We start from the raw sequence: 52,184 nt of genomic DNA on the forward strand, positions 1-52,184 counted from the left end.
GTGCCGCTCGCCGCAGCATTCCCGCCGTTGAGCGACCACCCGGGGGCAGGCACTGGATTGTGGGCGGCGCCGCGCCGCAGAGTGATTGCAGTCACATCTGCGCAGGCCTGTACCCCGGCCCGCCGCCGCGTGTGAACCGCACGTCTCAATGAGGAGGAACGATGGGTAACGACGCCCACACTCCGGACGCCACCGCGTCCGTGGACTTTGAACAGGTCCAGAAGACAGAACAGTTCCAGGAGCTCCGCAAACGCCACCGCAGCTTTGTGTTTCCCATGGCCGTGGCCTTCCTGCTCTGGTACTTCGCCTACGTATTGCTGGCGGATTACGCCGTGGACTTTATGTCCACCAAGGTGTGGGGCAACATCAACGTGGGCCTGATCCTGGGCCTGCTCCAGTTTGTGTCCACGTTCGCCATCACCGGCTGGTACGTCAGCTACTCCAACCGCCGGCTCGATCCCATCGCAGCGGACATCAGGAACGAAATCGAAGGCCACGAGTTCGATAAAGACGGCAACCGAGTGAGCGGAGCGAACAAATGATCACCGTCCCCCTCGCTGTCGATGTTGCAGCCCTCAAGGACACCACCCTGCTGAATATGGGAATCTTTGGCCTCTTTGTGGCAGTGACCATGGTCATCGTGTTCCGGGCCAGCAAAAACAACAAAACAGCCGCCGACTACTACGCGGCCGGCCGGTCCTTCACGGGATCCCAGAACGGAACCGCGATCGCCGGCGACTACCTGTCGGCAGCGTCCTTCCTCGGCATCACCGGTGCGATCGCCATCAACGGCTACGACGGGTTTATGTACTCCATCGGCTTCCTGGTGGCCTGGCTGGTGGCGCTGCTCCTCGTGGCGGAACTGCTGCGCAATACCGGCAAGTTCACCATGGCCGATGTGCTGTCCTTCCGCCTGAAGCAGCGCCCGGTACGCATCGCGGCGGCCATCTCCACGCTGGCCGTGTGTTTCTTCTACCTGCTGGCGCAGATGGCCGGCGCCGGAAGCCTGATCTCCCTGCTGCTGGGCATCAGCGACTGGGGCGGCCAGGCACTGGTGATCATCGTCGTCGGCGCCCTGATGATCATGTACGTCCTGATCGGCGGCATGAAGGGCACCACCTGGGTGCAGATCATCAAGGCCATCCTGCTGATTGCCGGGGCCGCTGTGATGACCCTGTGGGTCCTCGCCATTTACGGCTTCAACCTCTCCACCCTGCTGGGAGCGGCCGTGGAGACCGCCAACAACCCCGCGGTCCTCAACCCGGGCCTGCAGTACGGCAAAACGAACACCTCCAAGCTGGACTTTATGTCGCTTGGCCTGGCGCTGGTCCTGGGCACGGCGGCGCTGCCCCACGTGCTGATGCGGTTCTACACCGTCCCCACCGCCAAGGAAGCCCGCAAGTCCGTGGTCTGGTCCATCTGGCTGATCGGCCTGTTCTACCTCTTCACCCTGGTCCTGGGCTACGGCGCAGCGGCACTGGTCGGGGCGGAAACCATCAAGTCGGCCCCCGGCGGCGTGAACTCCGCAGCACCGCTGCTCGCGTTCCACCTGGGCGGGCCGCTCCTGCTGGGCTTCATCTCGGCCGTCGCGTTCGCCACCATCCTGGCCGTGGTGGCCGGCCTGACCATCACCGCCGCGGCGTCCTTCGCCCATGACATCTATGCCAGCGTCATCGCCAAGGGGAAGGCCGACGCCGCCACGGAAGTTAAGGTGGCCCGCCGCACGGTGGTGGTCATCGGCGTCCTGGCCATCCTGGGCGGCATCTTCGCCAACGGCCAGAACGTGGCGTTCCTGGTGGCGCTTGCGTTCGCCGTGGCCGCCTCCGCCAACCTGCCCACCATCATCTACTCGCTGTTCTGGCGCCGCTTCACCACGCAGGGCGCCGTCTGGAGCATGTACGGCGGCCTCGGGTCGGCGATCATCCTGATCATCTTCTCCCCGGTGGTGTCCGGTGCGGCCACGTCCATGGTCAAGGACGCCAACTTCGCGATCTTCCCGCTCAGCAACCCGGGCATAGTGTCCATCCCGCTGGCGTTCATCCTGGGCTGGTTGGGCACCATCCTGGACCGGAACAAGGAAGACAGCGCCAAGCAGGCCGAAATGGAGGTCCGTTCCCTGACCGGCGTCGGGGCGGAAAAGGCCACCAACCACTAACCCCGCCCGGACACAAAGCCTCCGTGCACTGGACAGTGCACGGAGGCTTTGTGGTGTGGCGGGTTGGTGGTGTGCAGGGTTCCGCTACCCGGCGGGCCGCAGCTTGATGTTGGTCATCTTCAGCTGGTCAGTGCCTTCAAAGTGGTAGGCCAGGTCAACGTTCCCGCCGTCGCAGGCGATGACACCGGCGATGTCCGCCGACTTGCTGCCATTCTCCGTGGCCACGTTGACGCTGTTGTAGTCCGGCTTGCAGCTGGCGTCCATATCGAGGCTTTCGATGCCGGCAATGAACGATTCCTTGGAGATCTGCTTCTGCAGGGCAGGGTCCAGGTAATCGTCGTAGGCCGACGAGGTGTCGCCGGCGATGACCAGGTCCGTGAACCCATCCGCGAGTCCCTTTGCCTGGTTGGTGGCCCCGCCCACAACATTGATCAGGACAATCACACCGATGGCAACAAGCACCAGGAAACCGCCCACGGCTGCAAGGATGATCCACAGCGTCCTGCGCCGCTTCGGCCGGGGTGCCTCCCCGGGGAGGCCAAACGGGGTGGGACCCGCCTGGGCGTAGGGGTTCTGCGCGTACTGGTTCTGGGCATGCTGGCCGGGTTGTTGCTGGCCGGGGACCCCGGTGCCGAAGGGTTGTTCCTGGCCTGGCTGTGCCGGATATGGTCCGGGCCCGAACGCCGGTGGTGGTGGCGGAACGGGGGGCTGCCCGGGAACGTCCGGCTGCCGGGGTTCGGAGCCTGACGGGCCGGACTGGTTCGGTTCCTGGGGACTGCTCAAGGTAGAGCCTTTCCGGACGTGGTGCGCTGCACCGTCTGAGGGGCCCGCTGCCGGGCCGCCAATATCTGCCACCAAGCCTATAACCCCCCGCTGTCCCGGGCGTGGCCGGCGGGCGTGCGGCACAGAACGCGTGCCGGGGCTAGCCGGCCGCGGACCCACGGTCCAGCAGTGGCTGGACCCGGAACGGAATCAGTTCCCCCATGGCGAGGGCAGTGTCGGTCCGGTCCACGCCGTCACAGCCCAGGATCTTCCCGTTGATCCGGAACAGGTCCTCGGCGTCGAGCGCCACCACGCGCAACAGGAGGTCGGCGGAGCCGGTGAGCCCGTACCCTTCCAGGATTTCCGGGATGCCCGCAAGTTCGCCGGCCAGGCCGGCGAGTTTCTGCTGCTGCACATGCACCGAAATGAAGGCCATCAACGGATAGCCCAGCGCGGCAGGATTGATCCGCCGCTCAAACGACAGGAAGGCGTGCTTCTTCTCAAGCTGGGCCATCCGGGCCTGCACGGTGTTCCGGGACAGGCCAAGCTTCTGGGCCAGGGCCACCACGGTCCGGCGGGGATCCTGCGCCAGGGCGGATAAGAGGCGGGTGTCAGTGCCATCCAGAGCTTGCATAATGCGCAACGCTAGCACGGTGCAGATGCTCCGGACAGGGCACTTTGCTCAATGATCCGTGCAGTGGTTGTACCTTGTGGTGGTTGTGAGTAGGGTCACAATATCCGGGGCAACGGCGCCCGGGCGGCCCGCGGTGGGCAGGGCCAAAAGCCCCGCAACCGCAGGTCAAACGACGTAAGAAGGTGCGGGCTATCGTGTCTACAGACGGAACGGGCCAGGGCGCGGCAGCAGCCCCGGAAATGGCGGAAACCAGCCCTGCGGTGGCACACCGCCTGATCCAGCTGATCACTCCCGCGGGGGAGCGGGTCAGCCATCCGGAATTCGACTTCTGGGTCAAGGATGTCAGCGACGAACAGCTCTGCTCCCTGTTCGAGGACATGACGGTCATCCGGCGCATCGACGTGGAGGCCACCGCCCTGCAGCGCCAGGGCGAACTCGCCCTTTGGCCGCCACTGCTGGGCCAGGAAGCGGCACAGATCGGTTCCGGCCGTTCGCTCCGCCAGGACGATTTTGTGTTTTCCAGCTACCGGGAAAACGGCGTGGCGTACTGCCGGGGCGTGGACCTCACGGACCTGGTCCGGGTGTGGCGGGGCAACGCTTCATCTGGCTGGAATCCCTACGCCATCAACATGGCCACCCCGCAGATCATCATCGGCGCCCAGACCCTCCACGCCACGGGGTATGCCATGGGCATCCAGTACGACGGCGCGGACGCCGTTTCCGTGGCGTACTTCGGTGACGGCGCCACCAGTGAGGGCGACGTTAATGAGGCAATGGTCTTCGCGGCGAGCTTCCAGGTGCCGGTTGTTTTCTTCTGCACCAACAACCACTGGGCAATTTCCGAACCGGTGCGGCTGCAGTCCCATATCCAGCTTGCCGACCGTGCTGCCGGCTTCGGCATCCCCAGCCTGCGGGTGGACGGGAACGACGTCCTGGCCGTTATGGCCGTCACCCGGCTCGCACTGGACCGGGCGCGGCGTGGCGGCGGCCCCACGTTCATCGAAGCCGTCAGCTACCGGATGGGTCCGCACACCACAGCCGATGACCCCACCCGGTACCGGGACGCCAACGAACTTGAAGACTGGGCGGCGAAGGATCCCATCAGCCGGGTGGCGGCGCTCCTGGAACGGAAGGGCCTGCTGACGGCGGACTTCCAGCAGCACGTCAGGGACCAGGCCGACGCCGTTGCCCACCGGATGCGTAAGGGCTGCACCACCATGCCGGACCCTGAGCCCATGGACGTTTTCCGGCATGTCTACAGCACTCCCAACTCGTGGCTGGACCGGCAGCAGGAGCATTACGCCCGATATCTGGCCTCCTTCGGGGAACCCGCCGGAGCCGCAACCCAGGAAGGTGCACGCTGATGACCCGCATGACCTTCGCCCGCGCCATCAACGCGGGCCTGCGCAAATCGCTGGAAATCGATCCCAAGGTGATCCTGATGGGGGAGGACATCGGCGCCCTCGGCGGCGTCTTCCGGATCACGGACGGCCTGCAGAAGGACTTCGGCACACACCGCGTGGTGGACACGCCGCTGGCGGAGTCAGCCATCCTCGGAACCGCGGTTGGCCTGGCCTACCGCGGCTACCGCCCCGTGGTGGAGATCCAGTTCGACGGCTTCATCTACCCCGCCTTCGACCAGATCGTCAGCCAGGTGGCCAAGCTCCACTACCGCACCCAGGGCGCCGTCAGGATGCCCATCACCATCAGGGTCCCGTTCGGCGGCGGCATCGGCTCCCCGGAACACCACTCCGAATCCCCGGAGGCGTACTTCACGCACACCTCCGGCCTGCGCGTGGTCAGCGTCTCCAACCCGCAGGACGCCTACACAGTGATCCAGCAGGCCATCTCCTGTGATGATCCCGTCCTCTACTTCGAACCGAAGCGCAGGTACCACGACAAGGGCGAGGTGGATGAAGGGGTTGACCCTGCCGCAGCGCTGCCCATGGGACAGGCCAGGGTCCTGACGCAAGGCACCGACGTGACCCTGGTGGCGTACGGGCCGCTGGTCAAAACCGCCCTGGACGCCGCCGCGGCGGCCGCGGACGAAGGGATCTCCCTGGAGGTCATTGACCTGCGCTCGCTGGCCCCCGTGGACTACGACACCGTGGTGGCCTCGGTCCGCAGGACCGGCCGCCTGGTGGTCACACACGAAGCAGGGCAATCCGGTGGCCTCGGCGCCGAAGTCGCAGCCAGCATCACCGAACGGTGCTTCAACCATCTGGAGGCGGCACCCGTCCGGATCACCGGCTTTGACATCCCCTACCCCTATTCCAAGCTGGAGATGCACCACCTGCCCGGCCTGGACCGCATCCTGGACGGCGTTGACCGTGCCCTGGGCCGGCCCAACTCCCTGAGCGGGCTGGAAGGATGAGCGCCACCATGATCAAGGAATTCCGGCTCCCGGACCTGGGCGAGGGCCTTACCGAATCAGAAATCCTCAGCTGGAAGGTGGCGGTGGGGGACACTGTCACCCTCAACCAGGTGATCGCCGAAGTCGAGACGGCAAAGGCCGTGGTGGAACTGCCGTCGCCGTTTGCGGGTGTCATCAGGGAACTGCATGAGCAGCCAGGCTCCGTGGTGGCGGTAGGGAACCCCATCGTTTCCTTTGAGGTGCCGGACGACGCCGCCCTCCCGCCGGCCGCTGCAGCCAAAGGTCCGGCCAACGGTGCAGCCGCAACCGAAGGCGCCGCTGGGACCGACGCCGCTGGGACCGTCACCGCGGTGCCAGAAGAGGGCGCGACGGAAGATGCCGTGGCAGCAAGTGCCGCGCGCGGGCAGTCGGCAGTGGACGCTGTGCCGGCCCCGCCCAAGCGGGAGCCCAACCTCGTCGGGTACGGGGCCGTCGTCGAAAGCTCCGGCAGGCCGGCCCGGCGGCCCAGGATTTTCGCGCCCGCTGGTTCGAGCGCCGCCGATCCATCCCCGGTTACGCCGGGCCAAGCAGGTCCCGCCGCAGCCAAACCGGTGGAAAGCACCGTGGAGCGGCCGCGGTCCACCCCACCGGTCCGCAAGCTGGCCCGCGACCTCCAGGTGGACCTCGCGCAGGTTGCTGGCACCGGACCGCAGGGCCTGATCACCAGGGAAGACGTCCAGGCTTTTGTCCACGGTGCGCCCGGGGAGACGGGAACCCCCGCGGAGCATCGGGCGGCGGAGCAGCAGTCAGGTGAGCAGTCCGGGACGCAGCCTGTGGTGCAGGGGGCCGGTGAACGTGAATTCCGCACGCCCATCAAGGGAGTGCGGAAATACACTGCAGCGGCCATGGTGGAAAGTGCCTTCACGGCCCCGCACGTCACGGAGTTCCTCACGGTCGATGTCACTCCCACCATGGAGCTGCTGGGCCGGCTGAAGGCAAGCAGGGAGTACGGTGCACTCCGGCTGACGCCGCTCACACTCGCGGCGAAAGCGGTGCTCATCGCCCTGCGGCGCAACCCATCGCTGAATTCGCGCTGGGACGGTGCCGCCCAGGAGATCGTCACCTATAACTACGTGAACCTGGGGATAGCCGCCGCTACTCCAAGGGGCCTTACCGTTCCGAATATCAAGGACGCGGACCGGTTGTCCCTGGCTGGGCTCGCCGAAGCGCTGGCAGCACTGACCGACACGGCGAGGGCCGGCCGGACCGCGCCCGCCGAGCTGTCCGGTGGGACGCTCTCCATCACCAACATCGGTGTGTTCGGCATTGATGCCGGCACGCCCATCCTGAATCCCGGTGAGGCGGCGATCCTGGCGCTGGGGGCTGTCCGGACTGCGCCGTGGGAGTACCGCGGGGAAGTGGCCCTCCGGCAAGTCATCACGCTCAGCCTGTCCTTCGACCACCGTCTGGTGGACGGTGAGCAGGGCTCCCGTTTCCTTGCCGATGTCGGCGCCATCCTGGCCGAACCCGGCATGGCCCTCACCATGGTCTGAGGGCTTTGTCGGGCCGGGCCTGGTCGGGACCCCGGCCAGGCCTCGGCCGGGCTGATCATCAACCCTGACCAGCTAGCCTGATCAGCAAGCCTGACCGGGAACCCTGACCAGCTAGCCTGATCAGGAACCCTGATCAGCAAGCCTGATCAGCAACCCTGACCAGGAACCCTGATCAGTGGGCCTGACCAGCAAGCCGTGGTCAGCAAGCCGTGGTCAGGAAACCGGTTCCGGCGTCCCAACCGTGAGGGCCGCCACGGCCATGGCCTCAAGCAGCGGGCGGGCGGTCTTCGAGGCAACCCGCCGGCCGTGCCCGGATACGGAATGCGGCGTGGAGTTGATCAGGCCGAAGGTGGCCTGGGCACGCATGCGGAGCTCTGCAGGGTCAGTGCCCGGATGGAGCTGCACCAGGACATCCACCCAGACCTGCACGTAGCTGCGCTGGAGCAGGCGCACCGCCGCCTGGTCGGGCCCGGCCAGGGCGCTGAAGTCACGGTCCTGCACCCGGATCACGTCCGGTTTGCCCAGGGCGAACTCCACCTGGAATGCCACCAGCCGGCGCACGGCGGTGAGGGGATCGGGGTGCCGGTCCACTACCTGCCGGCCGCCGGCCAGCAGGTCCTCGCTCACAGTCACCAGCAGCGCTGCCAGCACCGCCTGCTTGCCCGGAAAATGCCGGTACACAGCGGGTCCGCTGATGCCTGCCGCGGCGCCGAGGTCCTCCAGCGATACCCGGGTGAACCCGTCGCGGGCAAACAGGGAAGCGGCAGCGGCCAGCAGCGCCTGCCGGCGGTTCTCCTTGGCCTGGCTCCGCTGGGTGGTTCCCGCGGTGGTTCCCGCCGTGAGTCCTGCCGTGGTGGCGGCACCACCGGGCAGTGGACCGCTGTTCCCGCCCATGTGCGTGGTGTCATTGCTTGGCACTTTTCCTCCTTGGACCCGCAGATTCTAGCAAGGCAGCACCTGTGTTGGACATCACAGTTAATAGAGACTAACCTGAATTTCAGTTATTAGTCACTAACCGAGTTGGCTTTTGCCGGTCGGAAAACATGGGAATGGACGCGTCGATGGAGACCCTTGCCAGCCGCCTGCAACCAGGCAGCGAAGCGTTCACCGCCAACCGGGAGGCGCAGCTCCAACTGGTGGCTGAGCTGAAGGAACGGCTGCAGACCGCCGCCCTGGGTGGCCCGGAAAAGTCCCGCCAGCGCCATGTGGCCCGCGGCAAGCTGCTGCCCCGGGAACGCATCGACGGCCTCCTGGATGACGGCAGTCCCTTCCTGGAGATCGCCCCGCTGGCAGCGGACGGCATGTATGGTGGCGACGCGCCCGGCGCCGGGGTCATCGCGGGCATCGGAACGGTCCACGGCCGCCAGGTGCTGGTCATCTCCAACGACGCCACCGTCAAGGGCGGAACGTATTACCCGCTGACGGTCAAAAAACACCTCCGGGCCCAGGAAATCGCCTTCGAAAACAGGCTGCCCTGCATCTACCTCGTTGATTCGGGCGGGGCGTTCCTGCCCATGCAGGACGAGGTCTTCCCGGACCGGGACCACTTCGGCCGGATCTTCTACAACCAGGCCCGGCTGTCCGCAGCCAAAATCCCGCAGCTCGCTGCGGTGCTGGGCTCCTGCACCGCGGGCGGAGCCTACGTCCCGGCCATGAGCGATGAAACGGTCATCGTCCGCAACCAGGGCACTATTTTCCTGGGCGGTCCGCCGCTGGTGAAGGCCGCCATCGGCGAGGTGGTAACGGCAGAGGAACTGGGCGGCGGCGACGTGCACTCACGGATTTCCGGCGTCACCGACCACCTGGCGGACAACGACCGGCACGCCCTGCAGATCCTTCGGGACATCGTCGCCACCCTCCCGCAGCCGGCCGCACCGGCTTGGCAGGTGGAACCGCCCGTGCCGCCCGTGGTGGACGAGGACGAACTCTATGGAGCGGTCCCCACGGACGTGAACGCCGCCTACGACGTCCACGAAGTCATCGCCCGGCTGGTGGACGGCAGCACGTTCCACGAGTTCAAGCGGGAATATGGCACCACCCTGGTGACGGGCTTCGCCAGGCTGCATGGCCACCCGGTAGGCATCGTGGCCAACAATGGTGTCCTGTTCAGCGAGTCCTCGCTCAAGGGCGCCCATTTTATTGAACTCTGCGACCAACGCGGGATCCCGCTGGTCTTCCTGCAGAACATCTCCGGTTTTATGGTGGGCAAGGACGCCGAGCACGGCGGCATCGCCAGGAACGGCGCCAAGATGGTCACCGCGGTAGCCACGGCACGGGTGCCCAAGCTGACGGTGGTGATCGGCGGTTCTTTCGGAGCCGGAAACTACTCCATGTGCGGCCGGGCCTACTCGCCCCGGTTCCTCTGGATGTGGCCCGCGGCCCGGATTTCCGTGATGGGCGGCAACCAGGCGGCCAGCGTGCTGGCCACCGTCAAACGGGACCAGTATGAGGCCGCAGGGGAAGACTGGCCGGCGGCCGATGAGGAAGCCTTCAAAGCCCCCATCAAGGAGCAGTACGAGGATCAGGGCAGCCCGTATTACTCCACTGCCCGGCTGTGGGACGACGGCGTGATCGACCCTGCAGATACCCGCACCGTGCTGGGCCTCGCCCTCGACGTTGTCTCCCGAACCCCGTTGCCGGATACCTCTTTCGGCCTCTTCCGGATGTGAGCCCTATGACCACGCCAGCAACCACCCGCCCCGCCAAGGAAACGGGTGCCCTTTTCGGCACCGTCCTGGTGGCGAACCGCGGCGAAATCGCCTGCCGCGTCATCCGGACGCTCAAAACGCTGGGCATCCGCTCCGTCGCCGTCTACAGCGATGCCGACGCCGGCGCCCGGCACGTGCGCGAAGCCGACACCGCCGTCCGGATCGGCCCCGCCGCAGCGGCGGAGAGCTACCTGAACATTGACGCCGTTGTGGACGCCTGCCGCCGCACCGGCGCGGACGCCGTCCACCCGGGCTACGGCTTCCTGAGCGAAAACGCCGATTTCGCCCGCGCGCTGGCCAAGTCCGGCGTCGCCTTCATCGGGCCGGGGGTGGAAGCACTGAACATCATGGGGGACAAGATCCGGTCCAAGAACCACGTGGCCGGGTACGGCGTCCCCGTGGTCCCCGGTGTTGCCAGGCCGGGCATGACCGATCAGGACCTCCTTGACGCTGCGGCCGCCGTCGGCTTCCCCCTGCTTATCAAGCCGTCGGCCGGCGGGGGTGGTAAAGGAATGCATGCCGTGGAGTCCCCGGCAGAGCTGCCGGGGGTGCTGGCCACCGCCCGGCGCGTTGCAGCCAGCGCCTTCGGCGACGACACCCTCTTCCTGGAACGCCTGGTCGGTACGCCCCGCCACATCGAGGTCCAGGTCCTGGCGGACAACCACGGCAACGTGATCCACCTGGGCGAACGCGAATGCTCCCTCCAGCGCCGGCACCAGAAAGTCATCGAGGAAGCACCCTCACCCCTGCTCGAGGGACTCCCGGACGGGGCCGCCATCCGCGCCAGGCTCGGGGAGGCCGCCTGCAACGCCGCCCGCAGCGTGGCGTACAGCGGCGCCGGAACGGTGGAGTTCCTGGTCTCGGACGACGCCCCGGACCAGTTTTACTTCATGGAAATGAACACCCGCCTGCAGGTGGAGCACCCGGTCACCGAGATGGTCACCGGCATCGACCTGGTGGAGTGGCAGGTGCGGATCGCTGCCGGCGCACCGCTCACTGTCCGGCAGGCCGACGTCGTGCTGTCCGGCCACGCCGTGGAAGCGCGGGTCTACGCCGAAGTGCCGGCGAAGAACTTCCTGCCCGCCACCGGGACCGTCCATGTGCTGGCCGAGCACGCCCCGGGCCAGGGCGGCAACGTCCGCGTGGATTCCGCGCTGGTGCCGGGGCTGGAGCTCTCCGCCGACTACGATCCGATGCTGGCCAAGGTCATCGCCTGGGGCGACGACCGCCCGGCTGCCCTGGCAGCCCTGGAAGCGGCGCTCGCCGGTTACGTCGCGCTGGGCGTGGACACCAACGTGGAGTACCTGCGCCTGCTGCTCAACGACCCGGATGTCCAGGCCGGCCGCCTGGACACCGGGCTGATCGAGCGGAAGCTGCCGGAGCTCGCTTTCCGGGGGGTCACTGACAGCGAACTGGCGGCTGCGGCCCTCTATGCGCTGGGGACGGAGGAACAAGGCCCCGCCGGTCCTTGGCAACGCCGGGACAGCTGGCGGCTGGGCGGCAGGCCGCCACGCCACATCACGTTTGCGCTGCCGGACGGCGGTGCGGCCACCGTCACGGTGGCCGGGAACCCGCAGGCGGGTCCGGTGACAGTGACCGTCGACGGCGGCGCACCGCATCGTGCCGCGCTCCGTCCCGCCGGGCCGCACCAGGCAGAGGTGACGCTCGACGGCGTACCCACCCGATACAACGTTGCCCCCGTTTTCCCCGGAAACGGAATGCCCCAACCCGGCCAGCCGGCGTCGGACGTTCCCCTGCAGGTTTTCCTGGGTAACGGCGGCTGGTCCTGCCGGCTGGAGGTCCTCACCCGGGAAGCCCGGCTGGAACGCCTCCGCGCAGCCATCCAGCGCGAGGAAGGCGCCACGGATCCGGAAGTGCGCTCGCCGATGCCCGGCACCGTGGTGTCCGTCCCTGTAGAAAACGGCGACACCGTGGACGCGGGGCAGGTGCTGCTGTCCGTGGAGGCCATGAAGATGGAGCACCAACTGGTGGCGCCCCTGGCGGGGATCGTGAAGCTGGCCGCACAACCCGGCGACCTGGTCAAAGCGGACCAGGTCCTGGCCACCATCCACCCGCACCCAGGCAGCGCATCCGCTCCTGACACCCCCGAAACACCATCCACCCCACATCCCACAGCAGAAGGAGCCCGGCCATGACCGGTTTTGAACTCACCGAGGAGTACCGGGACCTGAGCGACACGGTCCGGGACTTCGCCGACAACGTGGTGGCACCAGTGTCCGCCAAGCACGACGAAGAGCACAGCTTCCCGTACGGCGTGGTCAAGCAGATGGCGGAGATGGGCCTGTTCGGCCTGCCGTTCCCGGAGGAATTTGGCGGCATGGGCGGGGACTACTTTGCCCTGGCCCTCGCGCTGGAGCAGCTGGGCCGGGTGGACCAGTCAGTGGCCATCACCCTCGAAGCCGGCGTCTCCCTCGGCGCCATGCCCGTGTACCGGTTCGGAACGGACGCACAGAAGCAGGAATGGCTGCCCATGCTGGCGTCCGGGGAGGCCCTGGCGGGCTTCGGGCTCACCGAACCCGAAGCCGGATCGGACGCGGGCGGCACCAAAACCCACGCCCACCGTGACGGCGGAAACTGGGTGATCAACGGCAACAAGGAGTTCATCACCAACTCTGGGACCGACATCACCAAACTGGTCACCGTCACGGCCGTGACCGGCGAAAGCGAGCGCGCTGACGGCAGCGTCCGGAAGGACATCTCCACCCTCCTGGTGCCCACCTCAACGCCGGGCTTCCGGGCAGAGAAGGCCTACAACAAGGTGGGTTGGAATGCCTCGGACACCCACCCCCTGACGCTGAAGGACGTCCGCGTCCCGGAGGCCAACCTGCTGGGGGAGGAGGGCCGCGGCTACGCCAACTTCCTCTCCATCCTGGACGAGGGCCGGATCGCCATTGCAGCCCTGGCCACCGGCGCCGCCCAGGGGTGCGTTGACCTGTCCGTGAAATACGCCCGGGAGCGCAGCGCGTTCGGGCACACGATCGGTAAATACCAGGCCATCTCCTTCAAGATCGCCCGCATGGAAGCCCGGGCCCACACCGCCCGGCTGGCCTACTACGACGCCGCAGCCAGGATGCTCGCGGGCAAGCCGTTCAAGACGCAGGCGGCCATCGCTAAGATGGTCGCAGGCGAGGCGGCCATGGACAACGCGCGGGATGCCACCCAGGTATTCGGCGGCTATGGCTTCATCAACGAGTTCACCGTGGCACGCCATTACCGCGACTCCAAGATCCTGGAAGTGGGGGAGGGCACCACCGAAGTCCAGCTGATGCTCATCGCCCGCGAACTGGGACTGTAGTCCCCCTCGCAGGCGCCGGTCTGAAAGGATCCCCCGATGATTGACAAAGTAGTCGCCAGCGCCGATGAGGCAGTCGCGGACATCCCCCACGGCGCCTCCCTGGCAGTGGGCGGGTTTGGGCTCTGCGGCATCCCGGTCGCGTTGATCGACGCCCTGCACCGGGCCGGAACCTCAGACCTGGAAACGGTCAGCAACAACTGCGGTGTGGACAGCTGGGGCCTGGGGCTGCTGCTCCGTGACGGCCGGATCCGGCGCACCATCAGCTCCTACGTTGGTGAAAACAAGGAATTTGCCCGCCAGTACCTCGCCGGCGAACTCGAAGTGGTCCTCACGCCGCAGGGAACACTCGCGGAGAAGCTGCGGGCCGGCGGCGCCGGGATCCCTGCGTTCTACACCAAGGCGGGGGTGGGCACCCAGGTGTCCGACGGCGGCCTGCCGCAGAAATACGACTCCGCCGGCGGGATCGCGGTGGCCTCCGCAGCCAAGGAAGTCCGCTCCTTCGGCGGCGTCGACTACGTCCTGGAGGAATCGCTGACGCCGGACTTTGGCCTGGTCCACGCCTGGAAGGGAGACCGGCACGGCAACCTGGTGTTCCACGCAGCCGCGATGAACTTCAACCCGCTGTGCGCCATGGCCGGCCGCATCACCATCGCCGAGGTCGAAGAGCTGGTTGAACCGGGTGACCTGGACCCCGAACACGTCCATGTACCCGGGATCTTCGTCCAGCGTGTGGTCCTGGCGCCGGACGGCGAGAAACGGATCGAGAAGCGGACAGTGGCCCTGGCTGCCACCCCGGCACCCGGCAGCAGCGCGCAGGCAGGAGCATAACCATGGCGGACCCCAACAGCATTGACGCGCCCCGGCCCGAGGCCATCCGGCCCGGTTACCGGCGGGCAACCCACCAGGGCGGCCCGGGTTCAGGGGCAGCCGGCGGCCAAGGGGCGGCCGCCGGGGAACCAGGGCAACAGGGCGCCGCCAAGGGCTGGAGCCGGAACGAGCTCGCTGCCCGGGTGGCCCGGGAGCTGCGCAACGGGCAGTACGTGAACCTGGGGATCGGCATGCCCACCCTGATTCCCAACTACATTCCGGTTGGCGTCGAAGTGGTCCTCCACTCCGAAAACGGCATCCTGGGGGTGGGCCCGTACCCGGCCGAGGACGCGGTGGACCCGGACCTGATCAACGCCGGCAAGGAGACCGTCACCGTCAACAGGGGAGCGGCGTTCTTCGACTCCGCAGCCTCCTTCGGCATGATCCGGGGTGGCCATGTGGACGTCGCCGTCCTCGGCGCCATGGAAGTCGCCGCCAACGGCGACCTGGCCAACTGGATGATCCCCGGCCGGATGGTCAAAGGCATGGGCGGCGCCATGGACCTGGTGTTTGGCGCCAAAAAAGTGATTGTGATGATGGAGCACGTGGACCGCAGCGGTAACCCCAAAATCGTCCAGGAGTGCTCGCTGCCGCTCACCGGCAAGGGCTGCGTGGACCGGATCATCACCGACCTCGCCGTGATTGACGTGGTCCGTGATCCTTCCGGGTCCCGGCTGGTACTCCGCGAACTGGCACCGGACGTCTCGCTGGCCGACGTGGCAGCGGCCACCGGCGCCGAACTTTTCGAGGAAGACCAGGAACTGACGGTATGAGCACCGGAACCAGCGGCACGCACCGGCCCCCGGAAGGCCAGCAGGAGCGGCGCGTCATTGAACAGCGGGGCCTCTACTTCGACGAACTCGAAGAAGGCGTGCTGTACGCCCACCGGCCGGGCCGCACCGTCACCGAGGCGGACAACGTCCTGTTCACCACCCTCACCATGAACACCCAGGCCCTGCACCTCGATGCCGCCTGGAGCGCCGGCCAGCCCTTCGGCCAGCGGCTGGTCAACTCCATGTTCACGTTGGCCACGGTGGTGGGCCAATCCGTCACGCAGCTGACCCAGGGCACCATCGTGGCCCAGCTGGGCCTCACGGACGTCTCCTTCCCGCACCCGCTGTACCACGGCGACACGCTCTACACGGAGACGGTCATCACGGGGAAGCGCCTGTCCGGTTCGCGGCCGGGGCAGGGCATCGCCACCATGGCGCACACCGGCCGCAACCAGGACGGTACCGTGGTGGCCCTGGCCACCCGCAGTTGCCTGATGTGGACCCGGGAGGCGCACGCCGGCCAGCAGGGCAACGCCCGGGAAGCCACCACAGCGGCTGGCGGACAAGGCACAATACCGGTATGACTTTTTTGATGGGACCTGCCCTGCTCTTCTGCCCTGCGGACCGGCCGGAGCGGTACCAGAAGGCTGCTGACCGCGCGGACGCCGTCATCCTGGACCTCGAGGATGCCGTGGCCCCGGCGGAGAAACAGCGTGCCCGCGGCGCCATCCTGGCCCAGCTCGGAGCCGGGGAGGGCCCGGAGCTGGACCCGAGCAGGACCATCGTCCGCATCAACCCCGCCGGCACGGAAGAGTTCGCCAAGGACCTGCACTGCCTGGCCCACACGCCGTACCGGACAGTCATGCTGGCCAAGGCGGAAAGCGCCGCGCAGCTCGAGGCCCTTGAGGGCTACCAGGTCATCGCCCTGTGTGAAACGGCACGGGGGATCCTTAATGCACCGGCCATCGCGGCGGCCCCCAACGTTGTGGCACTGATGTGGGGTGCCGAGGATCTGCTGGCGACCCTGGGCGGCACCTCCAGCAGGATGGCCGACGGCGGCTACCGTGCTGTGGCACTGCACGCGCGTTCAGCCGTGCTGCTGGCCGCCCGGGCCTTCGGCAAGGAGGCAGTGGATTCCGTCTACGTGGACATTCCGGACGTGGCTGGGCTGGCAGTGGAATCAGCGGACGCCGTGGCATCCGGGTTCGGGTCCAAAGCCTGTATCCATCCGGCACAGGTGGCTGCCGTCCGGGCAGCCTACGCCCCATCGGCGGCGGATATCGAAGCGGCGCAGGCCCTGCTGTCGGCTGCGGCGGCGGCCAACTCCGGCGTCTTCGCGTTTGAAGGAAAAATGATCGACGGGCCCATCCTCAAACATGCCGAGGCCACCCTGCGCCGCGCCGCCCAAAACGGCTGATGCAGTAACGCCGACCTGCCTGCCTTCGCCGGCCTGGCCTGCTTTCGCGGAGTTGACCCGGCCTGCCTTCACCGGCTGACCCGGCCTGCCTTCACCGGCCGGCCCGCCGCAGGGACGTGGGCGGCACCGATTCATGCAGGAACGTGCGGACCCACCGCGCGCCGGTGGCCCGGTACTCCTCCCGGCTGGCGAAACGGTAGTGGTAGCTGTGCACCCGCACCCATTGTGGCGGGACGCCGTCGAACGGGTCGTGGCGGAGGAGCCGCAGGGTGGCCCGGTCCGCCTCCAGCAGCCGGGTAAGGAACGCGTAAAACCAGTCCTCGTGCACCGTCCGCAACGGCAGGAACCACATCAGCCAGTCCAGCCGCAGGTGGTACGGCGCCCACTGCCGGGGAATCCGGTTGACGTCCCCGGGCTTTCCCTTAAAGGCATACTCGAGCCACTGCGAGCCGGCACCGGGGCTGCTGTCCAGGGTTCCTTCCACAACAATTTCCACGCGCCGGCGGGTAACGGTGCCGAACGCCCCGTAGGCGTTGACCAGCTGCCAGCGGTTGAAGCTGGCGTTCATCAGCTGCCGCCGGGAGAGCAGGTTGCGCAGCGGCCGGTAGCTGAGGACCAGCAGCAGCACCGTGGCGGCCAGGGTGATGGCCAGCCACCACAGCGGAGTCGCCGGCGCGGGGCCCACCGGGCCCAGGCCAGGACCCTGCCCGCCCACGGGGATGGCCGGTATCAGGGCGTGCACCACAGGGTCGCTGACCGCCGCGAACGCGAGCACCATGGCCATCCAGTTCAGCCACGCGAAGTTCCCGGTGGCCACCAGCCACAGCTGGGTCAGGACCACAACGGCGGCGGCCGCCGAGGCCAGGGGCTGGGGCGCAAAAAGGAAAAACGGAACCACCAGTTGCGCGAAATGGTTGCCCAGCACCTCGATCCTGTGCAGCTGCTTGGGCAGCAGGTGCGCCTGGCGGCTCAGCGGCCCGGGCATCGGCTGGGTCTCATGGTGGTAGTACAGGGCTGTTAAATCGTGCCATTCGCGCCCGCCCCGGATCTTGATCATGCCGGCCCCGAACTCCAGCCGGAACACCAGCCACGCGAGGAGGAGCAGGATGGTCCGCGGCGGGTCGGTCTGGTCCGAACCGAGGAACGCCACCGTAAAGCCTGCCTCCAGCAGCAGCATCTCCCAGCCAAAGCCGTAAAACGTACGGCCAACATTGACGATCGACATGTAGAGCGCCCACAAGGCAAGGAACGCCAGCAGTGGAACCCAGGGCGGGCCCCACTGGGGGACGCCGGCCACCAGCAGCGCCGAAATCCCCAGGCCCGCGGCGCACACACCCCGCAGCAACCCGTCCGAGTAATGCAGGCTGAACAGTGTTGGCCGCCGCAGCCTGCCGCGGGCCAGGTAGTCGGGGACGGGTAAGAGTCCATGCGTCCCAACCAACGCGGGGAACTGGTTCAGGGAGGACAGGAACGCCACAAAGTACAGGCCCGCCACACCCCGTTGCAGCACCTGCCGGGCGAACCCGTATTCCGGCGCATCAAACCAGCCCAGCCAGTCCACACGGTCCACGCTACGCCGCCCCGTCCGGAGGTCAAGGTTGGTGCGGGATACTTAACCCATGCAGCCACGCAGAATCGTCATCCTCGGATCCACCGGTTCCATCGGCACCCAGGCGATTGACGTCGTCGACGGCGCCCCGCACCTTTTCGAGGTTGTGGCCCTCAGTGCCGGCGGGGCCAACCTGGACCTCCTGGCCAGGCAGGCCGTCCACACGGGCGCCGCCACCATAGGCATCGCTGCCGGGGATCCCGGCGTCCTGGCCCGGCTGATCGCGGAAGCAGCCGCCGCCGCGGGCCGCCCCGGCTACCGGCCCCGGATCCTCTCCGGCCCGGACGCCGCCGCGGACATCGCAGGCCTGGACGCGGACGTGGTCCTGAACGGCATCACCGGATCAATCGGACTGGCGCCCACGCTGGCAGCGCTGAAGTCCGGCGCAACCCTGGCCCTGGCGAACAAGGAGTCACTGATCGTAGGCGGCGCCCTGGTGAAGGCCGCCGCCCGGCCGGGCCAGATCGTGCCGGTCGACTCCGAACACTCGGCTATCGCGCAGTGCCTGCGCGCGGGGTCCGCCGGGGAAGTGGAAAAACTCATCCTTACGGCCTCGGGCGGGCCGTTCCGGGGCCGCACCCGGGACAGCCTGCACGGTGTCACGCCCAGTGAGGCCCTGGCGCACCCCACCTGGGACATGGGCGTAATGGTCACTACCAACTCGGCCACCCTGGTGAACAAGGGGCTGGAAGTCATCGAGGCGCACCTCCTCTTCGACGTTCCGTTGGACCGGATCGACGTTGTGGTCCATCCGCAGTCGGTGGTGCACTCCATGGTCCAGTTCGTTGACGGCTCGGTGATCGCCCAGGCCTCTCCGCCGGACATGCGCCTGCCCATCGCCCTGGGCCTTGGCTGGCCGGACCGGGTACCCCAGGCCGCGTCGGCCTGCGACTGGACCAAGGCCGCCAGTTGGACTTTCGAACCGCTGGACGTGGCGGCCTTCCCCGCCGTTGACCTCGCCAAGGACGCCGCCAAACAGGGCAGCACGTTCCCTGCGGTCTTCAACGCCGCCAACGAGGAAGCCGTCACGGCTTTCCACGCCGGCCGGATCCGGTTCACTGACATTGTGGACACCGTTGAGGCCGTCCTCAGCGAACATTCAGGTTCCTCCGGGCTGACGGTGGAATCCGTGTTGGATGCTGAAGGCTGGGCACGCGCCCGCGCCCAGGATCGTTTAGCACTTCGCAGTCTCTAAGGAAGCAGCAGCACCGCCATGACCACCGTTCTCCTTTTTATCCTCGGCGTCCTCGTCGTGGCACTCGGCATCGCCGCCTCCATCGCGCTGCACGAGGTGGGCCACCTCCTGCCTGCCAAGCTCTTTAAGGTCCGCGTGACCAAGTACATGATCGGCTTCGGGCCCACCCTGTGGTCCCGGCGGAAGGGCGAGACCGAGTACGGCGTCAAAGCCATCCCGCTGGGCGGCTACGTGTCCATGATCGGGATGTATCCGCCAAACAAGGACGACGGAACGGTCCGGCCCTCCAGCACCGGCATGTTCCAGACCCTGGCCACCGAAGCCCGGTCAATGGCCCATGAGGAAGTTGGTCCGGAGGACGGCAACAGGGTGTTTTACCGGTTGCCGGTCTGGAAAAAAATCACCATCATGCTGGGCGGGCCCGCCATGAACTTCGTGCTGGGCATCCTGTTGACGGCCGTCCTTTTGATGGGATTCGGTTCGCCCACAGCAACCACCACCATCTCCGATGTCTCCAAATGCCAGGTCGCTGCCGGCGAAACCGTGGATCCGGATTCGGCAGACTGCCAGCTGACGCCCGCTGCGGCGGCCGGCCTCCAGCCCAATGACACGGTGACCTCGTTCGACGGCTGGACCGTCACCGGCTGGGACCAGCTCACCGAAAGGATCCGCGCTTCGGCGGGCCGGGAAGTTCCCATCACCGTTGAGCGGAACGGCGCCGAAGTGGCCACCACCGTGACGCCGGTCCTGTCCGCGCGTCCCATCGTGGGCGCTGACGGCCGCCAGGCAACCGACGACGCCGGCACCCTCCGCTACCAGGACGTCGGCTTCCTTGGCATCGGTGCGCAGACCGCGCTGGTGCCCCAGCCGGCGTCGTCCGTCCTGCCCATGGCCGGGGAAAACATCCGGCAGGTGGCAGGGGTCATCCTGAACCTCCCCGCCCGCGTGGTGGGGGTGGCGAAAGCCGCCTTCAGCGAGGAACCACGCGATCCCAACGGGCCCATCTCCGTGGTGGGCGTGGGACGCGTCGCCGGCGAGGTGGCGGCCATGGAGGAGGTTCCGGCGGATGCGAGGATTGCCACCCTGATCGGGCTCCTGGCCGGCCTGAACTTTGCCTTGGGCGTTTTCAACCTGGTGCCGCTGCTGCCGCTCGACGGCGGGCACGTGGCCGGTGCGCTGTACGAAGGTGCGAGGCGCCGGCTGGCCAAGCTGTTCGGCCGGCCGGACCCGGGAGCCTTCGACATCGCCAAGCTGTTGCCCGTGACCTATGTGGTGGCCGTCCTGTTGATGGGGATGAGCGCGCTGTTGATTTACGCGGACATTGTCAAACCCGTCAACCTGTTCGGCTGACAAAGCACCATACAGCTGATTTCAGGTAATCAGTCATAAATGATTGATTCCCAATAGTAAGACGCATATGGTTGTGGCATGTTCGTGATGACCATCGACCAGCGCGGCAGTACCGGTGACCGGGACCGTGTCCCGGACTTCATTGCGGCGTTGGCGCGCCTTGGCCCCACCGGCTTTGAACGGTCCGTGGGCGACGAGGTCCAGGGGGTGGTGCCGGACGCCGCGCACGTGGTGGACATCGCCCTGTTCGCCCTCCGCACCGGGCACTGGTACGTGGGCATCGGCGTGGGAACGGTGGAGCTCGACGCCGGCGCGAGCCCCCGGGAGGGGGCCGGAACAGGATTCGTGGCGGCCCGGAAAGCCGTGGAACAGGCCAAGGCCGCCGGCTCGCAGGTGCCATTGTCAGTGGTCCCCGGGACCATGGGCAGGGAAGCAAGGAACCGGGCGGACAAGGACGGAGGTGCCGGCATGGGAACACGTGAATGCGCCAATGCTGAAGCCGTGCTGCGGCTCCTGGGCAGGATCGTCCAGGAGCGGACCGAGGCCCAGTGGCGGGTGGTGGACGCCCTGCACCGCCACGGAGCCGGCCGGCATGGCACCCAGAAGCAGGTTGCGGCGGAACTGGGAATCACCGAGCAATCCGTGAGCCGGACCGTGCTGAGGTCCGGCTGGCAGGAGGAATGGGCGGCCAGGCCGGCCGCGGAAATGCTGTTGGACTTCGCCCGCCTGCGGGTTGGCGGGAATCCTGCCGGAACCGGCGCGTCAGGGGAGGGGATCTGATGGATGCCTTCTGGGTTGTCAGCGCGCTGGCCGTTGCCGGTTTCGCCGGCTGGCCGGTCACGGCGCTGGTCTTCAGGGTGGCCAGGACCATCGACGAAAGGGCGGATGCGGCCAAGGCTGCGGAGGATTCCCGGCGGAAAGCCGAGGACCCTGCCGCTGACGTCACCGTGGACCCGGTGCGGCCGGCGCGCCCTGCCCCGGACCGGGGTTCCCAGAACGTGGACGGTGAACTGACCGCCCCGCGGGACCAGCCGGCATCGTCCGCTCCCGGTCCGCAGGGGAGCGGCCAGCGCATCCTGCGCGGCGGGGCGATCATTGGTGTGCTGGAGCGGCTCGGTGTGTGCCTGGCGATCCTCACCGGCCAGCCGGTGGCCATCGCCTACATCGTGGCCATCAAGGGCCTGGGCCGGTTCGCCGAGCTGAAGGAAACTCCTGTCGCGGCGGAGCGGTTCATCATCGGAACCCTGACCTCGATGCTCTGGGCCGCCGGAACCGGCGCCGTGGTCAAGGTCCTCTTCCTCTCCTGAACGGCCCACAAGCCTGGCGGGCGGATGTGCGGGCCGGAGTGGAGATAGGGTATCGGTATGACAGTTTTTGCCGTTGAGTACGTGTACACCGCCAACTCCACCGAAGACCGGAACCAGGCCCGGCCGGCCCACCGGGAATGGACCGCAGGCCTCGCGGACGACGGCGCCATCCTGGCCAGTGGCCCCTACGGTGACGGCGCAGGCGCGCTGCTCATTTTCAAGGCAGCCGATGAGGCAGCGCTGAATTCGATCCTCAAGCAGGATCCTTTCGCCGCCGCCGGCGTGATTGCCGGCACCCGGATCACCGAATGGTCACCCGTGACCGGCCAGCTGGCCGGACACAGCGCGTAGCCCCTCTCCACCCCTCAAACTCAAGGAGCCTCTCGTGACCTCGGTCAGCCTGGGAATGCCGTCAGCACCGCCGCCCGTCCTTGCCCCCCGCCGCAAGACGCGCCAGATCAAGGTCGGCTCTGTCGGGGTGGGCTCGGACTCGCCCATCAGCGTGCAGTCGATGACCACCACCCCCACCACCGACATCAACGCCACGCTGCAGCAGATTGCTGAACTGACGGCGTCCGGCTGCGACATTGTGCGCGTGGCCTGCCCGTCCGCGGACGATGCCGAGGCGCTGCCCATCATCGCGCGGAAGTCGCAGATCCCGGTCATCGCGGACATCCACTTCCAGCCCAAGTACGTGTTCGCCGCCATCGAGGCCGGTTGCGCGGCAGTCCGCGTGAACCCGGGCAACATCCGCAAGTTCGATGACCAGGTCAAGGAAATCGCCCGCGCCGCGAAGGACCACGGCACCTCCATCCGCATCGGCGTCAACGCCGGATCGCTGGAACCGGGAATCCTGAAGAAGTACGGCAAAGCCACCCCCGAAGCCCTGGTGGAATCCGCCGTCTGGGAAGCCTCGCTGTTCGAGGAACACGGCTTCCACGACTTCAAGATTTCCGTGAAGCACAATGATCCCGTGATCATGGTGGCCGCCTACGAGATGCTGGCCGAGCAGGGTGACTGGCCGCTGCACCTCGGCGTCACCGAGGCGGGCCCCGCCTTCCAGGGCACCATCAAGTCAGCCACCGCGTTCGGCGCCCTGCTCTCGCGCGGCATCGGCGACACCATCCGGGTTTCCCTCTCCGCCCCGCCGGTGGAGGAAATCAAGGTGGGAAACCAGATCCTGCAATCGCTGAACCTGCGCCCCCGCAAGCTCGAGATTGTTTCCTGCCCCTCCTGCGGGCGCGCGCAGGTGGATGTCTACACGCTCGCTGAGCAGGTCACCGCCGGCCTGGAGGGCATGGAGATCCCGCTGCGGGTGGCCGTCATGGGCTGCGTTGTCAACGGTCCCGGCGAGGCCCGCGAGGCGGATCTTGGTGTGGCCTCAGGCAACGGCAAGGGCCAGATCTTTGTGAAGGGCGAAGTCATCAAGACTGTGCCCGAGAGCGAAATTGTTGAGACACTGATCGAAGAGGCCATGCGTATCGCGGAAGAGATGGGGGAGGCCGATGGCGAAGATGCTGTCAAGGGTAGCCCCGTGGTTAGCGTCTCGTAAGGACGCCCCGGACCCGCCGGGTATTTCGGTCCGGACGCTGGACAGCCAGGACACGGCTGCCCTTCGCCGCCTCGCGGAGCAGGACCCCGTCACCAACGTGTTTATCCTGGCGCACCTGAAAACGACGGGGACGGCCGCGCCCACCACCGGCGGCGCCGGGATCATTGGAGTCCTCGACGACGGCATCTTGGTGGGTGCCTGCTGGGCCGGGGCCAACCTGGTCCCGGTCCAGCTGGATCCTGCCCTGGCCGGCCCCGTGGCTGAGGTGGCCAGCACCTCAGGGCGCCGCTACGCCTCGGCCTTCGGTCCGGCGCCGGCCGTGCTGGCCCTCCACGCCGAACTGGTCCAGCGCGGCCACCGCGCCCACGAGGTCCGGGACGAGCAACCGCTGATGACCATTGCCGGTCCGCCGCAGGTGGAACCCAATCCGGGCCTGCAGCGGGGCAACCTGGCCGACTTTGACCGGATCCTGCCCGCATGCGCCGCCATGTTTGAAGAGGAAGTAGGCTACTCGCCGTTCCTTGGCGGCAGGGAGTTCTACAGCCGCCGGGTGGAGGGCCTCATCCGGCAGGGACACTCGCTGGCACACCTCAACTACGCCGGGGACGTGGTGTTCAAGGCCGAACTCGGCGCTGTCACCCAGGACGCCACCCAGGTGCAGGGCGTCTGGATGAACCCGGACTACCGCGGCCGCGGCCTGAGTGCCGGCTATATGGCCGCCGTGGTGGAACACGCACGTGCCTTCGCGCCTGTAACCAGCCTGTACGTCAACGGGTTCAACGCCCGTGCCCGGTCAACCTATGAACGTGTCGGCTTCCGGCAGGTGGGAACTTTCGCTACAGTGCTTTTCTAGTGGGCCATCGGGTCCTGCTTTAAATCCATTGGGGGAAATGATGAAGTTCACGGCACCGCTGACACTCGGGGCGACAGCCCTGCTCGCACTTGTTGTATCCGGATGTTCAAGCCCTGCAGCTGCTCCGGCAGACGGCGCTTCGGCGTCCGGCGGCCCGGCTTCAGGCGGCTCATCCGCAGCGGCCGCCAGCGACCCGGCCAAGACCGAAGAGGCCAAGGAATACACGGCGGCTGACCTGGCTGGCATCCTCGAACAGCTTGAGGACACGGCCGGCAACAAACTTCAGATCCTGCCCGTCACTGACGTCGAAACCACCCTGGCCCAGACCAAGGAACTGATTTCCTCCATCGAGGTGGAGCCGGCAGAGTGCAAGCAGCTGGCCGCCGGCGGGACGGTGCCGGACGCCGAAGGCCTCGCCTTGGCCGCAGGCCAGAGCACCGACGCGGCCACCGGCGGCGTGGTTGCGCTGTCCCTGGTTTCCGGCCAGGACCAGGCCTTCCTGGAGAAGGCCATGTCCCAGGGCGCCGACCTGAAGAACTGTGCTGAAATGACCATGACGGTGCAGGGAACCGCGGTCGCGGTGAAAATCGAGGTCCTCGACGGCGTTGGCACCTCGCCGGACACGGTGGCCTACCGCACGGACACCACGGTTCCGGGTGGCACCGTGCAGTCCGTGGTGACCGCGATGGTGGCCAAGAACGGTGTCCTGGTGTCGTCTGTGGCCACCGGCGGAGCCACCGAAGCTGATGCCGCGGAACGGGCCGGCGCGCTGCTCGACTCCGCCGCCGCGCTGATCAAGTAACGCCGGCGCCATCACTTAGGGCCGGCGCCATCCGGTAAGCCGGCCGCGGGACCCAGGTCACCGGTCAGGTACCGCTGGACGTTCGGGGCTATCAGGCGGACCACCTCCGCCGGTGCCGCGGACGCCAGCGGTTCCAGCCGGATAACGTAGCGCACCATCATCAGGCCAACCATCTGCGTTGCCACCAGGTCCCCGCGGAGTGCCACTTCCGCGGGTGTCCCGGGCAGGCCGGTCACCACACGGCGGATGATCCTGCGGCTGACCAGGTCGCGCAGCAGCGCGGTCCTTGCCGTGGATCCCAGGGTCCCGCGGATGAACGCCACCAGGCTCGGCTGGGCAGGGCTTTCCCATAGCCGCAGCACTGCCTGGACAATCAGCTCCGCACGGTGCTCCGGGTCGGAGCCGGACACCCCGGCCAGTACCAGTTCGGGATCGGCCGGCAATTCGACGCTGAGCGTAAAAAGTTCTTCCTTGCTCTCGAAGAAATGATGGACCATGGCGGGATCAACCCCGGCCAGCCTGGCCACCTGACGCAGGCTGGTCCCCTCGAACCCGTGTTCTGCGAACAACCGCCGGGCGGCATCGAGGATGTGGGCGCGGGAAGCCCCGGCGCCGCCACGGCGGCCGCGCCGGGTGCCGCCGGTACCGCCGGCGGATGGACTCACGCGCTGCGCCGGCGCAGCGTCATCGCGGCCAGCACCAGGACGCCCAGCACGATGGCCGCCATAATGCCCGCATCCTGCCAGAGCCGTTCCGTCGCTGCCTCATTTCCGGCGATCTCCTGCAGCGCGTCCACGGAAAACGTCAGCGGCAGCACATTGGAGATTGCCTCCAGCACCTCGTTCATCCGGTCCCTGGCCACAAAAAGCCCGCACAGCAGGATCTGTGGAACCACCACCACCGGCATGAACTGCACCGCTTGGAACTCGGTCCGGGCAAACGCCGAACACAACAGCCCCAGCGCCACCCCCAGGACGGCGTTGAGCACGGCGATCAGCACCACATAGCCGGGGGAGCCCTTGATCGCCAGGCCAAAGATCCAATACGCCACGGCCGTGGCCACCAGCGACTGCAGGGCAGCCATGATGGAGAACGCCAGGCCGTAGCCGAACAGCAGGTCCGCCTTGTGGACCGGCGTGGTGAGCAGCCGCTCCAGCGTCCCGGTGGTCCGTTCCCGGAGCATCGTGATGGAGGTGACCAGGAACATCACCACAAACGGGAAGATCACCAGCATCATCAGGCCAACCCTGTCGAAGGTCCGTGGCTGGCCGGGCAGGAGCGTCTCGTTTTCATACAGGAAGTAGACGGCGGTCAGCAGCAGCGCGGGAACCACCAGGATCAGGCCCACGCTGCGGTGGTCGTGGCGCAGTTGCTCCAGGACCCGCCGGGCGGTGGCCATCAGCATTGCAGCATCCATCACAGCACCTTCCCGTCCAGGGCGTCGACCCTCTGCTCCGATTCGCGGATGATGGCCAGGAATGCTTTCTCCAGGTCCTGGCTGCGGCCACGCAGGCTCAATTCGGCCGGCGTCAGCCGGGCCAGCAGTTCCCCTTCGCGCAGCAGCAGCAGTGTCCCGCAGTGGCTGGCCTCCTCCATCACGTGGCTAGATACCAGCAAGGTGGTGCCGGAATCGGCCATGGCCCGGAAGCGTTCCCAAAGTTCGGCACGCAGCACCGGGTCCAGGCCCACCGTGGGTTCGTCCAGGACCAGGAGCCGGGGGTGCGCCACCAGCGCGCAGGCCAGCGACACCCGGCTGAGCTGCCCGCCTGAGAGATCGGCCGCCTTGCGCCTGGCCAACTGGTCGAGTCCGACGGCGGCAATCGCCTCCGCGACATCGGCTTTCTTCTTTTTGTGCATGGCGCCGAAATAGCGGACGTTCGCCTCAACGCTCAGGTCCGGGTAGATGCTGGCTGACTGGGTCACGTAACCCACCCGGTGCCGCAGGGCTGGGTCACCTGCAGCCAGCCCAAGGACCTGCACCGTTCCGGCGGAGACCACCTGAACGCCAACGATGGCCCGCATCAGGGTGGTTTTGCCGCTACCTGAGGGACCCAGCAGGCCGGTGATGCGGCCCGAGGGGATCTCGAAATCCAGGCCGCGCAGCACGGGGATTTTCCCCCGGATTACCTGCAGGCCTCGGGCCGAGACCGCCACGCCGGCCGTCCCGATGCCGTTTCCGGCTGCTGCCGAATGAGTCATGTCCGCCTCCATGCGGGGGAGCAGGCTGCCAGGTACCACCGCACCTAATTCATCACCTGATGAATTAAAGTTAAGCCCGCGAAAGGTCCGGGTCAATGGGTCGGTAGCCAAGAGGAAACTTGTGAATGTGGGCGGCATCACATAGGTTCGACCTAGCTGCGCTGGAGTGGCGTGGGCGGTCTCAGCGGTCCACGCCGGAACAACGGCGGTCACGGCGTTGAGCCACGCCCGGATGCGATGACCAGCCTTTTGGGGGCCAGGGGCTTTGCAGTACCGGGCGTGGCTCTACTGAGGCGGGCAGGTCGCCGCCGGGATAGGGTGCGCGGAACCGGTAGATTGGTTCCCAGACAAAACATGCCCGGCTTTGCTGATCCAGCACCTCCCCAGAAACGGATACCACCCGTGGTCCAAAGAATGTCCCAGCTTTTCCTGCGCACCCTGCGTGAAGATCCCGTCGATGCCGAGGTGGCCAGCCACAAGCTCCTGGTCCGCGCCGGCTACATCCGGCGGGCAGCGCCCGGCATCTACACCTGGCTGCCGCTGGGCCTGAGCGTGCTGCGCAAGGTCGAGGAAATCATCCGGCAGGAAATGTCGGCCATCGGCGCGCAGGAAGTGCATTTCCCCGCGCTGCTGCCCCGCGAGCCCTACGAGGCCACCAACCGCTGGACCGAGTACGGCGAGGGCCTGTTCCGGCTCCAGGACCGCAAGGGTGCGGACTACCTGCTGGCCCCCACGCACGAGGAAATGTTCACGCTGCTGGTCAAGGATCTGTACTCCTCGTACAAGGACCTGCCCCTGAGCCTCTACCAGATCCAGAACAAGTACCGCGATGAAGCCCGTCCCCGGGCAGGGTTGCTGCGCGGCCGCGAGTTCATCATGAAGGATTCGTACTCCTTCGACGTGGACGACGCCGGCCTGGACGCCAGCTACGCTGCCCACCGCGGTGCATACCTGAAGATCTTCGCGCGCCTCGGCCTTGAAGTCCTTCCCGTCTCCGCCACCGCCGGTGCCATGGGCGGATCCCGGAGCGAAGAGTTCCTGTTCCCCACCGAGATCGGCGAAGACACGTTTGTGCGCTCCGCAGGCGGATACGCCGCGAACGTCGAAGCCGTGACCACCGTGGTGCCCGCGGACATCGACTTCAGCGCCGCGCCCGCCGCCGAGGTCCTCGATACGCCGGACACGCCCACCATCGAGACCCTGGTCAACGCCGCCAACCAGCTCGCTCCGCGCAGCGAGGCCGACGGCGGTCCCTGGACTGCCGCGGACACGCTGAAGAACGTGGTCATCGCCGTGACGCTGCCCACCGGTGAGCGGCAGCTTGTGGCCATTGGCCTGCCCGGCGACCGGAACGTTGACCTAAAGCGCGTTGAGGCCAATATCGGCTCGTACCTGCCCATCAGCGGCGAAATCGGCCTGGAAGCCGCCAACGATGTGGACCTCAAGAAGAACCCGCTGATCGTCAAGGGCTACCTTGGCCCCGGCATGAGCCTCGACGCTGCCCTGCTGGGCGCCGAAGGCACTGCCGGGATGCTGTACCTCGTGGATCCCCGGGTTGTCAGTGGCTCCGCCTGGATCACCGGCGCCAACGAAGCCGGCAAGCACGTCTTTGGCCTGGTGGCCGGCCGGGACTTCGGCTGGGACGGCGCCATCGAGTGCACCGACGTCCGCGCCGGCGATCCTGCCCCTGACGGCTCCGGCCCCCTGGAGACCGCCCGCGGCATCGAGATGGGCCACATCTTCCAGCTCGGCCGGAAGTACGCCGAAGCCCTGGAACTGAAGGTCCTGGACCAGAACGGCAAGCAGGTCACCGTCACAATGGGCTCCTACGGCGTGGGTGTCACCCGGGCCGTGGCGGCACTGGCCGAAGCCAACCACGACGACCGGGGCCTCGTGTGGCCCCGCGCGGTGGCACCGGCGGACGTCCACGTGGTCGCCGTCGGCCGCGGTGAGGAAATCTTCGCCACCGCCGGCCAGCTGGCACAGGACCTGGAAGCTGCCGGACTGGACGTCATTTACGATGACCGGCCCAAGGTTTCCCCCGGGGTGAAGTTCGGCGACGCCGAACTCCTGGGTGTGCCCACCATCCTCGCCGTGGGCCGCGGCCTGGCGGACGGCGTGGTGGAGATCAAGGACCGCCGCAGCGGCGACGCGGAAAACGTGGCGGTAGAGAAGGCCGTGGACTACGTCGTCGCAGCCGTCCGCGGCAACTGACCCGGGTCCGCGGTGGGTCTTGAATCCCTGGAGCTGACAACGCTCCTGTTGTTGGTGCTGGCCGGATTCGCGGCCGGCTGGGTGGATGCGGTGGTGGGCGGCGGCGGCCTGATCCAGCTGCCGGCCCTGCTGCTGGTCCCGGGCATCACGCCCGTGCAGGCGCTGGCCACCAACAAGTTGGGGTCCATTTTCGGAACGGCCACCAGCGCCACCACCTATTACCGCCGGGTGCGGCCGGATCTCCGGACGGCCCTGCCCATGGCGGCGATCGCGTTGGCGGGCAGCTTCGGCGGTGCCATCCTGGCGGCCACCCTGCCCGCCGGGGTGTTCAAGCCCATCATCATCACGGCGCTGGTGGCTGTGGCCCTGTTCACGGCGTTGAAGCCGGACATCGGCGGGATCACGGCGCTGCGCCATGACGGGCACAAGCATTATGTGGTGGCGTGCCTGATCGGTGCCGTCATCGGTTTTTATGACGGCCTGATCGGGCCCGGCACGGGGTCCTTCCTGGTGATCGCGTTGGTCTCCGCCATGGGCTACGCATTCCTCGAGGCCAGCGCCAAGGCCAAAATCGTCAACATGGCCACCAATGCCGGCGCCCTGCTGTTTTTTATGCCGCACGGATCCATCCTCTGGGGCCTTGGCCTCCTGCTCGGCGCGGCGAACATGGCCGGCGGGTACCTGGGCGCCAGGACCGCCGTCAGCAAGGGCAGCAGATTTGTCCGGGTGGTGTTCCTGGTGGTGGTGGCTGCCCTCATCATCAAACTCGGCCTGGACGTGTGGCAGGAAAACTTCGCCTGACGCCTGCCTGGCGGCCTGCCGCCGGGCGTAGCATGCTGGTATGTCATACGGCGACGACGGGTATGCCCCGGCCCTGGACGCGGCAGCCCGCCATGCGGCTGCCTGGCTGCAGAGCCTTCCTGACCGGCCCGTAGGTCCCAGCGCCACCGCCCACGACCTCGCAACAGCTTTCGGCGGACCAATACCAGCCCGGGGGATGCCCGCCGGTGATGTGGTGGACCTCCTGGCCCGGACCGCCGAACCGGGATTGATGGCCATCCCCTCGGGCAGGTTCTTTGGTTGGGTCATGGGCGGCACCCTTCCCGCCGCCCTGGCCTCTGACTGGCTGGTCAGCGCCTGGGACCAGAACGCCGGGCTCCGCTACGCCACGCCCGCCATGGCGGCCATTGAAGAGAGCGCCGGGGCGTGGATCCTGGAACTGCTGGGCCTCCCGGCCGGTGCCGACGTCGGATTCGCCACGGGGGCCACCATGGCCAACTTCACCGGGATGGCCGCCGCAAGGTGGCGGCTCCTGGCCGATGCCGGGTGGGACGTGGACCGCGACGGGCTGACGGGGGCGCCCAAAGTGCGGTGTTTCGTGGGCAGGGAACGGCATGACACCGTGGACCTGGGCCTGCGCTACCTGGGGCTGGGCCGGCCTGACGTGGTGGCTGCCGACGCGCAGGGCCGGTTGGAACCGGCGGCCCTTGAGGCGGCCCTGGCCGCGGGGTCCGGCCCGGCGTTGGTGTGCCTGCAGGCGGGAAACCTGCACTCGGGCGCCTTCGACCCCTTCCCCGAGGCCATCAGCGTGGCCCGCAGGCACGGCGCGTGGGTCCACGTGGACGGGGCCTTTGGCCTGTGGGCGGCGGCAGCGCCGGGGCTCCGGCACCTGACCCGCGGCTACGAGGACGCCGATTCGTGGGGAACCGACGCGCATAAGACCCTCAACGTGCCCTACGACTGCGGGATTGCCATTGTCCGGGACGCCTCGGCGCTCCGCTCAGCCATGGGCCTGCACGCCAGCTACCTGATCCACGACGCCGAAGGCCCCGGCGATCCGTTCGAAAAGGTCCCGGAACTTTCACGCCGCGCCCGCGGTGTACCCGTGTGGGCCGCGCTGAAGAGCCTGGGCAGGGACGGCGTGGCCGCCCAGATCGAGGGGCTCGCGACGGCGGCCGCGGATATCGCGGCAGGGCTGGCCGGTGTGGACGGCGTGGAAGTCCTGAACGACGTCGGCTATACCCAGGTGTGCCTCGCGTTCGGCGACGATGCCACCACAAGGGCCGTGACCGCCCGCATCATCAGCGACGGCAGGGTGTGGATGTCGGGCTCGCGGTGGCGGGACCGGGACATCCTGAGGGTATCGGTGAGCAACTGGCACACCGCTGCGGCGGAAGTGGACATCGCAGTTGAAGCCGTCCGCTCAGCCTTGGACGCGGTGCGGTCCGGCTGACGTTCCAGGGGCGCCCGTCCGCTCAGCCCGCCGCGGCCCCCGGCTCGGGGAGGTCCCGGGCCGGCGGCAGGCCCGGAAGGGTCCGGCCGGCCAAGGTGCTGGCGACCCACAGTGAACGCAAGAGGTCGCCCTGGTGTCCGGCTTTCCCGGCATACCACAGGGCATTGTCCACTTCCCGGGCCACCGCCCACTGCCGGGCGACGTCCGGGTCCAGCCCGGCAGCGAGGCTGAAATCAGCGCAGCGTTGCCGCAGCCCTGCAGCCTGCTGGGCTGCCGGCAGGTCAAAAAGGCGGTTCCAAAGCAGCGGCGCCACCGCAAACTCCGGCTCCCCGATCATGGGCTGCGGGTCGATGGCGGCGTAGCCGGCAGCAGCGGACGGATGACCCGCGGGCGGGCAGGAGCTTCCGGCCAGGACGTTCAGGAAATGCAGGTCCGTGTGTACCAGGACGTCGGTGGCGGTCCGCCGCCCCACTGCACCGCGGGTCTGGCACACCTCCAGTGCAGCTTCGAGGAGCCAGCGCGGGAAGGGCCGGCCCAGTTGCTCCCAGTCGGCCGGCAGGTCATCGCTCCACTGCTCCGCACGGGCCGCGATGTGTTCGAGTTGATGCCACTCCGGCCGGTCGTCCGGCCGGATGCCAAGCCGGGGAACCAGCCCGCCCCAGACCTCCACGGCGTGGTCCATGGGCGCGGTGTACAGCGACCGGCCGGCCTCGAGCCGGTCCAGCAGCATGGCGCAGGTGCCGGCGTCCGCTTCGAGGAGTGCCACGGCGCCGTTGCCGTCCCACAGCTTCAGCGCGAGCCGTTCCACCTTGGCTTCATCATGCGGGAAGGCGATCTTCAGGGCCGCCCGGGATCCGTCTGCGCGGAGCACCGGGATCACAATGCCGCCGTGCCCATTCCATGGCAGGGTGCCCGGGGCAAGGTCCGGGGTCAGCTGCCAGTGGTCCAGCCGGCCGTCAATGAGGTCCGGCAAGGATGCCAGCCAGGCCCGGCCCGCGCTGCTCCGGCCATAGCGGGCAGCGAGGTCCGGCGGGATGGGTATTGCCACGGGCGGGGTCATGGCTTCCAGCCTAGGCGCGCAGCGGCGCGGTGCGGCGAAAGGGCGCGGTTCCTGGGTCCCGGTGACCTGTCCCGGGCTGCTTGGCCGGGACTTCTTGGACCCGGCTTGTTGGTCCCGGTGACCTGTCCCGGGCTACTTGGCTGGCGTTGCTTGTCCCCGGTTCCTGGGTCCCGGTGACCTGTCCCGGGCTACTTGTCCCCGGGCTGGCTTTCGGCGGGACCGGCGGGCAGCAGGGATTCGTCCAGCACCAGGCCCGGCACCGGGCCGGGGTCGGCGCCCCAGTCCACGGTACGGCGGGCGGCGGCCTCCAACCCGGCAAGGGCCCAGGCCCGGTCCGGGGAGTCGGCCAGCGACACCACGTCGCCGTAGGCCGGCAGGATGTCCGCTTCAAGCCGGCCAAGTGCGTCGGCGGGCGCGGCCAGGAACGCCGCGTCCAAGTTGTACCCGGGGTCCGGTGCTGCCGGGCGGCCGCAGTCCGCAAGGCTACGGGCCCGGGCGCCGGCAGCCTGTTCGCGGTGCAGGGCCAGGAACTTCGACGCCGGCCCCACGGCACCAGGGGGAAGCCGGGTCAATGCCGCCTGGTAGCCGTAGACGGCCTGCTCTTCAAGCCTGGCCATGCGGGCCAGCGCCGCACCTGCGTCCGGGACGCCGGATGTCATGGCGGGGCAGGGGAGATCCTGCGCAGTGGGGGAGTCCGGCGTAGGGGAGGGGCCGGTGCCGCCGGAACCCCGCCCGTCCGGGTCCAGCGGATCGGCGGAGTCCAGGGGGCCAGCAGAGCCGGTGCTGCCGGAACCCCGCCCGTCCGGGTTCCGTGTTCCGGCAGGCCCGGTTCCAGCAGACGCTGCTCCGGCAGGCTCCGAGGCCGTGGGGCCGGGTTCGGCAGCTGCGGGATCGCCGACCGCGGCGGCAAGCTTTTCAGCTGCCAGCAGTTGGGCGATGCCGGCGCCTGCCAGGAGCCGCGCCATGCCGCCGTCCACTTTCCCTGCGTCGCGCAGCCTGGTCCGTCCGCTTCCGGCCAGATCTGCGGCCAGCTCCGCCGCCGTCACCTCAGGTACGGTACGGGAACCGGAAGGTGCCGGAGCCGGGACGGCGGGCGTCCCGGCAGCAGGGCCCGAAGCTGCAGCGGCAGTGCCGTGCGCCGGGAAAACCTCGCCGGGGGCCAGCAACGCCCGGGCGTGGAGGGTCAGCAAGGTCACAACCTCCGCCGCGGCAGCGGCAGCACCGCTGTCGGGCGTCCTCGAAGCGGCCAGCTGCTGCCCGTCGGCGCGCAGCGTCAGTGCCTCGGCGAGGGCTGACGCGCGGGAAATTTCGGTGGGCGTGGGTTCGTCCGGGGGCTGTTGTTCCGCGGGAATCAGCGAAAATCCGAGGGCCAATACCAGCAGCGCAGCGAAGCCCAGCACCGCATACCGGAAGTACGGCGGCCGCCGCCGGTCCTGCTGATTATCCCCATCCACAACAGACCATGGTGCCACGGCGGGGGCGGAACTCCATGCACCACGGTGCCGGTAAAATAGCTACGCTAGTACACACAACATCATCTAAAGGGAGGCGGCCGGCATCGTGAGCAATGCAGAAGTCACGGCTTCAACAGACCACACCGGAACGGGTGGGGCCGAGTCCGCACCGGAACACAACCCCGAAGCAGCCCGGCTCCGCGCGCTCCTGGAACCAGCCGTGCTGGCCAACCGGCTTTACCTCGAGGACGTCGCCATCATCGCCGGCTCCCACCGCGTGGTCCACGTGGTGGTTGACCTGCCGCAGGAGGAAACCGGCGGCGTCAACCTTGACGTCATCGCCGACATCTCCCGGGTCCTTTCGGACCTGCTGGACAACGATCCCGCAGACGACGGCCGTCCGTACGACCTCGAGGTGTCCTCACCCGGCGTCGGACGCCCCCTGACCGAAGCGCGCCACTGGCACCGCGCCAAGGGCCGCATGGTCAAGGTGAATGTGGTCCAGGGCGACAACGTCACAGGCCGCATCCACGCCGTCGACGACTCCGGCGTGACCCTGATCCCCGAGATCGCCGTCAAGAAGGGCATGAAGCCCAAGCAGGGCGAGCCCGTCAAACTTCCTTTCGACAGGATCCGCAACGGAAAAGTCGAGATCGAATTCAGCCACTTCCCCGAAGATGGTCTGGAACCGCAACACAATGGACCTTCTGAGGAGGCCTGATGGATATTGACATGAGCGCACTGAGACTTCTGGAGCGTGAGCGTGAAATCCCGCTGGACCTCCTGATCCCTGCCATCGAGCAGGCCCTCCTGGTGGCGTACCACAAGTCGCCGGGCGCCTTTGAGCGCGCCCGCGCCGAGCTGGACCGCAAGAGCGGCCACGTGACCATCTGGGCTGTGGAAATCGACGACGACGGCGCACCCGTTGGCGAGTTCGAGGACACCCCCGCCGGCTTTGGCCGCATCGCCGCCAGCACAGCCCGCCAGATCATCCTGCAGCGCCTGCGCGACGTTGAGGACGACAACGTCCTGGGCGAATTCAAGGGCCGTGAAGGCGAACTGATTGCTGGCACCATCCAGCAGGGCAACAACCCGCACATGATCCAGGTTAACCTGGGCGCCGTGGAGGCGCTGCTGCCGCCGCCCGAGCAGGTGCCGGGCGAGAAATACCTGCACGGCAACCGGCTCCGCGCCCTGGTCATCGACGTACACCGCGGCACCAAGGGCCCGTCCGTGACCCTTTCCCGCTCCCACCCGGGCCTGGTCCGGAAACTGTTCGAACTGGAAGTTCCCGAAATCGCCGACCACTCGGTGGAGATCGTGGCACTGGCCCGCGAAGCCGGACACCGGACCAAGATCGCTGTCAAGGCCAACATGCCCGGCATCAACGCCAAGGGTGCCTGCATCGGCGAAATGGGCTCCCGCGTCCGCGCCGTGATGACCGAACTCAACGACGAAAAAATCGACATTGTCGACTTCAGCGAGACCCCGGCCACCTTCATCGCCAGCGCGCTCTCCCCGTCCCGCGTGAACTCGGTCACCATTACCGACGAAGCGACCCGGTCCGCCCGCGTGGTGGTGCCCGACTACCAGCTCTCGCTGGCCATCGGCAAGGAAGGCCAGAACGCCCGCCTGGCAGCAAAGCTGACCGGCTGGCGAATCGACATCGTTTCGGACGCCGCGCCCGCCCGCGAAAGCTGATCCCGTCGGCGGGGTGCCAGCCACGCCGTGGCAGGCACCCCGGTTCGGGCAGAACGGCCCTGAGGGGCTAGAATAGACAAGACCGCGCCTTACGGCCGGTAGCCGTGCGCCCCGGGCGTGCCCTTCCGCCAATGCGGACGGGACCAGCCCAGGGCCAGCAGATATGAACGTCAGGACGATGACCGTGGCAGAAGTGCTTTCCACTGGAAATCAACCTGAACGTACCTGCATCGGTTGCCGGAAGAAGGGCCAGCGGTCTGAGTTACTCCGGGTCGTCGCCGGTGGCAGTGGTTCACCCACTGTCCTGGTGGATGAACGACGCCGGATGGCTGGCCGGGGTGCATGGCTGCACCCCAGCGAATCGTGCCTTGCTCTGGCGATCAAACGGAGAGCGTTCGGCCGTGCCCTTCCGGGCACAACCGGACACGCCGCCGTCGAACGCCGGATCGCGCAAGGCACGGCCGTTGCAGGCGCCATGCCGCCTGCAACACCAACCGTCCAACCTGAAAGCGGGTCAGAAAACTGATGGAAACCCGATGAGTTCCCAGCGATGAGTGCGTAACGATGACAACTTTGTTGCGCTCTGCAATGGGCCCTTCAGCAGCATTTGCGGCTTGGGCCCGCAGTAAGAAGTAGACGGTTCGTGCCTGGCTCGGTGCGGACCGAGACAGGAGAAATGTGGCCAAGGTCCGCGTACATGAGCTCGCTAAAGAGCTCGGTATTACTTCCAAAGATGCAGTAACCAAACTGCAGGAACTGGGCGAATTCGTTCGCTCCGCCTCGTCAACAATCGAGGCCCCGGTGGTGCGCAAGCTGCGCAACGCCTACCCCGACGCTGCTAAGACGGCGGCACCGGCGGCTGCTGCGCCCAAGGCGCCTGCCCCGGCGGCAGAATCACGCCCCTCAACTCCGGCCCCCGGCCCGGCAGCGCCCAAGGCTCCTGCTGCGCAGGCCCCGGCCCCCGCAGCTGCTCCGGCAGCACCGGCGCAGGCCGCCCCGGCAGCACCCGCTGCCCAGGCTCCCGCTGCTCCGGCCGCGGCTGCCCCGTCAACCGGCGCCAAGCCGGGCGCACGGCCGGCCCCCAAGGCCGAAACTCCGGCCCCCGCTGCCCGCCAGGGCGGCTCCGGCCAGGGCTCATCAGCACCCCGTCCCGGCGGTCCCCGCCCGGGCAACAACCCGTTTGCCACCTCGCAGGGCATGCCCCGCGGCCGTGGCGGCGACGGTGACCGCGCACCGCGGCCCGGCAACAACCCCTTCGCCCCGTCGCAGGGCATGCCCCGCGCAGGCGGCCGTACTGACGGCGAACGTCCCGGCGGTCCGCGTCCCGCGGCCGGTGCAGGCGGACCCCGTCCCGGTGGCCCGCGTCCCGCCGCCGGCGCAGGCGGACCCCGCCCCGCAGCCGGTGCCGGTGGCCCCCGTCCGGGCGCCCCGCGTCCGGCTGGTGCAGGCGGAAACCGTCCTACCCCGGGCATGATGCCCAACCGTACCGAGCGTCCCGCACCCGCTGGTGCAGGCCGTCCCGGTGCCGGTGGCCGCGGTCCCGGACGCCCGGGTGGCGCTCCTGGCACCGGTGGTCCCGGTGCAGGTGGCGGTGCTCCGGCCGGCGGTGGCTTCGGCAAGGGTGGCCGCGGACGCGGTGGCACCCAGGGTGCCTTCGGTAAGGGCGGCGCAGGCCGTGGCAAGCAGCGCAAGTCCAAGCGCGCCAAGCGCCAGGAACTTGAGCAGATGAGCGCCCCGTCGCTGGGTGGCGTGAGCGTACCCCGCGGCGACGGCAACACTGTGGTGCGCCTGCGCCGCGGCTCGTCCATCACGGACTTCGCCGACAAGATCGAGGCGAACCCCGCAGCACTGGTGACGGTTCTCTTCCACCTCGGCGAAATGGCTACGGCCACGCAGTCTCTGGACGAGGAAACCTTCGCGCTGCTCGGTGAGGAGCTTGGCTACAAGCTCCAGGTTGTGTCCCCGGAGGACGAGGAGCGCGAGCTGCTCTCCACCTTCGACATCGACTTCGAAGCCGAACTTGAAGCCGAAGGCGACGACGACCTCGAGGCACGTCCTCCGGTTGTCACCGTGATGGGCCACGTTGACCACGGTAAAACCCGCCTGCTGGACGCCATCCGCAAGTCGGACGTTATGGCCGGCGAGCACGGTGGCATCACCCAGCACATCGGTGCCTACCAGGTCACCCACACGCACGAGGACATCGACCGGAAGATCACCTTCATCGATACTCCGGGCCACGAGGCGTTCACCGCCATGCGTGCCCGTGGTGCGAAGGTCACCGACATCGCCATCCTGGTGGTTGCAGCGGACGACGGCGTTATGCCGCAGACCGTTGAAGCCCTCAACCACGCACAGGCAGCCAACGTGCCGATCGTGGTTGCAGTGAACAAGATCGATAAGGAAGGCGCCAACCCGGACAAGGTCCGCGGCCAGCTGACCGAATACGGCCTGGTTCCCGAGGAATACGGTGGCGACACCATGTTCGTGGAGGTCTCTGCCCGCCAGAACCTCAACATCGACGAGCTGCTCGAGGCAGTCCTGCTCACCGCAGACGCCGCCCTGGACATGCGCGCCAACCCGAACAAGGACGCCCGCGGTATCGCGATCGAAGCCAACCTGGACAAGGGCCGCGGTTCCGTGGCCACCGTCCTGGTCCAGTCCGGTTCACTGCGCGTCGGCGACACCATCGTTGCCGGCACCGCCCACGGCCGTGTACGTGCGATGTTCGACGACGACGGCAGCGCCCTGACCGAGGCCGGCCCGTCCCGCCCCGTGCAGGTGCTGGGTCTGTCCAACGTGCCGCGCGCCGGCGACACCTTCTTCGTGACCGCTGACGAGCGCACCGCCCGCCAGATCGCCGAGAAGCGTGAAGCTGCCGACCGCAACGCCGCCCTGGCCAAGCGCCGCAAGCGCATCAGCCTCGAAGACTTCGACCAGGCAGTGGCCGATGGCAAGATCGACACCCTCAACCTCATCCTCAAGGGTGACGTGTCCGGTGCCGTGGAAGCCCTCGAAGACGCCCTGCTCAAGATCGACGTCGGCGAAGGCGTGCAGCTGCGCGTCATCCACCGCGGCGTGGGTGCCATCACCCAGAACGACGTCAACCTGGCAACAGTGGACAGCGCCGTTATCATCGGCTTCAACGTCAAGCCGGCCGAGCGGGTTGCCGAACTGGCAGACCGCGAAGGCGTGGACATGCGGTTCTACTCCGTCATCTACTCCGCCATCGACGACATCGAACTGGCCCTCAAGGGCATGCTCAAGCCGGAATACGAAGAATTCCAGCTTGGCACCGCCGAGGTCCGCGAAGTGTTCCGTTCCTCCAAGTTCGGCAACATCGCAGGCTCGATCGTCCGTTCGGGCATTATCCGCCGTAACACCAAGGCCCGCATCAGCCGCGACGGCAAGATCATCGGTGAGAACCTCACCGTCGAGACGCTCAAGCGGTTCAAGGACGACGCCACCGAGGTCCGCACGGACTTCGAGTGTGGTATCGGCCTGGGCTCGTACAACGACATCAACGAAGGCGACATCATCGAAACCTTCGAGATGCGCGAGAAGCCGCGCGCCTAAGGCTCGTTGAGTCTCTGGCGGGGCCGTTGGGATTTTTCCGGCGGCCCCGCCCCTACGCTGGGCGGCTTGGGATCTTCGATCCCGCGCCGCCCAGCTTCGGCAGGCCCGATGCCACTCCCGGGCCGCCGGAAAAATCCCAACGGGAGTCCGTCGTTGACTCGCCTGGGTGCGTGGCAGAAATCCCGAAGCGTGCGACACGGCCAGCAGGCCGCCGTCGTACATCCCAAAATGTTTAGGAGGTTCTCATGGCTGATCCCGCACGGGCTGCCAAGTTGGCGCAGCGGATCAAGGTTGTTGTTGCCGAGGCCCTGGGCCGGAAGGTCAAGGATCCCCGGCTTGAGGGCATCACGGTTACCGATGCCCGCGTGACCAACGATCTGCAGCACGCCACCATCTACTACACCGTTTTTGGTGACGAAGCCGTCCAGGCTGATGCCGCCAAGGGGCTGGAGAAGGCCAAGGGGGTGCTGCGGCAGGAAGTGGGCCGCAACGTGACCGTCCGGCTGACCCCCACCCTGGAGTTTGTGGCCGACCAGATTCCCGTCAACGCCTCCAACCTCGAGGAACTGCTCCGCGAGGCCAAGAAGCGCGACGCGGAGGTGGCCGCCCTTGCTGCCACGGCCAGCCATGCCGGCGAAGCGGACCCGTACAAGTCCGACGACCCCGAGGATGAGGACATCGACGAAGACGACTTCGACGAGGAAGACACCGACCTGGCACCGGCCGGCGAACCCCAAGAAGACACGAACAAGTAGGCAGCTGCCTGCCCACGAAGGCCCGGACCGCGCTGCGGCCCGGGCCTTCGGCGTTCCTGGCCCGCTGTGGCTAGGATCAAGCTATGAGCACGCCCACGGATGACCCGCTTACGGCCGGATACCTGAAACTGGCCATTGACCTGGCCACCCGCAACGTGGCCGACGGCGGCGGACCGTTCGGCGCCGTGGTGGTCACTCCGGACGGGACCGTGCACCAGGGGGTCAACCGGGTGACCAGCGACAACGACCCCACCGCGCACGCCGAAGTGGTGGCCATCCGTGCGGCGGCAGCAGCCACCGCCAACTTCGACCTGCACGGCTCGGTTTTATACACCAGCTGCGAACCGTGCCCCCTGTGCCTGGCGGCGGCGCTCTGGGCGCGTATTTCCCGGGTCCACTTCGCCGCAGACCGGCACGGCGCGGCCGCCGCCGGCTTCGACGACGCGGTGTTTTACGACTACTTCGACGGAACCCGGCCGGAACTTCTGCCGGTCAGCCACGATGAGGTCCCGGCGGCGGACGCCCCGTTCCAGGCCTGGCTCGCGGCCCGGCACAAAACGGCTTACTGAACGGCCCTGCCTACGGCTGGTCCCTGGCCGGCAGCCGGGAAAGTCCGGCCAGCAGGTCCGCTTTGCTGCCGCACAAGGCGATCCGTACCCAGCCCTCACCGATGGACCCAAACGCGGTGCCCGGTGCCAGGGCCACGCCGGAGTCGGCGAGGAACCGGCGCACCCAGCTGCGGACGTCCCCGCCGCTGAAGTGCGAGACGTCGGCCCAAAGGTAAAACGCGCCCTGCGCCCGAAGGTAGGGGATGCCCTTCCGCGCCAGCACTGCGGACGCAGCATCACGGTTCTGCCGGTAGTGTGCGTGCGCGTGGTGCACGTAGTCCTGCGGCCCGGTCAGCGCGGCGATCGCCGCGTACTGCGACGGTGACGCCACGCAGGAGACGATCGACTCCATCACGTTGTCCATCTGCTGCTCCAGGCCGGGCGGGCAGATCAGGGCCCCGATCCGCAGCCCGGTCAGCCCATAGGTCTTGGACAAGGTCAGGGATGTAAAAACCCGTGCCCTGCCAGGCGTATTTCCATCGAACCGGGCCGGGCTGACGTGCGGGACGTCGTAGGTGAAGGCCTCGTAGCACTCGTCGGAGATGACCCACAGATCGTGCCGCCGGGCCAGGTCCATCAGGTCGCGGGTCAGGTCCGCGCTGAGCACCGCCCCCAGCGGGTTGGACGGCGAGTTCAGCACCAATACCCGGGTCCGCTCCGTGATGAGAGCCTCGATGTCGGATACCCGTGGCTGGAAGCCGTGGTCCGGATACAGCGGGTACCGCACCGGCACGGCGTTCAGCAGGCCGGCGGTCATGGCGAATGTGGGGTAGCCGGGATTGGGGATGAGGACTTCCATGCCGGGGGACAGGAGCAGGCTCATGGCGAAGTGCAGGCCCTGCTGCGCGCCGTCCACCACGTAGACCCGGTCGGCACCGATATCGATGCCCTGCTCGGCCCGGAACCTGGCGGCGAAGGCCTCGCGGAGCGCCGGGATGCCCGCGTTGGGGGTGTAGTTCGTCTCGTCGCGGTCCAGGCATGCGATCCCGGCGTCCAGGATGTGCCGGGGGAGCGGGAAGCCGGGCTCGCCGATGCTCAGCACCAGGGCATTCGGTGTCCGCCAGGCCGCCTCGGTGATCTCGCGGATCTGGTTGACGGGCACGTCTCGGACATGGGCGGCAAGCTCAGGCATGCCAGCCATCCTAGCGGCCGGGCCAGGGCACGTCCGGGAGGGCCCAGCCGCGCCGATATACTGGGAGGCGTGCTTTCTGGACTGGTAATAGTGGACAAGCCGCAGGGATGGACCAGCCACGATGTGGTTGGCCGGATGCGGCGCCTCGCAGGGACCCGGAAAGTGGGGCATGCGGGGACGCTGGACCCCATGGCCACCGGGGTGCTGGTGGTGGGCATCAACAAAGCCACCCGGCTGCTCACCTACATTGTGGGCACCTCGAAGACCTATACCGCCACCATCAGGCTGGGGCAGTCCACGGTGACGGACGACGCCGAAGGTGACGTTACGGCGTCGGCCTCCACCGTTGCGGTGGCCGAGCAGGCCATCCGCGACGGCGTTGCGGCCCTCACCGGGCTCATCCAGCAGGTGCCCAGCAGCGTCAGCGCCATCAAGGTCAACGGCGAACGCGCCTACGCAAGGGTCCGTTCCGGCGAAGACGTTAAACTCGCGGCCCGGCCGGTCACCATCCACCGGTTCGAGGTCCACAGCATCCGCCGGGACGACGCCGCGGACGTGGTGGACGTGGAAGTCACCGTGGAGTGCAGCTCCGGAACCTACATCAGGGCCCTGGCCCGGGACCTTGGCAATGGCCTGGGCGTGGGCGGCCACCTGACGGTGCTCCGCCGGACCCACGTGGGCCCCTACTCCCTGGCGCAGGCCCGCACCCTGGAACAGCTGGCGGAAGAGCTGGACGTCTTGGAAATGTCCAGCGCGGCCCGTGCCCTGATGCCCAACCGTGAACTCACCGCCGAAGAGACCACCGAGATTTCGTTTGGCCGGCGGATCGCAGCGGGCGGGACCGGCAGCGATACCGCCACCACAGACCATCCGGCAGCGGCCTTTGCCCCGGACGGCAGCCTGGTTGCGCTGCTGGCCGACGCCGGAAGCTACGCCAAGCCTGTCCTGGTTTTCGCGCCGGGCAACGGCGCCGCAGGAGAGAACTGAGCCTTGGACGCGTATTTTTTTATCATCCTGGCAGTGGGCCTGGTGTCCACGGCGATCTGCCTGATCGCCGGCATCCTGCGGAAGGCTCCCAACGACGCCACCATCCTGTCTGTCGCAGCCGTTGAAGTGGCGCTGGTGGTGTATCTCGTGGGCTCCGTGGTGCGGGTGATCGCCGGTGAACCCATCGCCGGAGAAGCCTGGGAGTTCTGGGGCTACCTTGCCACTGCCATGCTCCTGCCGCCGGCAGCCATCTACTGGGCCATCCTGGAACGGACCCGCTGGAGCAACTTTGTCCTTGCCGCCGTGGGTGTGACCGCACTGGTCATGGCCGCCCGAATGAACCAGATCTGGTACTGAAGTGGAAGAAGAGCACAACGTGAATGACCACCAGCGGCCCGCCGTCGGCAAAACCCCGGACGGCGACCACCACGGGACCCCGGCCGGCAACTCTTCGGAGGCCCCCGGGAATCCGGACGTTCCGGCCAGGAACACCCGCAACACAGGCCCGGGACGGCTTCTTATCGCCGTGTACGCGGTGTTTGCCCTCTCGGCTACGGCCCGCGCCGGCTACCAGATCCTGACAAAGTTCTCCGAGGCGCCGCTGGCCTACCTGCTGTCCGCGTTTGCCGCCGTCGTATATGTGGTGGCTACCGTGTCGCTCGCGAAAGCGGGCAGCACCTGGTTCAAGGTTTCCGTGGCGGCCGTCCTGGTGGAGCTGGTGGGCGTCCTGGTGGTGGGTGCGCTGAGCGTGTTCGACTCCGTGCAGTTCCCCCACGAAACCGTGTGGTCTCTGTTCGGCAGAGGCTACGCCTTCATCCCGCTGCTGCTCCCCATCCTTGGCCTGGCTTGGCTGTACCGGCGACGTCCCGTGCGGGCAACGGCAGCGCCGTGATTGCGGGTACCCTTGGAGAGTTCCGCGGCCGGCGTGGTGGCGGAGCCTTGGTTTTTGCACGCAGTTTAAGGCGAGGGTGATGGTGTACATCTGGAACGATCCGTCCGAGGTCCCGGCAGACTTCGGCCCATCCGTTGTCACCTTTGGTAACTTCGATGGCGTTCACCGCGGGCACCAGCAGGTGCTGTCGCAGCTGATCCGTTCGGCCCGCCGGACGCATTCCAAAGCCGTTGCGGTCACCTTCGATCCGCACCCGGCGCTGATCCATCGCCCCGAAGAGGCCCCCGAGCTGATCATGGGCCTGGCGGACAAGCTGGAAGCCCTGGGGGAGCTGGGCCTGGACGGTGTCCTGGTGGTCAAGTACTCCCTGGACCTTGCCAGCCTCACCGCCGAGGAATTTGTGGAGCAGTTCCTGGTGGACTGTCTCGGCGCCAGCCACGTGGTGATCGGCCACGACGCCCGGTTTGGCAGGGGCAACTCCGGCGACCTGGACACCATGAAGGTGCTGGGCGAAAAGTTCGGCTTCGACGTCCAGGTGATCAGCGAGTTCGGCTCCGAGGGCTACCCGCTGCATAACGACGCCGGCACGGACCGGCGCTGCTCCTCCACCTGGGTACGCGAAGCACTTCAGGAGGGCGACGTGGCGACGGCGGCCGAAGTCCTGGGCCGTGCGCACCGGATGCGCGGCGAAGTGGTCCACGGCGCCGCCCGCGGCCGGGCCTTGGGATTCCCCACCGCCAACCTTTCCCCCGATGCCACCGGGCTGGTTCCCGCGGACGGAATTTATGCGGGCTGGCTGGTGGACGCCGCCGGGAAACGCTGGCCCGCGGCCATCTCCGTAGGCTCAAACCCGACGTTCGACGGCGTCAGCCGGCAGGTTGAAGCCCACGTTATCGACAGGCCCAAAGAGGCCGCCGAGGACTTCGATCTGTACGGCCAGACAGTAGTGGTGGAATTCACCGAGCGGCTCCGCGGGATGGTGGCCTACCGTGGTCCGGAGGCCCTGGTTGAGCAGATGTGCCTCGACGTTGTCCAGGCGCGGGACATCCTCGCCCAACACTGACAGGCCCCGCCCTTCCGGGCAGGCCACCCGGCCACCGCAGGCCAGCCAGCCCGCGGTGTCAGCAAGTTGCACTGTCCGCAAGGAAAGGCACCACGTGTCCGTCGAAAAGAACACCCGCAAGCTGGACAAGGGGATTGTCAGGGACTTCAGCTCCCGGATGAGCTACGCCTCCTACCTGCAGCTGCCCACGCTGCTCAGCGCGCAGCAGCCGGTCAGCGAACCGGAGCATCACGACGAGCTGCTGTTCATCATCCAGCACCAGACCACGGAGCTGTGGCTGAAGCTGGTGCTGCATGAGCTGCGCAGCGCGGCGGCCCGGCTGCGGGCCGACGACCTCGGAGCGGCACTGAAGGGTATCGCCCGGGTCAAGCACATCCAGAAGACCCTCACGGAGCAGTGGTCCGTCCTGGCCACGCTGACTCCCACCGAGTACTCACAGTTCCGTGGCTTCCTGGGGAACTCTTCGGGCTTCCAATCCAGCCAGTACCGTGCCGTGGAATTTGTCCTGGGCAACAAAAACCGCAAGATGCTGCCCGTCTTCGAGTCCGACCCCGAGGCGCACGCCATGCTGACGGACGTCCTGGAAGCGCCCAGCATCTACGACGAGTTCCTGGCCTATTTGTCGCGGCAGGGTTTCGAGGTGCCGGCCGCGGTCCTCGAGCGCGACGTCACCAAGGCCCACGAATTCACTCCCGCGCTGGTGCCGCTGTTCAAGCACATCTACGAGCAGGCGTCGGATAACTGGGGCGCCTACGAAGCCTGCGAGGAACTGGTTGACCTGGAGGACAACTTCCAGTTGTGGCGCTTCCGGCATCTCCGGACGGTACAGCGGACCATCGGCATGAAATCGGGGACCGGCGGCTCCAGCGGGGCCGCGTTCCTGCAAAAGGCACTGGAACTGACGTTTTTCCCGGAACTATTCGCTGTCAGGACGGAGATCGGTCAATGAGCGCGGACCAAGTGGCGCCCGGCGCAGCCGCAGACCAGGCCCTGTCGCAGCGCGCGGCCCAGCTGGACGGCCAGGATCCGCTGGCCCGCTACCGCAGCCTTTTTGTAGGCACCGAAACGCCACTTTCCTACCTGGACGGCAACTCGCTGGGCCGGCCGCTGCAGCGCACCATCGGAGACATCACGGCGTTCATCAGCGACGGCTGGGGTGGCCGGCTGATCCGCGGCTGGGACGAGGACTGGCTGGAAATGCCGCAGCGCATCGGCGACCAGCTGGGCCGGGCGGTGCTCGGCGCTGCCCCGGGGCAGACCATTATCGCCGACTCCACCACAGTGGTCCTGTACAAGCTGATCCGCGCCGCCCTGGCCGCGGTGCAGGATCCTGACCGCAACGAACTGGTCCTGGACACGGAGAACTTCCCCACGGACCGGTACCTCGTCGAGGGAATCGCCCTGGAAGAGGGCCTGACGCTGCGCTGGATCGAAACGGATCCCGCGGCCGGGGTGACCGTTGACCAGGTGCGGGCCGCGACCGGGCCGCGGACCGCCGTCGTTCTCCTCAGCCAGATTGCCTACCGGTCCGGCCACCTGGCGGACCTGCCCGCCATCACCGCGGCCGTCCACGACGCCGGCGCCTTGGTGGTGTGGGACCTGTGCCACTCCGCGGGGTCGGTGGAGATCGCGCTGGACAGTGCAGACGTGGACTTTGCGGCGGGCTGCACCTACAAATACCTGAACGGCGGGCCGGGTTCGCCCGCGTTTGCCTACGTGAACCGGCGCCACCTGGCTGGGCTGAACCAGCCCATCTGGGGTTGGATGGGCCGCAAGGACGCGTTCGCGATGGCGGCCGGCTACGAACCGGCCGAGGGGATCCGCGCATTCCTGAGCGGCACCCCGGCCATTTTCGGGATGCTGGCCATGCAGGGCACGCTTGACCTCATCGAAGAGGCCGGCATGGCCGCCATCCGGGACAAGTCGGAACACCTCACCGCGTTTGCCGTGGAGATCTTCGATGCGTGGCTGGCACCCCTGGGCGCGGAGCTGGGCTCGCCGCGGAACCCGGGGGAGCGGGGCAGCCACATCACCGTGGACCATCCCGGCTTCACCAAGGCCGACGTTGCTGGCCTCTGGGACGGGGACGTCATCCCCGATTTCCGGGCGCCACATGGCATCCGGGTGGGCCTTTCGCCGCTGAGCACCAGCTTCGCCGAGGTCCTGCAGGGGATGGCAGCCATCCGGGACCGGCTCGCCGCCTAGGCCGTTTCCGGGCGGGCTGCCGGATCCTGCGCCGCCGGGAAGGCGTGTTTCGACATAATTGGGCCGCGGCCGGTAAACTGGACGATGGATCCGGCTGCAGTCCGTGGCGGCTGGTTCCTGTTGTGTATGGCCGCACCCGGTTTTCCGGTTGGCCGCCGCGGCAGACCCGGCAGTGAATTACTGACCCGGGCCCTCACGGCACATTCCCAAGGAGTTATTGTGGCACTTGACGCCGCTGTAAAGCAGTCCATCATCAAGGAATACGCAACCGGCGAAGGCGACACTGGTTCGCCCGAGGTACAGGTTGCAGTCCTGACCCAGCGGATCAAGGATCTGACTGAGCACATGAAGGAGCACAAGCACGATTACCACACCCAGCGCGGTCTGCTGGGCATGGTCGGTCGTCGCAAGCGCATGCTTGGCTACCTGAAGAAGACCGACATCGCCCGCTACCGTGCGCTCATCGAGCGTCTCGGCCTGCGCCGCTAGTCGGACTTCCGGGCGGCCCAGCCCCAGTTGGGGCCGGGCTGCCCTGTTCCACCAAAAAAACTAAACAGGAGGATCAACCGCATCAGGCATTCGCGGTCCTCGGTAGTGATCCCCGGGAACGGCAGCAACGTATGGCTGCCCCGGCCCGTGGGTCTCGATCGACGACCGGGTGCAGGGCCAGTCGACAAATGCTGGCCTGGGTTGATGCGGCTGGACTTCCGTAAAAACAGAAACGGAGGTGACTCTCTTGGAGGGTCCCGAAATCCAGTTCTCAGAAGCCGTCATTGACAATGGCCGCTTCGGCAAGCGTGTAATCCGCTTTGAAACCGGCCGCCTCGCCAAGCAGGCAGCCGGCGCAGCCATGGTGTACATCGACGAAGACACCGCACTGCTGTCCGCCACCACTGCCGGCAAGCACCCGCGCGAAGGCTTCGACTTCTTCCCGCTGACGGTGGATGTCGAAGAGCGTATGTACGCTGCCGGCCGCATCCCGGGCTCGTTCTTCCGCCGTGAAGGCCGCCCCTCCACCGAAGCCATCCTGGCCTGCCGCCTTATGGACCGCCCGCTGCGCCCCGCCTTCGTTAAGGGCCTGCGCAACGAAGTCCAGATCGTGGTGACCGTCCTGGCCATCAACCCCGACGAGCTCTACGACGTGGTGGCCATCAACGCCTCCTCCATGTCCACGCAGCTTTCGGGCCTGCCGTTCTCCGGCCCCATCGGCGGCGTCCGCGTTGCCCTGGTTGCCGACGAGCACGGTTCACAGTGGGTTGCTTTCCCCAAGCACTCCCAGCTGGAAAACTCGGTCTTCAACATGGTTGTTGCCGGCCGCGTTGCCGGCGACGACGTCGCCATCATGATGGTGGAAGCCGAAGCAACCGACAACTCCTGGAACCTCATCAAGGAACAGGGCGCCACCGCCCCCACCGAAGAGGTTGTCTCCGAGGGCCTCGAGGCTGCAAAGCCGTTCATCAAGGCACTCTGCGACGCCCAGGCGGACCTTGCCGGCCGGGCCGCCAAGCCCACCGTTGAGTTCCCCGTCTTCCTGGACTACCAGGACGATGTGTACGCCGCCGTTGAAGCCGCTGCTGCCGACAAGCTGGCCGCCGTCTTCCAGATCGCCGACAAGCAGGAGCGCGACGTCGCAACTGATTCCTTGAAGGATGAGACCATTTCGTCCCTGGCCGGCCAGTTTGAAGGCCGCGAGAAGGAACTGTCCGCAGCATTCCGCTCGGTTACCAAGCAGGTTGTGCGCCAGCGCATCCTCAAGGACCAGATCCGCATCGACGGCCGCGGCCTGACGGACATCCGCCAGCTCACCGCCGAGGTAGAGGTCCTGCCCCGCGTTCACGGTTCGGCCATCTTCGAACGCGGCGAGACCCAGATCATGGGTGTCACCACGCTGAACATGCTCAAGATGGAACAGCAGATCGATTCGCTGTCGCCCGTCACACGCAAGCGCTACATGCACAACTACAACTTCCCGCCGTACTCCACCGGTGAAACCGGCCGCGTGGGTTCGCCCAAGCGCCGCGAAATCGGCCATGGTGCCCTGGCGGAACGCGCCCTCGTGCCCGTCCTGCCGTCCCGCGAGGAATTCCCCTACGCCATCCGCCAGGTATCCGAGGCACTGAGCTCCAACGGCTCCACCTCCATGGGTTCCGTATGCGCCTCCACCCTGTCGATGCTGAACGCCGGTGTGCCCCTGAAGGCAGCCGTCGCCGGTATCGCCATGGGCCTGGTTTCCGACCAGGTTGACGGCCAGACCCGCTACGCCGCGCTGACCGACATCCTCGGCGCCGAAGATGCCTTCGGCGACATGGACTTCAAGGTTGCCGGTACTTCCGAGTTCGTCACGGCCATCCAGCTGGACACCAAGCTCGACGGCATCCCCGCTTCCGTGCTGGCAGCAGCACTGAAGCAGGCCCGCGAAGCCCGCCTGCACATCCTTGAGGTCCTCAACTCGGCCATTGACACCCCGGACGAACTCTCCGAGTTCGCACCGCGCGTCATCGCCGTGAAGATCCCCGTGGACAAGATCGGCGAGGTCATTGGGCCCAAGGGCAAGATGATCAACCAGATCCAGGAAGACACCGGCGCCGACATCTCCATCGAGGACGACGGCACGGTCTACATTGGCGCCACGAACGGGCCGTCTGCAGATGCAGCACGCTCCGCCATCAACGCCATCGCGAACCCGCAGGTTCCGGAAATCGGCGAGCGTTACCTGGGTACGGTCGTCAAGACCACCACCTTCGGTGCCTTCGTATCGCTGACCCCGGGCAAGGACGGCCTCCTGCACATCTCCGAGCTCCGCAAGCTGGCCAACGGCAAGCGCGTGGACAACGTTGATGATGTCGTCTCCGTGGGCCAGAAGGTCCAGGTTGAGATCACCAAGATTGACGACCGTGGAAAGCTTTCGCTCTCCCCGGTGGTAGCCGAGGAAGAAGGGGCAGACGACACCGAACGCGCCCACGCCACGGAGCCCGCTGAAGGCGCCGACGTCTGAGACGTTCCCTGACCGGAACACGAGCATAAAACGGCGGGGCCGGTGGATGATCCACCGGCCCCGCCGCTGTTACGATGGCAGCCAGATCCGGCTGCACCTCCTGAAAGGCCTCAATGACTGTTGTACCCCTGCCCCTCGAGCAGAACCATCCCGGTGACACCCTGGTCCATGGCTCCGAAGGCGGCTCCGAAGTCCGCCGGTCCGTGCTGCCCGGCGGTGTTCGGGTTCTGACCGAAGCGATGCCCGGCCAAAGGTCGGCGACCATCGGTTTCTGGGTAGGCGTGGGGTCACGCGATGAAGCCCCCGGACAGCACGGCTCCACGCACTTTCTTGAACACCTGTTGTTCAAGGGCACCAAGCGGCGCACCGCGCTGGAGATCGCCTCGGCATTTGACGAGGTGGGCGGCGAATCAAACGCAGCCACGGCCAAGGAAAGCACCTGCTACTTTGCGCGCGTCCTGGACACCGACCTGCCCATGGCCATCGATGTCATTGCCGACATGATCACCGGCGCTGTCCTTGACCCGGCCGAGATGGAACAGGAACGGGACGTCATCCTCGAGGAAATCGCCATGGACAGCGATGACCCCACTGACGTCGCCCACGAGCATTTCGTCGCCTCGGTCCTGGGGAGCCACCCCTTGGGCCGGCCCATCGGCGGAACCCCGGACGCCATCCGTGCGGTTGCCCGCGATTCGGTGTGGGAGCACTACCGGCGCTACTACCGGCCCGACGAGCTGGTCATCACCGCAGCTGGCGGCCTGGACCATGATGTGGTGTGCGGGCTGGTGGTTGACGCGCTGAAGTCGGCGGGCTGGAACCTCGAATCCGATGCTGCACCCGTTGACCGGCGCTCAACGGAACGCGCCCTCATCACCGGCACCGCCGGACTGCAGGTGATCAAGCGTGCCGTGGAGCAGGCCAACATCATCATGGGCTGCCCCACCATCGTGGCCACCGACCAGCGGCGCTACGTCATGAGTGTCCTCAACGCCGTCCTGGGCGGCGGCATGTCCTCACGCCTGTTCCAGGAGATCCGCGAGAAGCGTGGGCTGGTGTACTCCACGTACTCGTTCGCGTCCTCCTACGCCGATGCCGGCTACTTCGGAATGTACGCCGGCTGCACGCCGTCCAAGGTCCGCCAGGTCCTGGATCTGCTGGGCGTTGAATTGGACAAGCTGGCCGAGCACGGCATTTCCGAGGAGGAGCTGCGCAAGGCCGTTGGCCAGCTGTGCGGCGGCATCGTGCTGGCCCTTGAAGACACCGGGTCCAGGATGTCCCGGCTGGGCCGGGCCGAACTGGTCTCCGGCGAATACCAGGACATCGATGAGACCCTTCGCCTGATTAAGGCAGTGACTGCTGAGCAGGTGCAGGAACTCGCGGCCGAGCTCGCAGCTGCGCCCCGGACCGTCACGGTGGTGGGCCCCTTTGATGAGTCCGAGACGTTCGGGCTCTGACACCATCCTGCAGCAAGTAGTAACGGAACGGCTCAGGCCGGACTGCCGCCACGTCCGGTGCGCTGTCCGGCCTGAGCCGTACCTGGTTGCTGGAGTCTCGGGGTGTCCAGCGTGCGGAAGTCCGAAGGTTCAGGGCAAGGGAAGTCCGTGACTGACAAGGTAGCTGCTCAGGAGGCCGCCTTCAGTCACCTCATAGTCGTAAATGTCTTCACCTGAGCGGAACCTGTCCAGGAGTTCCTGCTCAACTAAGTCCGGTTCGTGAAAGTCCGGCAGGAAGGTCATTGGCTCGAACGTGGCACCCTCGAATATGGGTTGGTGAATGGAATCCGGCCCGCCTTGCATTGACGCAAGGCGTTCGCTTTCCTGTCTGGTATGTGCCCAGGGTGGTTCCGGGTTTGCTGTGATTTGTGGTGGTTCTGCCGGTTCCGGTGTGGGGTGTTGTTGGGT

Annotated in this window: 49 protein-coding genes; 38 read left to right on the forward strand and 11 right to left on the reverse strand. The window is 67.3% G+C overall.

Annotated elements, in window-relative coordinates; translation table 11 throughout:
• Window positions 1-161: 161 nt before the first annotated feature.
• Window positions 162-542, forward strand: a complete 381-nt coding sequence (locus ACU18_RS17085; RefSeq protein ID WP_050687555.1) for a DUF485 domain-containing protein — start codon at window positions 162-164, stop codon at window positions 540-542.
• Window positions 539-2,155 (forward strand): solute symporter family protein, encoded by a 1,617-nt coding sequence (locus ACU18_RS17090; RefSeq protein ID WP_050687557.1) that lies wholly within the window; start codon window positions 539-541, stop codon window positions 2,153-2,155. Before ACU18_RS17085 ends, ACU18_RS17090 begins: the two co-directional genes overlap by 4 nt.
• A gap of 84 nt (window positions 2,156-2,239) precedes the next feature.
• On the opposite strand, the gene ACU18_RS17095 is transcribed toward ACU18_RS17090, so the two are convergent.
• Window positions 2,240-2,938, reverse strand: a complete 699-nt coding sequence (locus tag ACU18_RS17095) for a hypothetical protein (protein WP_050687559.1) — start codon at window positions 2,936-2,938, stop codon at window positions 2,240-2,242.
• 139 nt (window positions 2,939-3,077) lie between these two features.
• Window positions 3,078-3,551, reverse strand: a complete 474-nt coding sequence (locus tag ACU18_RS17100; RefSeq protein ID WP_050687561.1) for an Lrp/AsnC family transcriptional regulator — start codon at window positions 3,549-3,551, stop codon at window positions 3,078-3,080.
• A 194-nt stretch (window positions 3,552-3,745) separates the two neighbouring features.
• Between ACU18_RS17100 and pdhA the strand changes: the two genes are divergently transcribed.
• From pdhA to ACU18_RS17115, 3 genes are read left to right on the forward strand one after another with little or no spacing between them, the layout of a single operon-like run.
• Window positions 3,746-4,915: a pyruvate dehydrogenase (acetyl-transferring) E1 component subunit alpha gene (gene pdhA / locus ACU18_RS17105; protein WP_050687563.1), complete on the forward strand. Its 1,170-nt coding sequence runs from the start codon at window positions 3,746-3,748 to the stop codon at window positions 4,913-4,915.
• Complete coding sequence (locus ACU18_RS17110) at window positions 4,915-5,925, forward strand: alpha-ketoacid dehydrogenase subunit beta (protein ID WP_050687566.1); 1,011 nt, start codon at window positions 4,915-4,917, stop codon at window positions 5,923-5,925. The genes pdhA and ACU18_RS17110 overlap by 1 nt, the downstream gene beginning before the upstream one ends.
• The gene (locus ACU18_RS17115; RefSeq protein ID WP_050687568.1) at window positions 5,922-7,457 is read left to right on the forward strand and encodes a dihydrolipoamide acetyltransferase family protein; all 1,536 of its coding nucleotides are present in this window, start codon (window positions 5,922-5,924) and stop codon (window positions 7,455-7,457) included. Before ACU18_RS17110 ends, ACU18_RS17115 begins: the two co-directional genes overlap by 4 nt.
• A 213-nt stretch (window positions 7,458-7,670) precedes the next feature.
• On the opposite strand, the gene ACU18_RS17120 is transcribed toward ACU18_RS17115, so the two are convergent.
• On the reverse strand, window positions 7,671-8,351 hold the full coding sequence (locus tag ACU18_RS17120) for an SACE_7040 family transcriptional regulator (RefSeq protein ID WP_050687570.1): 681 nt from the start codon (window positions 8,349-8,351) through the stop codon (window positions 7,671-7,673).
• A 167-nt stretch (window positions 8,352-8,518) separates the two neighbouring features.
• On the opposite strand from ACU18_RS17120, the gene ACU18_RS17125 reads away from it, so the two are divergent.
• Genes ACU18_RS17125 through ACU18_RS17155 form a run of 7 tightly spaced genes read left to right on the forward strand, consistent with a single transcriptional unit; the run spans window position 8,519 to window position 16,538 of the window.
• Window positions 8,519-10,126 carry a carboxyl transferase domain-containing protein gene (locus tag ACU18_RS17125; protein WP_050687572.1) on the forward strand — a complete coding sequence of 536 codons (1,608 nt, stop codon included), beginning with the start codon at window positions 8,519-8,521 and terminating at the stop codon, window positions 10,124-10,126.
• A 5-nt stretch (window positions 10,127-10,131) separates the two neighbouring features.
• The gene (locus ACU18_RS17130) at window positions 10,132-12,321 is read left to right on the forward strand and encodes an ATP-binding protein (RefSeq protein WP_050687575.1); all 2,190 of its coding nucleotides are present in this window, start codon (window positions 10,132-10,134) and stop codon (window positions 12,319-12,321) included.
• A complete protein-coding gene (locus tag ACU18_RS17135; RefSeq protein WP_050687577.1) occupies window positions 12,318-13,481 on the forward strand; it encodes an acyl-CoA dehydrogenase family protein in 1,164 nt (387 codons plus the stop codon). The genes ACU18_RS17130 and ACU18_RS17135 overlap by 4 nt, the downstream gene beginning before the upstream one ends.
• A gap of 36 nt (window positions 13,482-13,517) precedes the next feature.
• Window positions 13,518-14,309: a CoA transferase subunit A gene (locus tag ACU18_RS17140; RefSeq protein WP_050687579.1), complete on the forward strand. Its 792-nt coding sequence runs from the start codon at window positions 13,518-13,520 to the stop codon at window positions 14,307-14,309.
• Between the two features lie 2 nt (window positions 14,310-14,311).
• Entirely contained in the window at window positions 14,312-15,121 is an 810-nt protein-coding gene (locus ACU18_RS17145; RefSeq protein ID WP_050687581.1) for a CoA transferase subunit B, read from the forward strand.
• The gene (locus ACU18_RS17150) at window positions 15,118-15,705 is read left to right on the forward strand and encodes a MaoC family dehydratase (RefSeq protein WP_050687583.1); all 588 of its coding nucleotides are present in this window, start codon (window positions 15,118-15,120) and stop codon (window positions 15,703-15,705) included. Before ACU18_RS17145 ends, ACU18_RS17150 begins: the two co-directional genes overlap by 4 nt.
• The gene (locus ACU18_RS17155) at window positions 15,702-16,538 is read left to right on the forward strand and encodes an HpcH/HpaI aldolase/citrate lyase family protein (protein WP_050687585.1); all 837 of its coding nucleotides are present in this window, start codon (window positions 15,702-15,704) and stop codon (window positions 16,536-16,538) included. The genes ACU18_RS17150 and ACU18_RS17155 overlap by 4 nt, the downstream gene beginning before the upstream one ends.
• A 91-nt stretch (window positions 16,539-16,629) precedes the next feature.
• On the opposite strand, the gene ACU18_RS17160 is transcribed toward ACU18_RS17155, so the two are convergent.
• Window positions 16,630-18,099 carry a lipase maturation factor family protein gene (locus tag ACU18_RS17160; protein ID WP_050687644.1) on the reverse strand — a complete coding sequence of 490 codons (1,470 nt, stop codon included), beginning with the start codon at window positions 18,097-18,099 and terminating at the stop codon, window positions 16,630-16,632.
• A gap of 58 nt (window positions 18,100-18,157) precedes the next feature.
• Here ACU18_RS17160 and dxr point away from each other — a divergent pair, with 58 nt between their 5' ends.
• The 8 genes from dxr to ACU18_RS17200 all read left to right on the forward strand — a co-directional run bounded on the left by dxr (window position 18,158) and on the right by ACU18_RS17200 (window position 25,206).
• The gene (dxr, locus tag ACU18_RS17165; RefSeq protein WP_050687587.1) at window positions 18,158-19,342 is read left to right on the forward strand and encodes a 1-deoxy-D-xylulose-5-phosphate reductoisomerase; all 1,185 of its coding nucleotides are present in this window, start codon (window positions 18,158-18,160) and stop codon (window positions 19,340-19,342) included.
• Window positions 19,343-19,360: 18 nt separating this feature from the next.
• Entirely contained in the window at window positions 19,361-20,692 is a 1,332-nt protein-coding gene (locus tag ACU18_RS17170; protein ID WP_050687589.1) for a M50 family metallopeptidase, read from the forward strand.
• Between the two features lie 78 nt (window positions 20,693-20,770).
• Window positions 20,771-21,472: a MarR family transcriptional regulator gene (locus ACU18_RS17175; protein WP_050687591.1), complete on the forward strand. Its 702-nt coding sequence runs from the start codon at window positions 20,771-20,773 to the stop codon at window positions 21,470-21,472.
• Window positions 21,472-21,999 carry a hypothetical protein gene (locus tag ACU18_RS17180; RefSeq protein ID WP_050687593.1) on the forward strand — a complete coding sequence of 176 codons (528 nt, stop codon included), beginning with the start codon at window positions 21,472-21,474 and terminating at the stop codon, window positions 21,997-21,999. Before ACU18_RS17175 ends, ACU18_RS17180 begins: the two co-directional genes overlap by 1 nt.
• Before the next feature lie 57 nt (window positions 22,000-22,056).
• The gene (locus ACU18_RS17185) at window positions 22,057-22,350 is read left to right on the forward strand and encodes a YciI family protein (protein WP_050687595.1); all 294 of its coding nucleotides are present in this window, start codon (window positions 22,057-22,059) and stop codon (window positions 22,348-22,350) included.
• A 34-nt stretch (window positions 22,351-22,384) separates the two neighbouring features.
• Window positions 22,385-23,551 (forward strand): flavodoxin-dependent (E)-4-hydroxy-3-methylbut-2-enyl-diphosphate synthase, encoded by a 1,167-nt coding sequence (gene ispG, locus ACU18_RS17190; RefSeq protein ID WP_028272164.1) that lies wholly within the window; start codon window positions 22,385-22,387, stop codon window positions 23,549-23,551.
• Window positions 23,514-24,404, forward strand: coding sequence for a GNAT family N-acetyltransferase (locus tag ACU18_RS17195; protein ID WP_050687597.1), 891 nt, complete (start codon window positions 23,514-23,516; stop codon window positions 24,402-24,404). The genes ispG and ACU18_RS17195 overlap by 38 nt, the downstream gene beginning before the upstream one ends.
• Before the next feature lie 37 nt (window positions 24,405-24,441).
• Window positions 24,442-25,206 carry a hypothetical protein gene (locus ACU18_RS17200; RefSeq protein WP_231686117.1) on the forward strand — a complete coding sequence of 255 codons (765 nt, stop codon included), beginning with the start codon at window positions 24,442-24,444 and terminating at the stop codon, window positions 25,204-25,206.
• Between the two features lie 11 nt (window positions 25,207-25,217).
• Here ACU18_RS17200 and ACU18_RS17205 read toward each other — a convergent pair whose 3' ends face one another.
• Genes ACU18_RS17205 through ACU18_RS17215 form a run of 3 tightly spaced genes read right to left on the reverse strand, consistent with a single transcriptional unit; the run spans window position 25,218 to window position 27,405 of the window.
• On the reverse strand, window positions 25,218-25,871 hold the full coding sequence (locus ACU18_RS17205) for a TetR/AcrR family transcriptional regulator (protein ID WP_050687599.1): 654 nt from the start codon (window positions 25,869-25,871) through the stop codon (window positions 25,218-25,220).
• Window positions 25,868-26,611 carry an ABC transporter permease gene (locus tag ACU18_RS17210; RefSeq protein ID WP_050687601.1) on the reverse strand — a complete coding sequence of 248 codons (744 nt, stop codon included), beginning with the start codon at window positions 26,609-26,611 and terminating at the stop codon, window positions 25,868-25,870. Before ACU18_RS17210 ends, ACU18_RS17205 begins: the two co-directional genes overlap by 4 nt.
• Window positions 26,612-26,622: 11 nt before the next feature.
• Complete coding sequence (locus ACU18_RS17215; RefSeq protein ID WP_050687603.1) at window positions 26,623-27,405, reverse strand: ABC transporter ATP-binding protein; 783 nt, start codon at window positions 27,403-27,405, stop codon at window positions 26,623-26,625.
• Window positions 27,406-27,807: 402 nt separating this feature from the next.
• Here ACU18_RS17215 and ACU18_RS17220 point away from each other — a divergent pair, with 402 nt between their 5' ends.
• Genes ACU18_RS17220 through ACU18_RS17230 form a run of 3 tightly spaced genes read left to right on the forward strand, consistent with a single transcriptional unit; the run spans window position 27,808 to window position 31,852 of the window.
• A complete protein-coding gene (locus ACU18_RS17220; protein WP_050687605.1) occupies window positions 27,808-29,619 on the forward strand; it encodes a proline--tRNA ligase in 1,812 nt (603 codons plus the stop codon).
• A gap of 12 nt (window positions 29,620-29,631) precedes the next feature.
• Entirely contained in the window at window positions 29,632-30,420 is a 789-nt protein-coding gene (locus ACU18_RS17225; RefSeq protein WP_050687607.1) for a sulfite exporter TauE/SafE family protein, read from the forward strand.
• A gap of 40 nt (window positions 30,421-30,460) precedes the next feature.
• On the forward strand, window positions 30,461-31,852 hold the full coding sequence (locus tag ACU18_RS17230) for a pyridoxal phosphate-dependent decarboxylase family protein (protein ID WP_050687609.1): 1,392 nt from the start codon (window positions 30,461-30,463) through the stop codon (window positions 31,850-31,852).
• A 22-nt stretch (window positions 31,853-31,874) separates the two neighbouring features.
• Here the strand turns inward: ACU18_RS17230 and ACU18_RS17235 are convergent, their stop codons facing one another.
• Window positions 31,875-32,912: an aminoglycoside phosphotransferase family protein gene (locus tag ACU18_RS17235; RefSeq protein ID WP_050687611.1), complete on the reverse strand. Its 1,038-nt coding sequence runs from the start codon at window positions 32,910-32,912 to the stop codon at window positions 31,875-31,877.
• Window positions 32,913-33,100: 188 nt separating this feature from the next.
• Complete coding sequence (locus ACU18_RS17240; protein ID WP_157407804.1) at window positions 33,101-34,366, reverse strand: DUF4439 domain-containing protein; 1,266 nt, start codon at window positions 34,364-34,366, stop codon at window positions 33,101-33,103.
• Between the two features lie 106 nt (window positions 34,367-34,472).
• On the opposite strand from ACU18_RS17240, the gene rimP reads away from it, so the two are divergent.
• The 6 genes from rimP (at window position 34,473) to ACU18_RS17265 (ending at window position 40,967) form a co-directional block, all read left to right on the forward strand.
• Complete coding sequence (gene rimP / locus ACU18_RS17245) at window positions 34,473-35,087, forward strand: ribosome maturation factor RimP (RefSeq protein WP_050687615.1); 615 nt, start codon at window positions 34,473-34,475, stop codon at window positions 35,085-35,087.
• The gene (nusA, locus tag ACU18_RS17250; protein ID WP_050687616.1) at window positions 35,087-36,067 is read left to right on the forward strand and encodes a transcription termination factor NusA; all 981 of its coding nucleotides are present in this window, start codon (window positions 35,087-35,089) and stop codon (window positions 36,065-36,067) included. The genes rimP and nusA overlap by 1 nt, the downstream gene beginning before the upstream one ends.
• Before the next feature lie 178 nt (window positions 36,068-36,245).
• Entirely contained in the window at window positions 36,246-36,593 is a 348-nt protein-coding gene (locus ACU18_RS19425) for a YlxR family protein (RefSeq protein ID WP_231686120.1), read from the forward strand.
• Between the two features lie 152 nt (window positions 36,594-36,745).
• Complete coding sequence (gene infB, locus ACU18_RS17255) at window positions 36,746-39,643, forward strand: translation initiation factor IF-2 (protein ID WP_050687618.1); 2,898 nt, start codon at window positions 36,746-36,748, stop codon at window positions 39,641-39,643.
• Window positions 39,644-39,888: 245 nt separating this feature from the next.
• Window positions 39,889-40,398: a 30S ribosome-binding factor RbfA gene (gene rbfA / locus ACU18_RS17260; protein WP_050687620.1), complete on the forward strand. Its 510-nt coding sequence runs from the start codon at window positions 39,889-39,891 to the stop codon at window positions 40,396-40,398.
• Window positions 40,399-40,481: 83 nt separating this feature from the next.
• The gene (locus ACU18_RS17265) at window positions 40,482-40,967 is read left to right on the forward strand and encodes a nucleoside deaminase (protein ID WP_050687622.1); all 486 of its coding nucleotides are present in this window, start codon (window positions 40,482-40,484) and stop codon (window positions 40,965-40,967) included.
• A 10-nt stretch (window positions 40,968-40,977) separates the two neighbouring features.
• Here ACU18_RS17265 and ACU18_RS17270 read toward each other — a convergent pair whose 3' ends face one another.
• Window positions 40,978-42,138: a pyridoxal phosphate-dependent aminotransferase gene (locus ACU18_RS17270; RefSeq protein ID WP_197273612.1), complete on the reverse strand. Its 1,161-nt coding sequence runs from the start codon at window positions 42,136-42,138 to the stop codon at window positions 40,978-40,980.
• Between the two features lie 69 nt (window positions 42,139-42,207).
• On the opposite strand from ACU18_RS17270, the gene truB reads away from it, so the two are divergent.
• The 9 genes from truB to ACU18_RS17315 all read left to right on the forward strand — a co-directional run bounded on the left by truB (window position 42,208) and on the right by ACU18_RS17315 (window position 51,737).
• On the forward strand, window positions 42,208-43,125 hold the full coding sequence (truB, locus tag ACU18_RS17275) for a tRNA pseudouridine(55) synthase TruB (RefSeq protein ID WP_082178388.1): 918 nt from the start codon (window positions 42,208-42,210) through the stop codon (window positions 43,123-43,125).
• A gap of 3 nt (window positions 43,126-43,128) precedes the next feature.
• Window positions 43,129-43,482 (forward strand): hypothetical protein, encoded by a 354-nt coding sequence (locus ACU18_RS17280; protein ID WP_050687628.1) that lies wholly within the window; start codon window positions 43,129-43,131, stop codon window positions 43,480-43,482.
• 19 nt (window positions 43,483-43,501) lie between these two features.
• A complete protein-coding gene (locus tag ACU18_RS17285; protein ID WP_231686118.1) occupies window positions 43,502-44,017 on the forward strand; it encodes a hypothetical protein in 516 nt (171 codons plus the stop codon).
• Between the two features lie 79 nt (window positions 44,018-44,096).
• The gene (locus ACU18_RS17290) at window positions 44,097-45,080 is read left to right on the forward strand and encodes a bifunctional riboflavin kinase/FAD synthetase (protein WP_050687630.1); all 984 of its coding nucleotides are present in this window, start codon (window positions 44,097-44,099) and stop codon (window positions 45,078-45,080) included.
• Window positions 45,081-45,174: 94 nt separating this feature from the next.
• Window positions 45,175-46,029, forward strand: a complete 855-nt coding sequence (gene kynA, locus ACU18_RS17295; protein ID WP_050687632.1) for a tryptophan 2,3-dioxygenase — start codon at window positions 45,175-45,177, stop codon at window positions 46,027-46,029.
• Complete coding sequence (locus ACU18_RS17300; protein ID WP_050687634.1) at window positions 46,026-47,285, forward strand: kynureninase; 1,260 nt, start codon at window positions 46,026-46,028, stop codon at window positions 47,283-47,285. The genes kynA and ACU18_RS17300 overlap by 4 nt, the downstream gene beginning before the upstream one ends.
• A 219-nt stretch (window positions 47,286-47,504) precedes the next feature.
• Window positions 47,505-47,774 (forward strand): 30S ribosomal protein S15, encoded by a 270-nt coding sequence (gene rpsO, locus ACU18_RS17305; RefSeq protein WP_050687636.1) that lies wholly within the window; start codon window positions 47,505-47,507, stop codon window positions 47,772-47,774.
• 247 nt (window positions 47,775-48,021) lie between these two features.
• On the forward strand, window positions 48,022-50,280 hold the full coding sequence (locus tag ACU18_RS17310; RefSeq protein ID WP_050687638.1) for a polyribonucleotide nucleotidyltransferase: 2,259 nt from the start codon (window positions 48,022-48,024) through the stop codon (window positions 50,278-50,280).
• A gap of 113 nt (window positions 50,281-50,393) precedes the next feature.
• Window positions 50,394-51,737, forward strand: a complete 1,344-nt coding sequence (locus ACU18_RS17315) for a M16 family metallopeptidase (RefSeq protein ID WP_050687640.1) — start codon at window positions 50,394-50,396, stop codon at window positions 51,735-51,737.
• Between the two features lie 129 nt (window positions 51,738-51,866).
• Here the strand turns inward: ACU18_RS17315 and ACU18_RS20290 are convergent.
• A partial coding sequence (locus tag ACU18_RS20290) for a hypothetical protein (protein WP_231686119.1) occupies window positions 51,867-52,184 on the reverse strand: 318 nt, incomplete at its 5' end.

Origin of the sequence: Arthrobacter sp. ZBG10, from assembly GCF_001238605.1 — a bacterium.
Taxonomy (GTDB): domain Bacteria; phylum Actinomycetota; class Actinomycetes; order Actinomycetales; family Micrococcaceae; genus Arthrobacter.

Bases quoted from the DNA above. Each gene is read 5' to 3' on its own strand.
- ACU18_RS17085 (WP_050687555.1), top strand. From the start codon at position 162: ATGGGTAACGACGCCCACACTCCGGACGCCACCGCGTCCGTGGACTTT.
- ACU18_RS17090 (WP_050687557.1), top strand. From the start codon at position 539: ATGATCACCGTCCCCCTCGCTGTCGATGTTGCAGCCCTCAAGGACACC.
- ACU18_RS17100 (WP_050687561.1), bottom strand. From the start codon at position 3,551: ATGCAAGCTCTGGATGGCACTGACACCCGCCTCTTATCCGCCCTGGCG.
- ACU18_RS17110 (WP_050687566.1), top strand. From the start codon at position 4,915: ATGACCCGCATGACCTTCGCCCGCGCCATCAACGCGGGCCTGCGCAAA.
- ACU18_RS17115 (WP_050687568.1), top strand. From the start codon at position 5,922: ATGAGCGCCACCATGATCAAGGAATTCCGGCTCCCGGACCTGGGCGAG.
- ACU18_RS17120 (WP_050687570.1), bottom strand. From the start codon at position 8,351: ATGGGCGGGAACAGCGGTCCACTGCCCGGTGGTGCCGCCACCACGGCA.
- ACU18_RS17125 (WP_050687572.1), top strand. From the start codon at position 8,519: ATGGAGACCCTTGCCAGCCGCCTGCAACCAGGCAGCGAAGCGTTCACC.
- ACU18_RS17130 (WP_050687575.1), top strand. From the start codon at position 10,132: ATGACCACGCCAGCAACCACCCGCCCCGCCAAGGAAACGGGTGCCCTT.
- ACU18_RS17135 (WP_050687577.1), top strand. From the start codon at position 12,318: ATGACCGGTTTTGAACTCACCGAGGAGTACCGGGACCTGAGCGACACG.
- ACU18_RS17140 (WP_050687579.1), top strand. From the start codon at position 13,518: ATGATTGACAAAGTAGTCGCCAGCGCCGATGAGGCAGTCGCGGACATC.
- ACU18_RS17145 (WP_050687581.1), top strand. From the start codon at position 14,312: ATGGCGGACCCCAACAGCATTGACGCGCCCCGGCCCGAGGCCATCCGG.
- ACU18_RS17150 (WP_050687583.1), top strand. From the start codon at position 15,118: ATGAGCACCGGAACCAGCGGCACGCACCGGCCCCCGGAAGGCCAGCAG.
- ACU18_RS17155 (WP_050687585.1), top strand. From the start codon at position 15,702: ATGACTTTTTTGATGGGACCTGCCCTGCTCTTCTGCCCTGCGGACCGG.
- dxr (WP_050687587.1), top strand. From the start codon at position 18,158: ATGCAGCCACGCAGAATCGTCATCCTCGGATCCACCGGTTCCATCGGC.
- ACU18_RS17170 (WP_050687589.1), top strand. From the start codon at position 19,361: ATGACCACCGTTCTCCTTTTTATCCTCGGCGTCCTCGTCGTGGCACTC.
- ACU18_RS17175 (WP_050687591.1), top strand. From the start codon at position 20,771: ATGTTCGTGATGACCATCGACCAGCGCGGCAGTACCGGTGACCGGGAC.
- ACU18_RS17180 (WP_050687593.1), top strand. From the start codon at position 21,472: ATGGATGCCTTCTGGGTTGTCAGCGCGCTGGCCGTTGCCGGTTTCGCC.
- ACU18_RS17185 (WP_050687595.1), top strand. From the start codon at position 22,057: ATGACAGTTTTTGCCGTTGAGTACGTGTACACCGCCAACTCCACCGAA.
- ACU18_RS17195 (WP_050687597.1), top strand. From the start codon at position 23,514: ATGCTGTCAAGGGTAGCCCCGTGGTTAGCGTCTCGTAAGGACGCCCCG.
- ACU18_RS17200 (WP_231686117.1), top strand. From the start codon at position 24,442: ATGATGAAGTTCACGGCACCGCTGACACTCGGGGCGACAGCCCTGCTC.
- ACU18_RS17210 (WP_050687601.1), bottom strand. From the start codon at position 26,611: ATGCTGATGGCCACCGCCCGGCGGGTCCTGGAGCAACTGCGCCACGAC.
- ACU18_RS17215 (WP_050687603.1), bottom strand. From the start codon at position 27,405: ATGACTCATTCGGCAGCAGCCGGAAACGGCATCGGGACGGCCGGCGTG.
- ACU18_RS17230 (WP_050687609.1), top strand. From the start codon at position 30,461: ATGTCATACGGCGACGACGGGTATGCCCCGGCCCTGGACGCGGCAGCC.
- ACU18_RS17235 (WP_050687611.1), bottom strand. From the start codon at position 32,912: ATGACCCCGCCCGTGGCAATACCCATCCCGCCGGACCTCGCTGCCCGC.
- nusA (WP_050687616.1), top strand. From the start codon at position 35,087: ATGGATATTGACATGAGCGCACTGAGACTTCTGGAGCGTGAGCGTGAA.
- ACU18_RS19425 (WP_231686120.1), top strand. From the start codon at position 36,246: ATGACCGTGGCAGAAGTGCTTTCCACTGGAAATCAACCTGAACGTACC.
- rbfA (WP_050687620.1), top strand. From the start codon at position 39,889: ATGGCTGATCCCGCACGGGCTGCCAAGTTGGCGCAGCGGATCAAGGTT.
- ACU18_RS17265 (WP_050687622.1), top strand. From the start codon at position 40,482: ATGAGCACGCCCACGGATGACCCGCTTACGGCCGGATACCTGAAACTG.
- ACU18_RS17270 (WP_197273612.1), bottom strand. From the start codon at position 42,138: ATGCCTGAGCTTGCCGCCCATGTCCGAGACGTGCCCGTCAACCAGATC.
- ACU18_RS17290 (WP_050687630.1), top strand. From the start codon at position 44,097: ATGGTGTACATCTGGAACGATCCGTCCGAGGTCCCGGCAGACTTCGGC.
- ACU18_RS17300 (WP_050687634.1), top strand. From the start codon at position 46,026: ATGAGCGCGGACCAAGTGGCGCCCGGCGCAGCCGCAGACCAGGCCCTG.
- ACU18_RS17315 (WP_050687640.1), top strand. From the start codon at position 50,394: ATGACTGTTGTACCCCTGCCCCTCGAGCAGAACCATCCCGGTGACACC.